Origin of the sequence: Acetivibrio straminisolvens JCM 21531, from assembly GCF_000521465.1 — a bacterium.
Classification (GTDB): Bacteria; Bacillota; Clostridia; order Acetivibrionales; family Acetivibrionaceae; genus Hungateiclostridium; species Hungateiclostridium straminisolvens.
Window position 1 is genome coordinate 1 of sequence record NZ_BAVR01000010.1, and the last position, 57,671, is coordinate 57,671.

General features: G+C 38.7%; 49 protein-coding genes, 17 pseudogenes and 1 riboswitch (1 of these 67 running past the window's edge). Of the genes and pseudogenes, 54 read left to right on the top strand and 12 right to left on the bottom strand.

The features are described from left to right. The first annotated feature begins 115 nt into the window (after positions 1-115). Positions 116-652 (top strand): dockerin type I repeat-containing protein, encoded by a 537-nt coding sequence (locus JCM21531_RS04045; RefSeq protein WP_038287610.1) that lies wholly within the window; start codon positions 116-118, stop codon positions 650-652. 341 nt (positions 653-993) lie between these two features. Next, positions 994-2,614: pseudogene (gene abc-f, locus JCM21531_RS04050) on the top strand (ribosomal protection-like ABC-F family protein). A gap of 58 nt (positions 2,615-2,672) precedes the next feature. Here abc-f and JCM21531_RS04055 read toward each other — a convergent pair. The 12 genes and pseudogenes from JCM21531_RS04055 to JCM21531_RS04095 form a co-directional block, all read right to left on the bottom strand. Then, positions 2,673-3,341 carry a V-type ATP synthase subunit D gene (locus JCM21531_RS04055; RefSeq protein WP_038287613.1) on the bottom strand — a complete coding sequence of 223 codons (669 nt, stop codon included), beginning with the start codon at positions 3,339-3,341 and terminating at the stop codon, positions 2,673-2,675. A gap of 116 nt (positions 3,342-3,457) precedes the next feature. After that, positions 3,458-4,838, bottom strand: a pseudogene (locus JCM21531_RS04060) (V-type ATP synthase subunit B). A 1-nt stretch (position 4,839) separates the two neighbouring features. Then, positions 4,840-6,609 (bottom strand): ATP synthase subunit A, encoded by a 1,770-nt coding sequence (locus tag JCM21531_RS04065; protein ID WP_038287616.1) that lies wholly within the window; start codon positions 6,607-6,609, stop codon positions 4,840-4,842. A gap of 50 nt (positions 6,610-6,659) precedes the next feature. Next, a pseudogene (locus JCM21531_RS04070) lies at positions 6,660-6,979 on the bottom strand (V-type ATP synthase subunit F). Beyond that, the gene (locus JCM21531_RS04075; protein WP_038287618.1) at positions 6,972-7,991 is read right to left on the bottom strand and encodes a V-type ATP synthase subunit C; all 1,020 of its coding nucleotides are present in this window, start codon (positions 7,989-7,991) and stop codon (positions 6,972-6,974) included. Before JCM21531_RS04075 ends, JCM21531_RS04070 begins: the two are co-directional and overlap by 8 nt. 37 nt (positions 7,992-8,028) lie before the next feature. Next, a complete protein-coding gene (locus tag JCM21531_RS04080; protein ID WP_038287621.1) occupies positions 8,029-8,625 on the bottom strand; it encodes a V-type ATP synthase subunit E in 597 nt (198 codons plus the stop codon). A 27-nt stretch (positions 8,626-8,652) separates the two neighbouring features. Then, on the bottom strand, positions 8,653-9,120 hold the full coding sequence (locus tag JCM21531_RS04085) for a V-type ATP synthase subunit K (protein WP_038287623.1): 468 nt from the start codon (positions 9,118-9,120) through the stop codon (positions 8,653-8,655). Between the two features lie 16 nt (positions 9,121-9,136). Beyond that, positions 9,137-9,433: a V-type ATPase 116kDa subunit family protein gene (locus JCM21531_RS20475; RefSeq protein WP_243467185.1), complete on the bottom strand. Its 297-nt coding sequence runs from the start codon at positions 9,431-9,433 to the stop codon at positions 9,137-9,139. A gap of 5 nt (positions 9,434-9,438) precedes the next feature. Continuing rightward, positions 9,439-9,942, bottom strand: a complete 504-nt coding sequence (locus JCM21531_RS20480; RefSeq protein ID WP_243467186.1) for a V-type ATP synthase subunit I — start codon at positions 9,940-9,942, stop codon at positions 9,439-9,441. Continuing rightward, positions 9,942-10,868 (bottom strand): V-type ATPase 116kDa subunit family protein, encoded by a 927-nt coding sequence (locus JCM21531_RS20485; protein ID WP_243467187.1) that lies wholly within the window; start codon positions 10,866-10,868, stop codon positions 9,942-9,944. The genes JCM21531_RS20480 and JCM21531_RS20485 overlap by 1 nt, the downstream gene beginning before the upstream one ends. Then, entirely contained in the window at positions 10,799-11,089 is a 291-nt protein-coding gene (locus tag JCM21531_RS20490) for a hypothetical protein (protein WP_243467188.1), read from the bottom strand. The genes JCM21531_RS20485 and JCM21531_RS20490 overlap by 70 nt, the downstream gene beginning before the upstream one ends. Continuing rightward, positions 11,076-11,402: a hypothetical protein gene (locus JCM21531_RS04095; protein ID WP_038287626.1), complete on the bottom strand. Its 327-nt coding sequence runs from the start codon at positions 11,400-11,402 to the stop codon at positions 11,076-11,078. The genes JCM21531_RS20490 and JCM21531_RS04095 overlap by 14 nt, the downstream gene beginning before the upstream one ends. A gap of 384 nt (positions 11,403-11,786) precedes the next feature. Here JCM21531_RS04095 and pheA point away from each other — a divergent pair. The 52 genes and pseudogenes from pheA to fliD all read left to right on the top strand — a co-directional run. Then, positions 11,787-12,620: pseudogene (pheA, locus tag JCM21531_RS04100) on the top strand (prephenate dehydratase). Positions 12,621-12,772: 152 nt separating this feature from the next. Continuing rightward, complete coding sequence (locus JCM21531_RS04105; RefSeq protein ID WP_038287628.1) at positions 12,773-13,114, top strand: MazG-like family protein; 342 nt, start codon at positions 12,773-12,775, stop codon at positions 13,112-13,114. Positions 13,115-13,141: 27 nt separating this feature from the next. Next, positions 13,142-15,150, top strand: a pseudogene (locus JCM21531_RS24300) (DHH family phosphoesterase). A 46-nt stretch (positions 15,151-15,196) separates the two neighbouring features. After that, a pseudogene (gene rplI / locus JCM21531_RS04115) lies at positions 15,197-15,644 on the top strand (50S ribosomal protein L9). A gap of 50 nt (positions 15,645-15,694) precedes the next feature. Then, on the top strand, positions 15,695-17,032 hold the full coding sequence (gene dnaB, locus JCM21531_RS04120) for a replicative DNA helicase (RefSeq protein WP_038287629.1): 1,338 nt from the start codon (positions 15,695-15,697) through the stop codon (positions 17,030-17,032). Between the two features lie 125 nt (positions 17,033-17,157). Beyond that, a complete protein-coding gene (gene tilS / locus JCM21531_RS04125; protein ID WP_243467191.1) occupies positions 17,158-18,459 on the top strand; it encodes a tRNA lysidine(34) synthetase TilS in 1,302 nt (433 codons plus the stop codon). Positions 18,460-18,550: 91 nt separating this feature from the next. After that, a pseudogene (gene hpt / locus JCM21531_RS04130) lies at positions 18,551-19,104 on the top strand (hypoxanthine phosphoribosyltransferase). Positions 19,105-19,218: 114 nt separating this feature from the next. Beyond that, positions 19,219-21,033 (top strand): annotated as a pseudogene (ftsH, locus tag JCM21531_RS04135) (ATP-dependent zinc metalloprotease FtsH). Between the two features lie 155 nt (positions 21,034-21,188). Continuing rightward, positions 21,189-21,593 (top strand): thioesterase family protein, encoded by a 405-nt coding sequence (locus JCM21531_RS04140; RefSeq protein WP_038287631.1) that lies wholly within the window; start codon positions 21,189-21,191, stop codon positions 21,591-21,593. 100 nt (positions 21,594-21,693) lie between these two features. Next, positions 21,694-21,800, top strand: a riboswitch (SAM riboswitch). Between the two features lie 122 nt (positions 21,801-21,922). Next, positions 21,923-23,115, top strand: a pseudogene (gene metK / locus JCM21531_RS04150) (methionine adenosyltransferase). 173 nt (positions 23,116-23,288) lie between these two features. After that, positions 23,289-23,693: a glycosyltransferase family 2 protein gene (locus JCM21531_RS04155; protein ID WP_038287635.1), complete on the top strand. Its 405-nt coding sequence runs from the start codon at positions 23,289-23,291 to the stop codon at positions 23,691-23,693. A 104-nt stretch (positions 23,694-23,797) separates the two neighbouring features. Then, positions 23,798-26,021: pseudogene (recD2, locus tag JCM21531_RS04160) on the top strand (SF1B family DNA helicase RecD2). Continuing rightward, positions 26,018-26,689 (top strand): ComF family protein, encoded by a 672-nt coding sequence (locus JCM21531_RS04165; RefSeq protein WP_243467192.1) that lies wholly within the window; start codon positions 26,018-26,020, stop codon positions 26,687-26,689. The pseudogene recD2 and the gene JCM21531_RS04165 overlap by 4 nt, the downstream one beginning before the upstream one ends. 106 nt (positions 26,690-26,795) lie before the next feature. Beyond that, positions 26,796-27,224 carry a MerR family transcriptional regulator gene (locus JCM21531_RS04170; RefSeq protein WP_038287637.1) on the top strand — a complete coding sequence of 143 codons (429 nt, stop codon included), beginning with the start codon at positions 26,796-26,798 and terminating at the stop codon, positions 27,222-27,224. Between the two features lie 239 nt (positions 27,225-27,463). Beyond that, positions 27,464-27,751, top strand: coding sequence for a flagellar biosynthesis anti-sigma factor FlgM (flgM, locus tag JCM21531_RS04175; RefSeq protein WP_038287640.1), 288 nt, complete (start codon positions 27,464-27,466; stop codon positions 27,749-27,751). 120 nt (positions 27,752-27,871) lie between these two features. Next, the gene (locus JCM21531_RS04180; protein WP_038287643.1) at positions 27,872-28,372 is read left to right on the top strand and encodes a flagellar protein FlgN; all 501 of its coding nucleotides are present in this window, start codon (positions 27,872-27,874) and stop codon (positions 28,370-28,372) included. A gap of 76 nt (positions 28,373-28,448) precedes the next feature. Continuing rightward, positions 28,449-29,857 (top strand): annotated as a pseudogene (locus JCM21531_RS04185) (FlgK family flagellar hook-associated protein); the annotation flags it as partial. Positions 29,858-29,866: 9 nt separating this feature from the next. Next, a pseudogene (gene flgK, locus JCM21531_RS04190) lies at positions 29,867-31,425 on the top strand (flagellar hook-associated protein FlgK). A gap of 40 nt (positions 31,426-31,465) precedes the next feature. Beyond that, positions 31,466-32,373 (top strand): annotated as a pseudogene (gene flgL / locus JCM21531_RS04195) (flagellar hook-associated protein FlgL). Between the two features lie 46 nt (positions 32,374-32,419). Then, a complete protein-coding gene (locus tag JCM21531_RS04200) occupies positions 32,420-32,998 on the top strand; it encodes a DUF6470 family protein (RefSeq protein ID WP_038287646.1) in 579 nt (192 codons plus the stop codon). 28 nt (positions 32,999-33,026) lie between these two features. Then, positions 33,027-33,506, top strand: a complete 480-nt coding sequence (gene fliW, locus JCM21531_RS04205) for a flagellar assembly protein FliW (RefSeq protein WP_038287649.1) — start codon at positions 33,027-33,029, stop codon at positions 33,504-33,506. Continuing rightward, complete coding sequence (gene csrA, locus JCM21531_RS04210) at positions 33,478-33,693, top strand: carbon storage regulator CsrA (RefSeq protein ID WP_038287652.1); 216 nt, start codon at positions 33,478-33,480, stop codon at positions 33,691-33,693. Before fliW ends, csrA begins: the two co-directional genes overlap by 29 nt. A 217-nt stretch (positions 33,694-33,910) precedes the next feature. Next, positions 33,911-34,042 (top strand): biotin/lipoyl-binding protein, encoded by a 132-nt coding sequence (locus JCM21531_RS23525; protein ID WP_265445733.1) that lies wholly within the window; start codon positions 33,911-33,913, stop codon positions 34,040-34,042. A gap of 46 nt (positions 34,043-34,088) precedes the next feature. Beyond that, the gene (locus tag JCM21531_RS20505) at positions 34,089-34,292 is read left to right on the top strand and encodes a hypothetical protein (protein ID WP_243467193.1); all 204 of its coding nucleotides are present in this window, start codon (positions 34,089-34,091) and stop codon (positions 34,290-34,292) included. A gap of 65 nt (positions 34,293-34,357) precedes the next feature. Beyond that, positions 34,358-35,434 carry an aldehyde dehydrogenase family protein gene (locus tag JCM21531_RS04215; RefSeq protein WP_243467194.1) on the top strand — a complete coding sequence of 359 codons (1,077 nt, stop codon included), beginning with the start codon at positions 34,358-34,360 and terminating at the stop codon, positions 35,432-35,434. Between the two features lie 288 nt (positions 35,435-35,722). After that, entirely contained in the window at positions 35,723-36,544 is an 822-nt protein-coding gene (locus JCM21531_RS04220) for a flagellin N-terminal helical domain-containing protein (RefSeq protein WP_038287655.1), read from the top strand. Between the two features lie 78 nt (positions 36,545-36,622). Then, positions 36,623-37,443 (top strand): annotated as a pseudogene (locus JCM21531_RS04225) (flagellin N-terminal helical domain-containing protein). 76 nt (positions 37,444-37,519) lie between these two features. After that, a complete protein-coding gene (locus tag JCM21531_RS04230) occupies positions 37,520-38,338 on the top strand; it encodes a flagellin N-terminal helical domain-containing protein (protein ID WP_038287658.1) in 819 nt (272 codons plus the stop codon). Positions 38,339-38,440: 102 nt separating this feature from the next. Continuing rightward, positions 38,441-40,291 carry a motility associated factor glycosyltransferase family protein gene (locus tag JCM21531_RS04235; RefSeq protein ID WP_117407232.1) on the top strand — a complete coding sequence of 617 codons (1,851 nt, stop codon included), beginning with the start codon at positions 38,441-38,443 and terminating at the stop codon, positions 40,289-40,291. A gap of 31 nt (positions 40,292-40,322) precedes the next feature. Further along, a complete protein-coding gene (locus JCM21531_RS04240) occupies positions 40,323-40,706 on the top strand; it encodes a DUF8042 domain-containing protein (RefSeq protein WP_038287661.1) in 384 nt (127 codons plus the stop codon). Between the two features lie 69 nt (positions 40,707-40,775). Continuing rightward, positions 40,776-42,092: a motility associated factor glycosyltransferase family protein gene (locus JCM21531_RS04245; RefSeq protein WP_243467195.1), complete on the top strand. Its 1,317-nt coding sequence runs from the start codon at positions 40,776-40,778 to the stop codon at positions 42,090-42,092. After that, positions 42,085-43,083: a UDP-N-acetylglucosamine 4,6-dehydratase family protein gene (locus tag JCM21531_RS04250; RefSeq protein WP_038287664.1), complete on the top strand. Its 999-nt coding sequence runs from the start codon at positions 42,085-42,087 to the stop codon at positions 43,081-43,083. The genes JCM21531_RS04245 and JCM21531_RS04250 overlap by 8 nt, the downstream gene beginning before the upstream one ends. A gap of 47 nt (positions 43,084-43,130) precedes the next feature. Next, complete coding sequence (locus JCM21531_RS04255) at positions 43,131-44,528, top strand: B12-binding domain-containing radical SAM protein (RefSeq protein ID WP_038287667.1); 1,398 nt, start codon at positions 43,131-43,133, stop codon at positions 44,526-44,528. Between the two features lie 15 nt (positions 44,529-44,543). Next, positions 44,544-45,187 (top strand): annotated as a pseudogene (locus JCM21531_RS24990) (pseudaminic acid biosynthesis-associated methylase). 28 nt (positions 45,188-45,215) lie between these two features. Beyond that, positions 45,216-45,955 (top strand): annotated as a pseudogene (locus JCM21531_RS04265) (cytidylyltransferase domain-containing protein). Between the two features lie 25 nt (positions 45,956-45,980). Then, entirely contained in the window at positions 45,981-46,676 is a 696-nt protein-coding gene (locus JCM21531_RS04270; protein WP_054846994.1) for a class I SAM-dependent methyltransferase, read from the top strand. A 217-nt stretch (positions 46,677-46,893) separates the two neighbouring features. Next, positions 46,894-47,640, top strand: coding sequence for a crotonobetainyl-CoA--carnitine CoA-transferase (locus JCM21531_RS04275; RefSeq protein WP_038287669.1), 747 nt, complete (start codon positions 46,894-46,896; stop codon positions 47,638-47,640). A gap of 25 nt (positions 47,641-47,665) precedes the next feature. Beyond that, positions 47,666-48,717, top strand: a pseudogene (gene pseI / locus JCM21531_RS04280) (pseudaminic acid synthase). Further along, positions 48,699-49,310 carry a UDP-4-amino-4,6-dideoxy-N-acetyl-beta-L-altrosamine N-acetyltransferase gene (pseH, locus tag JCM21531_RS04285; protein ID WP_038287672.1) on the top strand — a complete coding sequence of 204 codons (612 nt, stop codon included), beginning with the start codon at positions 48,699-48,701 and terminating at the stop codon, positions 49,308-49,310. The pseudogene pseI and the gene pseH overlap by 19 nt, the downstream one beginning before the upstream one ends. Positions 49,311-49,315: 5 nt before the next feature. Next, positions 49,316-49,531 carry an acyl carrier protein gene (locus tag JCM21531_RS04290; RefSeq protein WP_038287675.1) on the top strand — a complete coding sequence of 72 codons (216 nt, stop codon included), beginning with the start codon at positions 49,316-49,318 and terminating at the stop codon, positions 49,529-49,531. A 5-nt stretch (positions 49,532-49,536) separates the two neighbouring features. Next, a complete protein-coding gene (locus tag JCM21531_RS20520) occupies positions 49,537-49,914 on the top strand; it encodes a hypothetical protein (protein ID WP_243467198.1) in 378 nt (125 codons plus the stop codon). Then, positions 49,890-50,378 (top strand): HAD-IIIC family phosphatase, encoded by a 489-nt coding sequence (locus JCM21531_RS20525; protein ID WP_243467199.1) that lies wholly within the window; start codon positions 49,890-49,892, stop codon positions 50,376-50,378. Before JCM21531_RS20520 ends, JCM21531_RS20525 begins: the two co-directional genes overlap by 25 nt. Further along, positions 50,354-51,181, top strand: a complete 828-nt coding sequence (locus JCM21531_RS20530; protein ID WP_243467200.1) for an HAD-IIIC family phosphatase — start codon at positions 50,354-50,356, stop codon at positions 51,179-51,181. The genes JCM21531_RS20525 and JCM21531_RS20530 overlap by 25 nt, the downstream gene beginning before the upstream one ends. Positions 51,182-51,183: 2 nt before the next feature. Further along, positions 51,184-51,588 carry a VOC family protein gene (locus tag JCM21531_RS04300; protein WP_265445912.1) on the top strand — a complete coding sequence of 135 codons (405 nt, stop codon included), beginning with the start codon at positions 51,184-51,186 and terminating at the stop codon, positions 51,586-51,588. Positions 51,589-51,871: 283 nt separating this feature from the next. Continuing rightward, positions 51,872-52,225 (top strand): hypothetical protein, encoded by a 354-nt coding sequence (locus JCM21531_RS20535; protein ID WP_243467202.1) that lies wholly within the window; start codon positions 51,872-51,874, stop codon positions 52,223-52,225. Continuing rightward, positions 52,210-52,425 carry a hypothetical protein gene (locus JCM21531_RS20540; protein ID WP_243467203.1) on the top strand — a complete coding sequence of 72 codons (216 nt, stop codon included), beginning with the start codon at positions 52,210-52,212 and terminating at the stop codon, positions 52,423-52,425. The genes JCM21531_RS20535 and JCM21531_RS20540 overlap by 16 nt, the downstream gene beginning before the upstream one ends. 13 nt (positions 52,426-52,438) lie before the next feature. After that, positions 52,439-52,762: a hypothetical protein gene (locus JCM21531_RS20545; RefSeq protein WP_243467204.1), complete on the top strand. Its 324-nt coding sequence runs from the start codon at positions 52,439-52,441 to the stop codon at positions 52,760-52,762. A 57-nt stretch (positions 52,763-52,819) separates the two neighbouring features. Next, the gene (gene pseC / locus JCM21531_RS04310; RefSeq protein ID WP_038287680.1) at positions 52,820-53,989 is read left to right on the top strand and encodes a UDP-4-amino-4,6-dideoxy-N-acetyl-beta-L-altrosamine transaminase; all 1,170 of its coding nucleotides are present in this window, start codon (positions 52,820-52,822) and stop codon (positions 53,987-53,989) included. 15 nt (positions 53,990-54,004) lie between these two features. Next, positions 54,005-54,946 (top strand): GDP-mannose 4,6-dehydratase, encoded by a 942-nt coding sequence (locus JCM21531_RS04315; RefSeq protein ID WP_038287683.1) that lies wholly within the window; start codon positions 54,005-54,007, stop codon positions 54,944-54,946. A 316-nt stretch (positions 54,947-55,262) separates the two neighbouring features. Next, on the top strand, positions 55,263-56,168 hold the full coding sequence (locus JCM21531_RS04320) for a methyltransferase domain-containing protein (RefSeq protein ID WP_038287686.1): 906 nt from the start codon (positions 55,263-55,265) through the stop codon (positions 56,166-56,168). A 68-nt stretch (positions 56,169-56,236) separates the two neighbouring features. Then, positions 56,237-56,620, top strand: a complete 384-nt coding sequence (locus tag JCM21531_RS04325) for a flagellar protein FlaG (RefSeq protein ID WP_038287689.1) — start codon at positions 56,237-56,239, stop codon at positions 56,618-56,620. Positions 56,621-56,625: 5 nt separating this feature from the next. Next, on the top strand, positions 56,626-57,671 hold the beginning of the coding sequence (fliD, locus tag JCM21531_RS04330) for a flagellar filament capping protein FliD (protein ID WP_038287723.1). It continues 1,468 nt past the right edge of the window; only the first 1,046 of its 2,514 coding nucleotides appear in the window; the start codon lies at positions 56,626-56,628; its stop codon lies off the right edge, out of view.

Consider the following 57,671-nt stretch of genomic DNA (forward strand, 5'->3'; position numbering starts at 1 on the left):
AAGCTGTTCTGTGTTCGAAATATAAACAATAAAGCTTTCAAGCGAAGTTTCATTATAATGATTGATAGTCGGCCGGCTTCAATAAAAAAACAAAGGAAAAGAAAGGGGAATGTGTATGAAAAAGAAAGTTGCACTGTTAACGGTAGTATTAAGTATTGCCATGATAGTATTTAGCGGTTCTATGACAGCATATGCAGCGCACCAATGCACCAAAACAGTAATTATCGGTGATGTAAACTTGGATGGTTCAATTGACGCTATAGACCTTGCATTATTGTATAATGAAGTATACTATGCCGTACCGTTCGCAAATCCGTTGCAATATATAGCTGCGGATGTAAACAATGATTTTAGCTCTACAATGTATGATTATTATCTGCTCAGAGACTACCTTCTTGGAGAAATATCCTCTTTCCCCGCAGGCGAAACTTACACAGTTTATTATGGAGATCTTGACGGAGATCAGTCGGTAACAGCAAATGACAAAAGCCTGCTTAGCAATTACCTTCTTGGTAATATTAATTTAACTTCTAGACAATATGTAGCTGCAGATGTAAATGGCGATGGTTCGGTAAATGCCATTGATCTGGCGATTATAACTCAATATATAAATGGGCAAATCCAGCATTTCCCGGTATGCCCTCAAAACTAACAGCTAAAGTGTAAAATAACCGGCAGCATAATAAAAAATCCCTTCCGGATTGAAATCCTCGTCCGGAGGGGATTTTTAGTTTAACGAAGATATTGATTTAATTTATAAAATTGGGTAAAATAAAATTAAATATTGAAGAAAGGGCAAGGTATTTTAACGATGATCATTGGCTAATTTGGCAAAAAACATTTTGTTTTTAAAGATGAGCATAGTGCTCTTGTTTTGTGCCGGATTAGCTATAAATATTTTTGCTATGCAGTTAATGCCTTGCTGCTTTGGCGGGTATTATGCTATTTATATCTTTCCGGCACACTGAAAAAGGTGGAAGGAGAGATTTTTTTATGCTTATATTGGAAGCTCATAATATAAAGAAGTACTATAGTGACAGGCTTATAATTGAGATTGATGATTTAAAGATTTATTCCGGGGACAAAATCGGGATAATAGGTCAAAACGGTTCCGGTAAGACTACACTTTTAAATATTCTGGCAAAGGAAATAGAACCGGACGAAGGATTTGTAAAACAATTTTGCGATATAGCATATATCCGTCAGTTTTCCGAGGAAAGTATTTGTGCGGATAAAAGCTTTTAAAGGAATTTGACTTGTCTCAAAAGGTGCATCAAAAGGTCTTTAGCGGTGGAGAAAAAACCAGAATCAAAATTGCCAACGCCTTTAACGGTGAAAATCTTCTGGTGTTTGCGGATGAGCCTACGGCAAATCTTGATTATAAAGGCATTGAGCTTTTTAAGCAAAAACTTTTAAGTGTGGAATCGTTTTTGCTAATAAGCCATGACAGGAATTTACTTGACAGCCTTTGCAATAAGATAATTGAAGTAAGGGATGGAAAGCTAAAACATTATAACGGCAACTACTCATTCTATAAGAAGCAAAGGGAGCTGGAGTATAATCGAGAGATTTTTGAGTACGAAAATATATCGAAGAAAAGACAAGTATTGAAGAGGCAATAATAGACAGAAAAAACTTGGCGAAATCCATGAGGAAAACTCCAAAAAGAATGGGGAATTCCGAGGCGAGGCTTCACAAAAGGGAAACCACACAAAAGCAAGAGAAAATCCATAACAAAGTAAACAGCCTAAAAACCCGTCTCGAAAAGCTTGAGGTAAAGGAAAAACCGAAGGAGATACCGAAAATCAAGCTGGATTTTTCCCTGACCAATCCGCCGGAAAACAAGGTTGTTATCTCTGCCGACAGGCTGTCTTTCAGCTATGGAGATAGGAAAATATTTGACAAAGCCGGATTTAAGGTGCTAAACGGTTCAAAAACTGCCCTGTGGGGCGAAAACGGAACAGGGAAGAGTACCCTTCTCAACCTGATTTGTCAAAAAGCCGACAGGAGCATATATGTAGTACCCAAAGTAAAAATCGGATATTTTCATCAAGACTTTGAAAATCTCGATTATGAAAAGTCCGTACTGGAGAATGTGATGAAAGACAGTGTCCAGAACCAGACTGTGGCAAGAACAATACTGGCACGCTTGTTAATAAGAAATGATGATGTAAATAAAAAGGTGGGGTGCCTAAGCGGAGGAGAGAGGGTAAAGGTATCCTTTGCAAAACTCTTTGTCTCCGATGCCAATGTGCTGCTTTTGGATGAACCCACAAATTATCTTGATATGAGCTCTATGGAAGCCTTGGAGAGTGTTCTTTGCGAATATGAGGGAACGGTTCTTTTTGTCTCCCACGACAGTGCTTTTGTAAATGCTGTTGCCGACCGTTTGCTTGTAATTGAAAACCATACCATAACGGAGTTTGAGGGAAATCTTGAGGATTACAGGCAAAAGATGAATGAAACTCCCAAGAAAGTTAAAGATGAGACGGAAAGAATTTTGATTAGAATGAAAATGGCTGAAATTGCAGCAAAGCTGTCAGCTCCCGGGGCGGACAAAGAGGCTCTTGAAGAGGAATATATGCGTCTTGCGGCTATGCTGGGGAATATGTAAATAAACCGCCTGCCAATTCTCTAAGATAATTTTATTGGCAGGCGGTTTTTACTTTACCCTAAGCTCCATTACTTCGTGCTTCATAGTTGTGGGCTTGCTCCAACATCATGTCTTTTACCTTCATGAGTCTTGTGATGTTTCCTCTTTCATTTTCATCCAGCTTCATGGATATATACTTTATTGTTTCCGTCAACTGAGGTATCATAACATATTCGAGGGCGTTAACCCTTCTTCTTGTTTTTTCGATTTCCTGCGCAAGAAGCTGAGATGATTTTTCCATCTGAGCAAGCTCAAGCATGTAAGGAAGCACCTTAGAAAGGGTTAAGATGGCACCGTCAAGCTCTCCCGAAGTCGAGGCAAATCCGTAAGGATATATGTCGCTTTCGTCGGAGCTGGAAGTGGTAAAATTCAACACAGGCACTTCTACGCTCATAATATTCTTGGTGGACACGTCAAGGCTTATATTTTGCTTTGGGAGCATAAGTGCAGCCTCAAGTCCTTCTGACGACATAACGGCCCTGGCTATGAGAAAGTCCTGGTGGACTTTCATTAACATTTCCTCAACCTTTTCGCGGAGTTCCTTGTTTTTTCTTACCAGGTCAAGAAACTGCTTCATCAGCTCATCCAGCTTATCCTTAAGCAGCTTGTGGCCTCTGCGGGCAACCTGCAGCCTTTTCTTGAGTCGGGTAAGCTCCATTCTGGTCGGGTTTACACGCATAATTGCCATAGTAATTCTCTCCTTAAATATATTAAGAAGACAGCTATAAACCTTCTTCTTGAGTTTGGAAATAAAAGCTCGGCACTAAATAATAACTAAAATAGCCTCTTTAAAAGCACAGGTTATTAATTCTCCGATGCTTTAGGCAAATATTTGTCAAGGTATTCATCCCGGATACGCTTAAGCTCTGCTCTGGGCAGTATTGAAAGCAGCTTCCAGCCGATTTCAAGGGTTTTTTCAATAGTTCTGTCTTCACTAAAGCCCTGAGATACATATTCCTTTTCAAAGGCATCCGCAAATTTAGCATATAGTTTATCCGTATCGGAAAGGGCGGCATCTCCAAGGATTACAGCCAATTCCTTTGCTTCCTTACCTCTTGCGTAAGCTGCGAAAAGCTGGTTCATTGTATCCGCATGGTCTTCACGGGTTTTGCCTTTTCCGATTCCCTTGTCTTTAAGACGGGAAAGGGATGGAAGTACGTCTATTGGAGGGGTTATGCCCTTACGGTGAAGCTCTCTGCTTAGAATAATCTGACCCTCGGTTATATACGGTAAGGTCAGGGATAGGATGGGTCTTGTCATCCTCAGGCATTGTAAGTATCGGAATCAGGGTGATACTTCCCTCACTGTCAATCTTTCTTCCGGCTCTTTCGTATATTGTAGCAAGGTCTGTATAGAGATAACCCGGATAACCTCTTCTGCCGGGAACTTCCTTTCTTGCGGCAGATACCTCACGCAGTGCCTCTGCGTAGTTGGTTATGTCTGTGATTATAACGAGCACGTGCATGTCTTTCTCAAAAGCAAGATATTCCGCAGCCGTAAGAGCCATACGCGGAGTTGAAATACGCTCGATGGCAGGGTCATTTGCCAGGTTTATAAACAGTACGGTACGGTCTATGGCGCCGGTTCTCTTAAAGTCACTGATAAAGTAGTCGGCTTCCTCAAAGGTAATACCAACGGCTGCAAACACAACGGCAAATTTACTGTCCGTACCCAAAACCTTTGCCTGTCTTGCAATCTGCGCTGCAAGCTGGGCATGGGGAAGACCGGAACCGGAGAATATGGGGAGTTTCTGACCGCGAACCAAGGTGTTTAGTCCGTCAATGGCTGAAACTCCGGTCTGAATAAACTCCGAAGGGTAGTTTCTTGCTGCCGGGTTCATGGGAAGACCGTTTATGTCAAGTCTTTTATCGGGAATAATGTTCGGACCGCCGTCTAGGGGTTTGCCCATACCGCTAAATACTCTTCCCAGCATATCCAGTGATACGGGAAGCTCAATACTTCTTCCTAAAAATCTTACTTTACTTGTGGCAACGTTTATACCTGTTGAGCTTTCAAAAAGCTGTACCAGTGCGTTGTCACCGTTAACTTCCAATACTTTACATCTTCTGATTTCACCGCTTGATAGCTCTATTTCACCGAGTTCGCCGTATTTTACACCTTCAACCTTCTGTACAAGCATCAGAGGTCCGGCTACTTCGTTTATTGTTCTGTACTCTTTCAGCATTTTATTGCACCTCCTTTGAGATGAGGGCTTCTATTTGATCATTAAGTTCTTTTTCAATTTCATTGAAATGACTGTTTACCTGATTTTCAGGTGTGTATTTTGCTCTTCCGATTTTTTCCCTGACAGGAAGTTCAAACAGTTCTTTGATACTTACCCCTGCATCTAATGCTTTTTTACCGCTGTAATAGAATCCCAGTATGAGTTTTAGCATTCTGTACTGCTTGTTCAATGAGGTGTAGGTATCTACATCATGGAAGGCATTCTGGTGAAGATAGTCTTCACGTATAGACTTGGCGGCTTCCAGAGTAAGCCTGTCGGCAGGTGACAGGGCGTCAACACCGACCAAACGCACAATTTCCTCAAGTTCCGCTTCTTCCTGCAGAATACGCATAGTGTCAGACCTCATAGAATCCCAGTCTCTTGAAATATTCTCACTAATCCACTGGCCTATTATATCATGGTACAGAGAGTAGCTCTGCAGCCAGTTGATTGCAGGGAAGTGACGTCTGTAGGCAAGACTTGAGTCAAGTCCCCAGAACACTTTGATAATTCTAAGTGTTGCCTGGGTAACAGGTTCGGAAAGGTCTCCACCTGGAGGCGATACTGCACCGATGGCGGTAAGGGCTCCTTCTCTTCCTTCAGAGCCAAGGCATACAACTCTTCCCGCCCTTTCATAGAACTGGGCAAGTCTTGAACCAAGATATGCCGGATAACCTTCTTCACCGGGCATTTCTTCGAGTCGTCCGGACATTTCTCTCAATGCTTCCGCCCAACGGGAGGTGGAGTCTGCCATTAACGCCACACTATAGCCCATATCCCTGAAATATTCTGCAATAGTCATGCCTGTATAAATGGATGCTTCTCTGGCTGCAACAGGCATGTCTGATGTATTTGCTATAAGAACGGTTCGTTTCATGAGAGATTCGCCGGTTCTTGGGTCTTTAAGTTCCGGGAATTCCTTTAAAACGTCGGTCATTTCGTTTCCGCGCTCTCCGCAGCCTATATAGATAACTATCTCGGCATCGGCCCATTTTGCAAGCTGATGCTGAACTACTGTTTTACCGCTTCCGAAAGGTCCGGGTACTGCTGCAACTCCACCTTTGGCCAAAGGGAAGAGAGTGTCTATAACTCTTTGACCTGTGACAAGGGGAGAGCTAGGGGGGAGCTTTTCCTTATACGGGCGGCCGATACGTACAGGCCACTTCTGCATCATGCAAATATCAACCAACTCGTTGTTTGCAGTTTTAACCTTTGCGACGGTTTCTTCTACGGTGAAGCTTCCGCTTTTTATCTCCTCAATTGTTCCCTCAACTCCGTAGGGGATCATTATCCTGTGCTCAACGATAGGGGTTTCTTGAACCTTTCCTATTATGTCACCGGAAGCAACTTTGTCTCCTTTTTTTACGGTAGGTTTAAAATCCCATTTCTTCTTTCTGTCAAGGGAAGTAACATCGATACCTCTTGTTATATTGCTTCCTACCATTTCCCTCATTTTCTCAAGAGGTCTTTGGATACCGTCAAAAATATTTTCAATAAGCCCAGGTCCCAGCTCAACGCTTAGAGGGGCACCGGTAGAAACCACCGGTTCGCCGGGGCCCAAGCCTGCAGTTTCTTCGTATACTTGGATGGAGGCTTTATCTCCATGCATTTCGATTATTTCACCAATCAGACGATGTTCACTTACACGTACAACGTCAAACATGTTTGCATCTCTCATGCCTTCGGCAATTACCAGAGGCCCGGAGACTTTAACTATTGTTCCCTGGCTCACGTTTTATCCCTTCTTTCAAAAAAGTTTTAACCTCAAAAGTCAAACAATAATTATTCATCCTTAAAAAGTATGTCAGCACCTACAGCGCGCTCCACACTTTTCTTGACGTTCATCATGCCGATACCCAAAGAACCCTGATTGCCGGGAATGGTATAATGGCAGGAAATCTCTGGTCCTTGTATTTGTCTATTGTAGAGACGATATCCTTTGCAAACTGCTCTGTGATATATATAACTGCGTACTGCATTGAAGCAATTTTATCAATCGTCTCTTGGGCCTCAAGGGCGCTTGTAACGGGAAATACCGACATACCAAGGGCTTTAAATCCTAAAATACTGTCTTTGTCACCAATAACTCCTATTTTATACATAAGACTCTCTCAGCCTTTCCCTAATGACATCATTAGAAATATTGTTTATTTTACCCACCATAATGATTCTTGCATTTTTAATCTCGGTTTCCTTTGCCATAAGGTATCCTATCAAAGGCTCAATACCGAAGGTAATGTATTTTGCCTTTTTGACATAGGAGGTTATAAAGTTGTCCGACAGCTTTTCAAACTTTGTAAGACTTCCTGTGCTTCTTAAGCTTTCAATTCCGTCCTCAAGCAAGGGACCGTATTTTGTGAACTTGAGTTCTTCAACAAGGCTCTCCAGGGATGAATCAAAGTTTTGAATAAAAACTTTGATGTCGATATGCCCGCCGGGGATAAGAACCTTTTGAAGAAAATCCCACGATTTTTTCAGGTTTTTAACCCTCAGAAAAATATTAATGTTTTTGAGATCTATAAGGATAATAATTAGTTCATTTATAAATTTATTGTCCAAAGAGGCTGAAATGCTCTTTAGATGAACGTAGCTTGCCTTGTCTAAAATCAGGTCTATTACCTGGGGATCACCGGTTCTGCTGTAGGTATCTATGGCCTCCTCCACAGCTTTTCTCATAATGGGAGGCATTTTGGACATGTTCCTGTCCTTAATCATAAGCTTTAGCTCGCCAGCAGGAACAGAACCCGGTTCAATCAGAAGGGAAGACTCGTCCTGTTCGGAGAATTCTGCCTTTAGGATTACTTTTACATTGTGGTAATCATTTGTGAGCAAAAACATATTTATAATTTCCTTTTCAGGAGCAAGCTCATTTAAAAGGCTGTACACTTTTTTGTGCTCTTCCTTTAAAATGTTTTCATATTCAAATATGCTTTTGACATCACTGTCTCCGCTGCCGTATCCGGCTTCAAGCAAGACTCTTAATGATTCATCCGCGGACTTTGCATCTACCATTCTGTCAAGCTTTATTTTATCTAAAAGCCGTTTTTCAATGGCACGTATCCTCGAAACCGCATATACATATTTTGTTTCATCGATTTTTTTTAGCTTTGGCAATTTTTCACCCCTCCTTCTTGGCAAATTTTAAGAAGCTTTAGAACAGAGCTTTTATAACTTGGGCCTCTACTTCTTCTCTTTTCATTCTTATTATTGCTTCGAAGGAGTTGTTTATTTCAATATCACCGGACTTTAATATAAAGCCTCCGCTTATGTTTTTGGTCTCCTCAGAAAGCCTTATTTTTCCGTCAATACCTTTTTCGGAAAGTTTCTTGTTTATATTTTCAATAAAACCGGCAGAGATTCTTTGCTTATCCTTAGGGGAGAGTATAATCTCTTCTGTTCCGCTTTGTACGGAATTTATTATCAACCGGGAGATTATTTCCTCATATTCCCTGTCAGGCAAGCTGTTTAGCTTCTCAATGGCTTTATTAAATGCCTCTTCAACAACTTCCTGTCTGGCCTGAAGCTTTTTCTTTCTTGCTTCCAGCTCAGCCATTGCCTTAAGCCTTTTTTTAACATCCACGGCTTCCTTTTTTGCTTTCTCAAGGATCTGTGCCTTTTTGGCATCGGCCTCTTTTTGCGCTGTCTCGATTATTTTAGCAGCTTCTTCCTGAGCACGTTTGATATTCGCCTCCGCCTGGGCACGTGCTTCCTCGATTATCCTTTCTTTTATTTTTTCTACTCCTGCCATGGGGAACACTCCCTTTTATATAATATCTTATGCTACTTTACCAATCATTAATATTGATACTATGAATCCCAAGATTGCGAACATCTCAACCATGAGTGCCATTACGATAGCTCTTCCGAGTCCTTCGGGTCTTTTAGCTATCATGTTTATTCCTGCAGCAGCAACTCTGCCCTGGAAGATTCCTGAAACCCAACCTACAAAACCGATAGGAATACAACCGGCGAAAAGGATAAATCCTTCTGCAATTGACAAAGAATCTCCCACTACCACTTTCTGAATGGTAAGGAACGCGATAACGAAGGCATAAATTGCCTGAGTACTGGGCAGGGCCTGAAGTACCATTACAGGACCAAATTTACCCGGGTCTTCGGTAAGAACACCTGCACCGGCTTCACCGGCTAGACCTACACCTTTGGAGGAACCAAAACCTGCAAAAATAAAGGCTATTGCTGCTCCAAAAATTGCAAAGAAATTTCCAGTAAGAGTTTCTAACATAGTAAATTACCTCCTGTTATTTTAGATTTATATATTTTGTTTTTGCTTTAAAGGGCTCAAAGGCTGTACCTCCGCCCTTATAGAACTTACCGAAAAACTCAATGTACTGAAGTCTGCAAGAGTGAACATATGCTCCGAGGGCATTGATTGCAAAGTTGAATAAGTGCCCAAAAGCTAGAATGGCGACTACAGCAATTATTTTTAGTATGTTGTTGAAACCGAACATTGTTGCCATCTGGTTGATAATAGATGCAATAACCGAAGTTGCAAGACCGAGAGCAAGAAGTCTTGAGTAAGACAGCACATCACTCATAAAGCTTACAAGGTCATAAAGCTTGCAACACCGCCAAAAAGCTTTGCAATAATATTTTTGTTTTCCCTGCCCTGGGTTAAAATCAAAAGGACTCCGCCAATCAGCATGAGATACTTGCCCAAAGTTACCAGACCGGTTACACTTTCGGCATCAACCTTTGGAATATATGGAAGTACAAAGAGTATGAATCCTGTAAACAATATATACCAGAACAGCACGTCAAAAACCGCATCAAGGTATTTTTTATCCTTGATAAGATTTGCGCCGCGAACTCCAAGACCTACATATATGTGAATGGCACCGAAGAGCAGAGAGTAACTGAGCAATAATTCAGGGTCTTCCGAAGGATTGAACCACAATGCCGGTATATTCGGAATACCGAACCAACCTCCGAAAAGCAGACCCCAGAGCATTGTGGAAATGCCGCAGTAAAACATGAGTCTCATAAACTTTTTTGTGCCTTCTTCAAGCTTAAACATTTTAAGAATTATACCTGAAAGAATAGCCATTATGCTCCATAACCGCCGTCACTTAGCATGAGTCCGAAAAACAATAATAAAAAGGGAGCCATTATTGCGTTAGGATCAAGTTCTTTGGAGTTTGGCACACTGTACATATTGGTTATGGATTCTACAGAACTTGGAATGGCTTTATTGGCAAGCAGCACGGGGAATTCCTCGTCTTCTGCCGGCTTTATAATTTCTATAAAGCAATCGCTGCTTTTTTCAAGGAAAGTTTTCACTTGCTCCGCTGAATTTTCCGGAAGCCATCCTTCGAGCATAAATACTTTGTTGGTTTTGATAAGATTTACAAGAACGATTTTTCGTTCTCTTTCGATAGACAAGTGATCGTGAAGAACCTCTAAGTCATCCTTGTATTTTACATAGGAAGCCATTTTGTTTTCGATATCCTCGATATCCTTGTCAATTTTCTCAATGTTTTTTGAAGCTTGATTGATATTGTGTTTTGCAGTTCCGGAAAGATCTTTAAAGTTTACCTTGGAAAAACCGTACTGCTTTAACACATTCATCGTATCTTCTTCTTTGGAAGTCAGATATACAATAAGAAGATAACTTTGCTCTTTGTCTTTGCCAAGGACCTCACAGTAGCTTTCTGGGACAGTGTCGTTAAGAGCTTGTTCTATTTTATCGGTATCTGCCATTTCCGGCACAACACCGATTAAAACCGTGGAAGATGCAGTCGATGTCAGCTCAAGAGGGATGTCCAAAGCTTCCCACGGTTTGAGACTCAAAATCAGATTTGAGTTTTTGTTCTTTTCCGCTTTTAAGTTTGAAAGTATTTCATCATATTGATTAATCTCATTAATAACAGCCCAAAGTTTATCCTGATTTTGCAAAACCATGTTTAAGTCGCTGACGCTGATATTTCGTTTGGCTGAAAAGAGAGGCTTTTTGCGTTTGTCGAATTTGTCCAAATAGTCAATAATGGCCGACACTCTGTCAATCTGAGTATCGAGCTGGAGACGCGTTCATTGTCCCCATCGACATCTACCAGCTCTTTCCAATCATCGGAAGCCATCTTTTCTTTTGAGTCTGTAATCTCAACAACCCCTAATTTCATAAGGTTTTCAAGGATGCGTTCTTTTTCCGATTCAAGCCCAATTAGAGAGATTTTATTCATTTTAACTATTGCCATAGGGGCTCACTATCCTTCCTATGATTATCTCTACTGCTTTGTCAAGCTTCTTCCTGGCATTTTCTTTTATAGTATTGCATTCGGAAGATACTTGAGTAGTAAATTTTTCAATTTCGGCTTTTGCCTGTTTTTCAGCATCCTGAATAATTTTTTTAGCTTCTTTTTCAGCGTCTTCCTGTGTCTGTTCAAGAAGCTTGTAAGATTGGCTTGAGGCCTCCGAAAGAATTTGCCGGGCATCTTCATGGGATTGCTTTTTAATCTGTTCGGCTTCGGTTTCGGATTGTCTTATGGATTTAATAATATCAATCGACACCAAATCACCACCTTTAGTATGTATTTATTTCCTGTCGATTTCAATTTCTGTTGCTATTAAAGTTTGTACTGCTTAAACAGTTTTTACCCATAATACAGAATATTAATACACTTTTTTGATTATTGGTTTGGTTAGACTCGCCATTGAGACTAATAATATATCGTTAAAAATTGATAGAAAACTTAATATAAATATTAGCATTATAAAAAATATATATCAAGATAGTCAGTAAAGAATTACATCATATTTTAATTAACATTATAAATTTCATTTCGGTTGGAAAAAAGAAAAAATGATGTTATTATAATATGAGATAAAAAATAGTTAACCGATAATTGATGTTGCTTTTATAAAAAATGTGCAAAATAATATGAGGAGTGTTTTATGGTAAGAATTGGTTTTTTAGGGCCCAAGGGAACATTTTCGCAGGAAGCGATGTTTACATATACCGAAGGAAGAAATGACTTTACCGGGGTTGATTACAACACATGGTGGAGCTAATTATGGCTGTGGAAAACGATGAGATTGATGAGGCTGTTGTACCTATCGAGAATTCTCTGGAGGGAGCTGTAAGTGTTACGATGGACATGCTTGCAGCGGATGTGGATCTTAAGATTAAGGCTGAGGTTGTTATTGAGGTAAAGCAAAACCTTATGGCCAAAAAGGGAACAGAGACTAAAGATATAAAGTACATCCTTTCCCATCCCCAGCCCATTGGACAGTGCAGAAAGTTTCTGGATTCTGCCTTTCCCCGTGCATTAATAAAATATGTATATAGTACTGCACAGGCGGCAAAAGAGGTTGCACAGGGGGAAGGGGATATGGCAGCCATCGGTTCTTTGGCTGCAGCTAAAGAGTATGGACTTGAGGTCCTTAAAGAGTCCATTCAGGATAGCGATAATAATTTTACAAGGTTCGTAGTAATTTCAAAAAAAGAAGCCAAAAAGGCAGAAAGGAATAAAACCTCCATAGTTTTCTCCACAGAAGACAGGCCGGGAAGCCTTTACAGGATACTGGACATATTCAGCCTTTGGGATATAAACATGACGAGAATAGAATCAAGACCTGCCAAAAACGAGTTGAAGATACATATTCTTTGTGGATATAAAAGGGCATATAGAGGATCAAGACGTCAGGGATGCACTTACAATGGTAAAAAGAAAGACTTCCTTTTATAAATTTTTGGGTTCTTATCCGGAATTTCAAATACGGTGTTGAGCTTTGAAAGATTTAGTTTTTTCGTTTTTTGGGAAATTCGGTACCTGGGTCTATTTTATGGTATAATATATGTTATATGCGAATTGTTTCTTAAATAAATAGGGCACGAATTATTTATACGAATAATTTATATTAAATGTTGGAGTGGTTTTATGGCTTTGTTTGACAGGGATATTGACATTACGAGGAATATTAAAATTATTGAGTGGCTTAAAAGTGAACTTCTTACCGATATAGCAAATCTTTTCAAGGTTTTGGTCAACGGAGTAAGGGAAGAGGTGCATGAATCGGTCTCGGAAACCCTGTCCAATATAATTTTAATCTGCTATATGCTTGGCAGGCGTTTGGGCGTAAGTTATAATTCCATTGAGATTAAAATAAACAATAAGATAAAACTCGGCATTATTGAAAATCATGATGTTGAAAAATACTATGGGGATTTGACTGAACTTGCAAAGCATTTGAACTCCTCTAGAATGCAAAACAAGGTCTAAGACTTTAAAGTAACGGGAGGAGTATCGATGGAAAGCAAAAAATTTATTGGGATGTTTTTGCCAAAATCAAGTTTTTACCTGCTGATTATATTTTTTCTGCTGATAATTATTACTGCTTTGGAATTTGTAGTTGCTATTCCGGGCTATGTACTGTTTTTGCTGCTTTTGTACTATAACTTCAGATCAAATTACAAAAGGCACAAGGAGATAACCCGATATATTGAAAATTTGACCTTCAATATAAATACGGCGTCAAAGGATACGCTGCTCAATTTCCCCATGCCTTTGGTTTTGATTGAGCTGGATGGGACAATTATTTGGTATAATTCATCTTTTAAGAAGATTTTTGATGGAGAAAAGCTTTTAGACAAGACAATACACTCCCTTGTAAAAGGGTTAAACCCGGAGGAGCTTACCGATGGAAACATGAACTTCAGCAGGAATATTGTAATAAACGGAAGAAATTACTGTGTGATGGGTAATTTCGTAAAAGTAGACAGCAAGATAAACGAAGATGGGCTAATAATACTCATGTATTTGATGGACAATACGGAACTTGTGGAGTTAAAGAAAAAGCATGAGAATGAAAGGGCAACAGTAGGAATTATTATAATAGACAATTACGATGATTTGATGCAGAGCCTGGAAGATACAATACGCACCCAGATTCTTGCGGAAATAGATTCCAAAATAACCCGGTGGATGGGATATACCAACGGTATATTAAAGAAATTTGAAAGGGATAAGTATATACTTATATTTGACTATAAGTATCTTAAGGATTTTGAAGAGAAAAAGTTTGATATTTTAGATTCCGTCAAGGAAATAAATGTGGGAAATAAGATTCCCGTTACATTAAGTATCGGAATAGGTATAGGGGCGGAATCGCTGCTGGAGAAATTTCGTTTTGCACATGCCTCTTTGGATATTGCGTTGGGAAGAGGCGGTGACCAGGTGGTTGTAAAAAACGGAGAAAATATAACCTTCTTTGGAGGAAAAACCCGGGAACTGGAGAAGAGAACAAGAGTAAAAGCAAGGGTTATTGCGTATGCATTGAGGGAGCTTATCGACCAGGCTTCGGATGTAATGATAATGGGGCACGACAACTGTGATATTGACTGTTTGGGTGCGGCCCTTGGAATATACAGGGTTGCAAAGAACAGGAACAAAGAGGCCCATATAGTCTTAAACAGCTCAAACCCTACAATTGATGTTTGATATCAAAAATTGAAAAAAGCGGGGACTATGAAGGCCTGTTTATAGCAAATGAACAAGCCATTGAAAAAATCAGCAAGAAAACGCTGCTGATTATTGTAGATACCCACAGACCGACTTTTACCGAGTTTCCGGAACTTTTAAAATATACTGAAAAGATAGTGGTTATAGACCATCACAGAAGAGGAGCGGATTATCTCCAGGAAGCAGTGCTAACCTATCAGGAAACCTATGCTTCATCTACATGTGAGCTAGTTACGGAGATACTGCAATATGTGGAAGAGAAAATAAAGCTGACGCCTGTTGAAGCCGAGGCGCTGTATGCCGGTATAGTAATAGATACCAAGAATTTTACATTCAAAACCGGAGTACGTACCTTTGAGGCAGCAGCTTTCCTGAGAAGGCATGGAGTGGATACCGTGTCAGTAAGGCAGATGTTCCAAAGCGACATAAATACCTATATAAACGTTTCAAATGTGGTAAGAGATGCGGAAATAATAAGGAATAATATGGCTATATCCATTTGTTCGCAGAATATGAAAAATGCCACCTTGATTGCTGCCCAAGCGGCAGATCAGCTTGTGAATCTGGCAGGACTAAATGCAGCCTTTGTGCTAAGCCATATTAACAACGGAGTCGCAATTAGCGGCAGATCCCTAGGCGACGTAAATGTTCAGGTGATCCTTGAGAAGCTTGGAGGAGGGGGGCATATGACAGTTGCCGGCGCCCAGCTTCAGGGGGTGACGATTGAGGAAGCAAAAGAAAAACTTGGTGACGCAATTAACGAATATTTTGATGAAATCAACAGACAAAACACTTAGTATTTTGTTATTATATAAGTAATATGATGTTAAGGAGAGATACACTATGAAGGTTATTTTAAAAGAGGATGTAAAGGGACTGGGAAAAAAGGAGAGTCTTGTTGATGTAAGTGACGGATATGCAAGAAATTTCTGATTCCAAAAGGTCTGGCTGTCGAAGCGAATGCATCCAATATGAATATCATGCAGTCAAAAAAGGAAGCAGAAAAGAATAAAAAGGAACGGGAACTGGCGCAGGCAAAGGAGCTTGCCGAGAAGCTTAAAAATATAGTGGTTACACTTAAGCTAAAGCCGGAGAAAACGGAAAGCTTTTTGGCTCAATGACCAGCAAGGATGTATCGGATTATTTAAAAAAACAGCACAAGCTTGATATAGACAAGAAAAAAATAAATCTTCCGGAATCCATAAAGTCACTGGGTACCTATGAAGCAGATGTGAAGCTTTATCCGGGAGTAAGCGCAAAATTGACCGTTAAGATTGAGCAGGAACAATAATTGCCGGTCATTAGGCGAAAATATGTTTATGTCAGGATGAGTGATGGAATATGGACTTGGGTTCTTTTGGCCGAATACCTCCGCAGAATATAGAGGCCGAGCAGTCGGTGATAGGTGCTATACTCCTTGATAAAGAGGTACTGTCAAGTGTAACGGAAATAATCTCAAGCCAGGATTTTTACAGAGAAGACCATAGGGAAATATTCGAAGCAATAATGGACCTTTATGAAAAGGCAGAACCTATTGACCTCATTACAGTTTCGGAGCAGCTAAAAATAAGGGGAAGCCTTGAGGGGGTAGGAGGGCTGGAGTATCTTACAAATCTGGCAAGTTCGGTTCCTACCACTGCAAACGCAAAGCACTATGCAAAAATAGTTGAAGAAAAATCTATATTGCGAAAGCTTATCAGGGCTTCCAGCGAAATTGTCAATATGGGTTATGAGGCTTCGGAAGAGGTTTCATATGTTCTGGACAGAGCGGAAAAAAGCATATTTGACGTACTTCAAAAGAGAAATACACAAGGTTTTTCTCCTATTAAGGAAGTATTGATTGATACTTTTAACCGCCTTGAAGAGCTTTACAACAACAAAGGACATATTACCGGCATTCCCACCGGTTTTGTGGATCTGGATTTTAAGACTGCAGGTCTTCAAAACTCCGACCTGGTGCTTATTGCGGCAAGACCGGCTATGGGAAAGACTTCCTTTGTACTCAATATAGCCCAGTATGCAGCAGTTCATGCAAGGGTACCTGTGGCCATATTCAGCCTGGAGATGTCAAAGGAACAGTTGGTAAACAGGATGCTCTGCTGCGAAGCCATGGTGGACAGTCAGAAGATGAGGACCGGAAAACTGGAGGACAGCGATTGGCAAAAAGTAGCAAGGGCATTGGGGCCTCTGTCTGAGGCACCAATTTATATTGATGATACCCCGGGAGTCTCTGTCACGGAGATTAGGGCAAAATGCAGAAGACTCAAGATCGAAAAAGACTTGGGATTGGTTGTTATAGATTACCTTCAGCTTATGCAGGGAAGGGGAAAGACTGAAAGCAGGCAACAGGAAATATCGGAGATATCAAGATCTCTCAAGATACTGGCAAAGGAGATAAACGTTCCCGTGTTGACTCTGTCTCAGCTAAGTCGTGCTCCGGAGCTTAGGGCCGACCATAGGCCTATTCTAAGTGACCTTAGAGAATCCGGTGCAATAGAGCAGGACGCAGATATTGTAATGTTTCTGTACAGGGATGACTATTACAATCCCGATACCGAAAAAAAGAATATAGCTGAGGTGATAGTTGCAAAGCACAGAAACGGTTCTACGGGAACCGTGGAACTGGCATGGTTGGGACAGTATACGAAATTTGCAAACCTTGAGAAATTTAGAGAATAGTGCTGGAATAGTTTTATGATAAATAAGGTATTGGAAGTAATTACAAAATATAATATTATTGAGAATGGGGATAAAATAGTTGTTGGAGTATCCGGCGGCCTGATTCGGTGTGTCTTTTGCACATTTTGTATAAACTTAGGGAAAGTATGGATTTGGGGCTTGTAGCGGTGCATGTCAACCATATGTTAAGAGGGGACGAATCCCTTGAGGATGAAGCTTTTGTTGAAAACTTCTGCGGTAGACTAAATGTTGAGCTTGTCAGCCGGCGTATTGATATAAAAAAGCTTGCAAAGGAACGAAAGCTTTCTTTAGAGGAAACCGGCAGGATAGAGAGATATAGACTTTTTAAAAAAGTTGCGGAAAGTACCGGTGCAAAAAAAATTGCTGTAGCCCATAATAAGAATGACCAGGCGGAAACTGTGCTGATGAATATTATAAGAGGCACGGGTCTTGACGGACTTAAAGGAATGGATTATATTCGAGGCAGGATTATAAGACCTCTTTTAGGTATTGAGAGAGCGGAAATCGAAGATTATTGCCGCATTCACAGCCTAAATCCACGCATTGACAGTTCAAATCTGGAGGATATTTATACTAGAAATAGAATAAGACTTGATCTAATACCCTATATAGATAAATTATTCAATGCCGATATAGTAAATAGTATAACTAAAATGTCAGATTTAATAAGGGATGACAATAGCTTTATCGAGAAGAAAATAGATGAAATTTGTGATAAAGCCGAAATAAAGAGTAATGACAGGGAAGTAATTTTAAGTTTTCCGGCTTTAAAAGAATGCCATATTGCTGCACAGAGAAGAATAATTCGGAATTCTATAAAAAAAGTAAAGGGAGACATAAAAGGAATTGCAACAGTACATATTGATAGTATAATAGATCTGATTGAAAATGGCACAACGGGCTCGATACTGCATCTTCCCCATGATGTGAGAGCTGAAAAATCCTATGGAATCTTAAAAATATATTTGCAGGAATTTGAGAAAGAAGATATATACTTTAATAAGAAAGTAGACATACCTGGAATTACCGTTATTGATGAAATAAACGGCAAAATAGAGGCATCCTTGATTGAGGTTTCTTCCGATGCTTTTAATATGAAAGATTTTACGAGGATATCGGAGAAAAGCCAAATTCAGTTTTTTGATTATGACAGGCTAAGAGAGGGAATATATTTGAGAAACAGAAGAAATGGGGATGTCTTCAAACCGCTTAACTCAAGCGGGACAAAAAAACTCAAAGAATTTTTTATTGACAATAAAATTCCAAGGGAAACAAGAAATCAAATACCGCTAATTTCAAAGGATAAAGAAATTGTATGGATAATAGGTTACAAAATCAGTGATAAATTTAAAGTAACTGAAAATACTAAAACCATATTGAAATTATCCTATGATAAATCGCATTAAATTAATCAAAATCCATAAGCCGTATATATTGAGTTGGGGTTAGGATGGAAAACATATAGACTTAAAATAGCATATATTTAGGAGGAAACTCATGATAAGTCAAATTGAAGAGGTTTTGGTTACCAGAGAGGAACTAATGAATAAGGCTAAAGAGTTGGGAAAAAGGATTTCCAATGACTATGAGGGAAAAGAGCTTGTCTTGATTGGAGTGCTAAAAGGGGGGTAGTATTTTTTGCCGATCTGATAAGGGAGATAAGCATACCTATTGAAATGGATTTTATATCAGTGTCAAGTTACGGCAATTCCACCAAATCATCGGGAGTTGTGCGCATAATAAAAGACATTGATATAGATATTACCAATAAGCATGTGCTTATTGTCGAAGACTTGGTGGATACGGGTCTTACACTTCATTACTTAAAAAGCATGTTTGAGAACAGAGGCCCCAAAGATGTTAAGATATGTACCGCCCTTGATAAGCCGTCGAGGCGAAAGGTGGATTTGAAGATAGATTATGAAGGTATTACGATACCGGATAAATTTGTAGTGGGTTATGGATTGGATTTTGCAGGAAAATACAGGAATCTTCCGGACGTATGCGTATTGCATTCTTCTGTTTATACAGATAAAGAGGATGCCGGATGAAAATAATATTAAAGGTTTCTTGTGTTTTTAAAACCGTTATGTTAATATAATGTAATATATATTAATGAATATATTGCAATGGATTGGATTTTTTTACATTGTTTACTATAATTGATAAGGAGGGAGCTATTTGAAATATTTCAAAATATAAGTTTTTATATAGTACTATTTGTGATGTTGCTGGCTTTTTTGGTTATAGTACAAAGTCGTCCGGTTGAAAAAGAGCAAAAGTATTCTCAGCTTATAGGTGATATTCAAAATGGAAAGGTTCAGGAGATTATACTGGAGGACAATAAAGCCACAGTAAAATATAAAGAAGAAGGACAGAGGGACCAGTTTGTTTATATACCTGATGTTGAGGTGTTTATGAATGAGATAAATGACCTTATCAGACAGGGAGAGCTGGAATTTAGGAGCAGGGTTCCTTATTCTCCGCCGTGGTGGATTTCAATATTGCCTACTTTGGTGATTATAGTTGTGTTTGTGCTGTTCTGGGTATTTTTCCTCCAGCAGTCGCAGGGCGGCGGAAGCAGAGTAATGTCCTTTGGTAAGAGCAGAGCAAAAATGACAATAGATGATAAAAGAAAGGTTACTTTCAATGATGTGGCAGGAGCTGACGAAGAAAAAGAGGAACTGAGAGAAATAGTTGAATTCTTGAAGCATTCTAAGAAGTTCCTGGAGCTGGGAGCAAGGATACCCAAGGGAGTGCTTTTGGTGGGACCTCCGGGTACAGGTAAAACCTTGCTTGCAAAGGCCGTATCGGGAGAAGCGGGAGTTCCCTTCTTTAGTATAAGCGGTTCCGACTTTGTGGAAATGTTTGTAGGTGTAGGTGCTTCGAGGGTTAGAGACCTTTTTGAACAGGCAAAGAAAAATGCTCCCTGTATTATTTTCATAGATGAAATTGATGCTGTGGGAAGACATAGAGGAGCAGGGCTTGGCGGCGGCCATGACGAAAGGGAACAGACACTCAATCAGCTGCTGGTTGAGATGGATGGTTTTGGAGCGAATGAAGGAGTAATAATCCTGGCTGCAACTAACAGGCCGGATATTCTAGACCCTGCACTTTTAAGGCCGGGAAGATTTGACAGAAGAGTTGTTGTGGGACTTCCGGATATCAAAGGCAGAGAAGAAATTCTGAGGGTTCATGCAAAGGGTAAGCCTCTGGCCGAAGACGTCAAATTGGATGAACTTGCAAAGAGTACACCCGGATTTACCGGAGCAGACCTTGAAAATCTTCTTAATGAAGCAGCTTTGCTTGCTGCCAGAGCCAATAAAAAAGTAATAACAATGACTGAGATAAAGGAAGCGGTATTCAAGGTGGTTGTAGGACCGGAGAAGAAGAGCAGGGTAATGAGCGAAAAAGAGAAAAAGCTTACTGCTTATCATGAAGCCGGTCACGCTATTGCGATAAAAGCGGTGTCCACTACCGATAAAGTTGACAGGATTTCCATTATCCCGTCAGGTATGGCAGGCGGCTTTACCGCCCACAAGCCGGATGAGGATAAAACCTATGAAACCAAATCCCATCTCATTGAAAAGATTATCGTTTCTTTGGGTGGAAGGGCAGCAGAAGAGATTGTCTTAGGAGAAATCAGCACAGGGCTTATGCCGATTTGAAGCAGGCTAACGGAATTGCCAGAAGCATGATTACCAAATACGGTATGAGTGAGACCTTGGGCAATCTCGTATTCGGAAATGAAAATGATGAGGTGTTTATAGGAAGAGACCTGGCTCAGACAAGAAACTACAGTGAAGAGGTAGCTGCTCAAATTGACAGGGAAGTAAAGAAAATAATAGATTCATGCTATGAGAAAATAACAAATATTTTAAAGGAAAATATAAACAAACTTCAATGCCATAGCAAATGCTCTTATAGAAAGAGAAAAGCTTGAGGGTCATGAGTTTGAAGAGCTGTATGCCAGTGCTTGATTGATTCGGTTAAAAAAATAGCTTCCTTAAAAAGAGATGGTGTTGAACTATCTCTTTTTTGCTTTATTATTACATATGTATTTGTTATAATAACAAATGCCCGATAACAAAAATTATTTCAAAAATTTCAATTTTCGAGTGGAGAGGGAAGAACTATGAAGAATGTAAACTTAAAAGTCGGTTTAAATGCATCTGTCGAAACCTGGGTTTCGGACAAGAGTACTGCAGAAGAGTACGGGAGCGGGGATATGGATGTCTATGCAACTCCTGCAATGATAGGATTGATGGAGCGTGCTGCATTGTCTGCGGTTTCGCTGCATTTGCCCAAAGGATATACCACTGTGGGTACTTCGGTGAACATTAAACATATTGCCGGTACGCCTGTCGGAATGAAAGTAAAGGCTTTTGCAGAGTTGATAGCTGTTGAAGGAAGAAAGCTTACCTTTAAGGTGGAAGCTTTTGACAGTGTCGAAAAAATCGGAGAGGGATATCATGAGAGGTATATAGTTGCATCTCAGAATTTCAAAGAAAAAGTGTATAAAAAATCTGATAATATTTAGAGTAAGACCCTTGACAAATTTTTTACAAGGAAAAGCCACATATTTATTGACTAAATATAGAGTATATGATACATTATACTATGACAAAATAATACAAGTAACCTTATCAAGAGAGGTGGAGGGAATGGGCCCTATGAAACCCGGCAACCGGCAAAAATTGTATCGGTGCCAATTCCTACAGGATGTGAAAGTCCTGACAGATGAGGATAAAAACGGAATCCTCTTTTTGTGAAAGAGGTTTTTTTATGTGTTTTGGTGGATTTTAAATGCGGGAGAAAGATTTTGTCAATTTACTTTAAAAAGAAAAAATTAATAAGGAGGTAACCTAAATGGCAAGAAAATTATTTACATCGGAATCTGTTACTGAGGGTCATCCGGACAAAATATGCGATCAGATTTCCGATGCCGTATTGGATGCAATTTATTCGCAAGATCCTATGGCAAGGGTAGCGTGTGAGACTTCTGTTACTACAGGACTAGTTTTGGTAATGGGTGAAATTACAACAAAGTGTTATGTCGATATACCCAAGGTTGTAAGAAATACAATTCGTGAAATAGGTTATGACAGAGCAAAGTATGGATTTGACTGCGATACGTGCGCGGTTTTGACTTCAATTGACGAGCAGTCTCCAGATATAGCTATGGGAGTTGACAAGGCTCTTGAAGCAAAGACAGGAGAGATGAGCGATGAGCAGATTGAAGCCATAGGAGCAGGCGATCAGGGAATGATGTTCGGCTTTGCTTGCGATGAAACGCCGGAACTTATGCCAATGCCCATCTCATTAGCTCATAAGCTTGCCATGAGGTTAAGCCAAGTAAGGAAAAACGGTACTCTGGATTACTTAAGACCTGACGGAAAGTCCCAGGTTACTGTTGAGTATGACGGGGACAAGCCTGTAAGGGTGGATACGGTACTTATTTCCACACAACACGGTCCTGAGGTGGATCATGATACTATAAAAAGAGATATCATTGAACATGTTATAAAGCCTGTTATACCGGCCGAGCTTTTAGACAGCGACACAAGGTTCCTCGTTAATCCTACAGGAAGATTTGTGGTTGGAGGACCTCAAGGAGACTCCGGACTTACCGGAAGAAAGATAATTGTAGATACTTATGGAGGCTATGCAAGACACGGCGGTGGAGCATTTTCCGGAAAGACCCCACAAAGGTTGACCGTTCGGCTGCGTATGCTGCCCGTTATGTAGCCAAGAATATAGTTGCGGCAGGGCTTGCTAAAAAATGTGAAGTGCAGCTGGCTTATGCAATAGGTGTGGCAAGACCGGTTTCTGTGAGAGTGGACACCTTTGGCACAGGAACTATTCCTGAAGAGAAAATAGAGAGCTTGGTAAACAAACATTTTGATTTGAGACCTGCAGGAATTATCAAGACCCTTGACTTAAGAAGACCGATTTACAAGCAGACTGCAGCTTACGGACATTTTGGACGGACTGACGTAGACCTTCCTTGGGAAAAGACCGATAAGGCCGATGACTTAAGAAGAGAAGCCCTGGAAATGTAAATTTTACATGCAGGCTGTAAAGATAAAATTTAAGGATGAATAGTAAAGAAATATAAAGTTAATTAGCCAAAGCAGGCGGTAAATTTGTCTGCTTTGGCTTTTAGTTTTTTTAGATAAGCACCTGTAACAGTTGTATAGTCAGTTTCATAGACTAATAACTGGAGGTGTTTATTATGGCGGAGGTTGTCTTTGAAGTATTAACCTGTGTTCTTGCAGCTTATGGCCTCATGACACTGATACATCAGATTATAATATCAATAAAACATCATAATAAAGGCTATAGAAACTCCCAGGTGAAGCTTGTACTGATTGTCAAGAATCAAGGGGAGACAATTGAAGGGGTACTAAGAAACGTTTTGCCCAGGGATTTTATTAGAAAGCTGATGCCGGGAGGAAAGCTCCTGGTACTTGATATGGATTCGAAGGATGATACAATGGATATTCTAAGAAAACTGGAAAAGGATTATGAATGTCTTGAGGTGCTGAGAAAAAGCGAAAAAGATTTGATATTCAGAGGTTTTGAAGAACAGGGAGATAATGAGAGCTTTTTTGAACATGCAAAAAGGAGAAATATATAGCAAAACCCAGTATGAATATTTATCCACGTTCTTTTCTAAAGATTATATATAAGGTATACTTAAATATGTAATTTTATAAATATACGAAGAATAAGGTGGATGCATTGGTCACTATTGAAGGCACCATTGAAGAAATCATATTTTCCAATGAAGCTAACGGATATACCGTTTGTGAGATAAAAAGCGATAAAGATGTTATTACAGCTGTGGCTACATGCCTTTTATTAATGTGGGTGAAACGCTGAAAGTTTCGGGAAAGTGGGTCACCCACCCCGACTATGGCGAACAGCTTAAAGTGGAGCTGTATGAAAAGTTGCTTCCAGAGACCACAGAGGCCATAGAGAAGTATCTTGCATCAGGACTTATCAAAGGGGTCGGGCCGGCAACTGCAAAAAAGATTGTAAAAAAGTTTGGAGATCAAGCTCTTCATATTATAAGCCATCATCCGCAGAGACTTGCTGAAATAAAGGGTATTAACATGGAAAAGGCCTTGAAAATAGGACAGGCCTTTGAAGAACAAAGAGGCCTTCGGGATGTTGTGCTGTTTTTGCAGGAATACGGCATAAGTCCGACTTATTCTGCGAAAATATACAAGACTTTTGGACCGGATACCATAGAAGAGATCAAGAAAAACCCTTATCGGCTTTCGGATGAGATTTTCGGTATAAGCTTTAAGACAGCGACAGCATAGCTAAAAGCCTTGGAATTGACCCTTACTCGAAGTACAGAATCTCAAGCGGTATTAAATATGTGCTTACTCAGGCTGCGGCAGAGGGCCACACCTTTGTTGAAGAAGAAAAGCTTAAGGAGCAAACATCAAAGCTTTTAAGCATCAATATAGAAAGTATAGAGGATGCCCTTGTTTCCCTTGTGTTAAAAAAATCGGTATATGTTGAGAGAAATGATGATACATCAAGGATTTATTTGAGTTCGTTTTACAATGCGGAGCTGGGGGTATGCAAAAAGCTGGTGGAGCTTTCCCAGGTTCGGTTTAGCGGTAATATAGGAGACTTTGAAGAAAGGATAAAGAGGGTTCAGAAAAAAGAGGGGATAATACTTGCGGACAAGCAAAAGGAAGCCATAAGGGAAGCAATGATTAATGGCGTGCTTGTCATAACCGGAGGTCCGGGCACGGGTAAGACAACCATAATTAAAAGCATTATAAGCCTTCTTGAAAGTGAGGGATATGAATTTGCTCTTGCGGCTCCGACAGGCAGGGCGGCAAAGAGGATGTCCGAGCTACGGGCTATGAAGCAAAGACCATTCACAGGCTCCTTGAAATCGGATATACGCCAAATGAGGACGAGATTGTGTTTATGAAGACTGAAGAGAACCCTATAGAGGCCGATGTGGTTATAATCGACGAGATGTCCATGGTGGATATAATTCTAATGTACCACCTGCTTAAGGCTATTGCTTGCGGGACAAGGCTTATACTTGTCGGGGATGTGGACCAGTTGCCTTCTGTGGGGCCTGGGAATGTTCTCATGGATATAATAAAAAGCGAAATGATCAAGACAGTTAAATTATCCGAAATATTTAGGCAGGCTGGGGAAAGCATGATAGTTGTCAATGCCCATAGAATAAACCGCGGCGAGTTTCCCGTATTAAATGACAGGGAAAAAGACTTTTTCTTTGTGACTAGAAATTCTCAGATTGACATTTTAAAAACCGTAGTTGACCTTTGCATAAGGAGAATACCCGATACCTACGGATATGATCCTATGAAGCAGATGCAGGTATTGACGCCTATGAGAAAGGGCACAGCGGGAGTGGCTAATCTCAATATTGAGCTTCAGAAAGTTTTGAATCCCGAAGACAGGAAAAAGAATCAAAAGGTCTTCAGAAACTATGTGTTCCGCGAAGGTGACCGGGTGATGCAAATAAAGAACAACTATAACCTCAAATGGGAAAAGATCAATGACCCAACAAGAAGGGACGGGTGTGTTCAACGGTGATATGGGCGTTATAGTTGAAATAGATGATGAAGAGCAAAAAATAAAGGTTTGCTTTGATGATGAAAGGCTTGTGGGATATGATTTTACCATTTTGGACGAGTTGGAACCGGCTTATGCCATTACTATTCATAAAAGTCAGGGAAGTGAGTTCCCTGTAGTGATACTTCCTGTATTTCCCGGGCCTTCGGTGCTGATGACCAGAAATCTTTTGTATACTGCAATAACAAGAGCAAGGGAGCTGGTAATACTTGTGGGAAATAGGGACTGTCTTTTTGAGATGATTATGAACGACCGTGAAACAAAAAGGAACTCGGACCTTGCTGAAAAACTTAGAAAGTGTGTTGTTGGAATGGATTGGTTGAAACAATGATAAAAATCATAAACTGGATTATCAAGCTCATATTTCCGCCAAAGTGTATATTTTGCGAGACAATTTTAAGCACAAACACTGAAATAGAAATATGCAAAGAATGCTATGAGCAGATTGATTTTAAGAAAGAAGCAAGTCTTAATCCTCAAGGCCAATACAACTACTATGACAGCGTCGTTTGCGTATGCAATTACAGCGGTATAGTGAAGGAAGCTATAAGAAAATACAAGTTTTACAGCAAGGCCTCTTATTACAGGACTTTTGCACGGCTTCTGTCGCAGAGAATAAAGGAATTAACCCAGTGGCGGAAATTTGACATGATTGTAAGCGTTCCCCTTCATCCTAAAAGAGAGCAGAGCCGCGGCTACAATCAGTCTTATCTCATAGCCCGGGAGCTTGGCCGGGAACTGGGAATAAAGAATGAGCCCAGACTTTTGGCAAGGGTTAAAAATACCCATAGTCAAAGCCTTCTAAAAAGAGATGAGAGACTTGAAAACATAAAGGACGCGTTTAGAATAACCGATACGTCTAGAGTCGAAGGAAAGGCAATATTTTTGGTGGATGATATTTTGACTACCGGAGCGACATTGAATGAATGCAGCAGAGTGCTAAAGGGGGCAGGAGCAAAAAAGATTGTGGCTGCCGTCATTGCGTCAGGAAGAAGGTAAATTGGGCACTGTTAAGCTATATAATTAAAATGCCGAAATATATATCACAAGGACATTAATATGTTTTGTAAGTATTAGTGATATTATTAAGCTAGGAGGAATCGTTATGCCGGATGTAAGAAACTGCAGACGGTGTGGAAGGCTTTTTAACTATATCGGAGGACGGCCCATTTGCCATGATTGCAAAAAACAGGATGAAGAGGAATTTAAAAGAGTAAAGGAATATCTTTATGACCATCCCAAAGCTTCGATTATTGATGTGTCAAATGCGTTGGAAATTAGTGTCCAGAAAATAAAAAGCTATTTGAGGGAAGGAAGACTTGAAATTGTTGGTGGAGAAGGAAACTTAGTATTGGAATGTGAAAAATGCGGTAAGTCCATAAATACAGGGAGATTTTGCGAGCAATGTTCCAGGGAGCTTAGCGAGGGATTTAAGTCAACTGCAGACGAAATGAACAAGTCCGTATCCGGTGATATCGACAAGAAAAAGCCGGCAGGAAAGGGAATGAAATACTTAAACAAATATGACAAGTAAAGCACTGCCATTGATGGTAAAAACTATATGGATGGCAATATTATACATATTGTAGATTTTTATTTTCTTTTAAAACTATACTAAGCTTAATATTGTACATGATAATAGTAATATTTATTTATAAATTAAATATTTTAAATGACGATATTATTAATGAGAGAAAGAATATAGAAACTAATGATAAAGTTAATACTTTAAGTGTTAATATAGAAAGTTTTTTATGAAGGTGAGTGGTAATTATGAAAATCTGGGAGGGGGTCCCAAAGGTTTCAGGCATTTATGACAGCAGCAAAAGTTTAAACAAAACAGAAAAGACCGGTAATGTGGACAGGAAGAAAGATGTAGTATCCATTTCCAATCAGGCAAAAGACATTCAGACAGCAATGAAAGCATTAAAGGAGATACCGGACATACGAAAGGACAGAGTGGAAGAGTTGACAAGAAAGATTGAAACCGGTACCTACAAAGTGACGGAAGAGGATATTGCAGACAAAATTCTAAAGTCAATAATGGACAGGAAGGCTTAGGATGATTTGGTGTTTGCGGGGTAATATAGGAAAGGAGTTCCGAGTTGTCCCGCAATAAGTTTTATTTAGGGTATTTGCAGATATTATGAATTAAAGGATTTGCAGAGGAGTGTTTACAATATGGACAACCGGTTGATAAATGATTTAATGGATATACTTTTGCAGGAATCAAAAATTTATGAAGATATTCTTGAGATTTCAAAGAATAAAACCGATGTTATCGTTAAAGGGAAAGTCAATGAACTGGAAAGTATCACAAATCTGGAACAGTCCCTCATATTTAAAATCGCAAAGCTGGAAGAATCAAGGGAAAATCTTGTGTCGGAAATATCCGGCATTCTTGGAATCAATTCTTCGGATATAACGATATCGGAGCTTGAAAAACATGTGGACCAAAAACAAGCTGAAAGGCTCAAGGAATACAAAGAACACATGTCTTCAATTATCGCGGAAATTAAGGATATCAATGAAATAAATTCGAGATTAATAAAAAACTCAATTGATTTCATAGATTTTTCGATAAATATTTTAGCCGGTGCAAATTCGGAAGGAAATAATTACAGTAAAGCAGGTCAAATAAATGACAGCAAGAAAAAAGCCTATTTTGATATAAAATTGTAAGCGTCTGGAGGCGGTATATTTGGGTTTCTCAGGTTTGGAAATTGCAAGATCCGGAATGCATGTCAATGAGCGTGCTCTGTCTGTGACCGGGCACAATATTTCCAATGTAAATACAAAAGGCTATGCTCGGCAGCAGGCGATGATAACTACAGGCCCGTATCAGGATTATATGAAATATCAGATTGGGCTTGGTGCAAGCATTCAAGAAACCAGGCAGATAAGGCACTTGTTTTTGGACAATATTTACAGAAACGAGAATACCAGCTTTGGATACTGGGAGACCAGAAGCAAAACTTTTCAAGAGGTCCAGACCATTCTTGGTGATCCGATGGGAGACGGACTTCAGAACGTTTTGAATCAGTTCTGGAATGCCTGGCAGGAACTCTCAAAGGAGCCGGACAGTCTTACCGCAAGAGCGCTGGTGAGACAGAGGCAGAAGCTCTTGTGCATCAAATAAATCATTTGGGCGCACAGCTCGACAAGTTGCAGGAGGACCTAAACCGGCAAATAATGTTGAGAATAAAAGAAATAAACGGCATAACGGAGCAAATAGCGGAATTAAACGTTAAAATAATGCGGGAAGAAGTCTGCGGAGATAATGCAAATGATTACCGGGACCAGAGGAATTTGCTCTTGGACAATCTGTCGAAACTTGCCAATTTCGAATTCACTGAAATGCAAAACGGAGATATACAAGTAACTCTCGGGGGACATATTCTGGTAACCAAGGGCGAACAGATAAACCTTGTTGCAGGTAAGAGCGATATCAACAAGATGTTTTATGTTCCTAAAATTGAGGGTGAAGATATCGAAGTTCCCGTAAAAAGCGGCATTCTCAAAGGGCTTTTGGAATCAAGAGGAGATGTTTCGGGGTCAATCGAAGGGATTGCAAACCCTTCTTCAACTCCAATTCCGAGTTCGGTCAATATTGTTTCTGACTTGAAAATGCGGCTCAACATACTTGTTAATTCACTGGTCACCCAGGTGAATGATCTGCATAAAAGCGGTAAGACTTTGGGAAATCCGCCATCTGACGGAGAGGATTTCTTTGTGGCCATAAATCCTGCATATCCATTGGAAATGGGAAATATCAAGCTCAATGACAACCTTGCGGACCTTGACAATATTGTTGCGTCTAAAAGCGGAGCCAGCGGTGACAATACTATAGCCTTGGCCATTGCAAACTTGAGAGATGCCAGGACGATTACCGATGTAAGCGGTATGGTGAGCTTGGATGACTATTATCAGACCATAATACTTATTGTGGGTACCGGGGGTTCTGAGGCGGAAAAGACAGCTGAAAACCAAAGAACTTTGGTCAATTCGGCTGAAGGACAAAGACAATCAATTATGGGAGTTTCCATGGATGAGGAAATGTCCAATATGATGAAATACAAATTTGCTTACAGTGCTTCATCAAGGACGATAAATGTTATAGATGACATGTTGGAAACAATTATTACAAGAATGGGATTAGTGGGTAGGTGATAAGATATGAGCAGTTTCTTCGGATTTAATGTCGCAGTAAAAGGGTTGTATACAGCCCAAAGAAATATGGATATAATAAATCACAATATTAATAACATAAATACACCGGGATATTCCCGGCAGGTAGCGATTCAGGCAGCATCTAACCCCATATCGCTCCTTAACGGAACAGGAATGCTTGGAACCGGTTCTGAAGTACTTGCCATTGAAAGAATAAGGGATGAGTACCTGGATTACAAGTACTGGAGCGAAAACATTTCTTACGGGGAATGGAATGCAAAGAGGGCTCTTCTTGCCGATATGGAGGTCACATTCAATGAACCGTCGGACAGCGGATTTAATGCTGTGATAAACGGTTTTTACAATTCTCTCCACGAGCTTGCAAAGGACCCCAACAACGATGCAATAAGAGCTTTGGTAAAAGAACAGGGTGTAACCTTTGCGCGCTACTTCAATAACATTGCATCCCATTTTGAAGAGCTTCAGTTTGACATAAACAACCAAGTGAAAACTATTGTTGCTGAGATTAATTCCTTGGGAGCCCAGATAGCTCAGTTAAACAAGCAAATATACTCTGCTGAGCTGGACGGAAATACGGCAAATGACCTGAGGGACCAAAGGACGGTTTTGATTGATGAGCTTTCACAACTTGTAAATATAGATGTCAATGAAGTAGTGGTGGGTAAACTCCCCAACGGCAAAGATGACAAGCGCATGGTTATTACAATCAGCGGAAAGGCTTTTGTCGACAGTTTTGATGTCAATAATCTTGCCATCAAACAAAGAGCCGATAAACTTAATGAAAATGAGGATATTCCAAATCTATACGAAGTTTTGTGGGAAGACGGCAACAGCTTAATGTTCGAGGCGGAGAACTCAAAGGGCTGCTTGATGTAAGGGATGGAAACGACGGAGAAAACGGAAGTCCCCGGTATAAAGGCATACCGTATTACATAAGGAAATTAAATGAGTTTGTCAGGACTTTTGCAATGGCATTTAACGAGGGAATAGTGGGAAGCGAAAATGTGGCAGGTCATGTGGACGGATATGGTACCAACGGAAATACGGGAATAAGATTTTTTACTATGTTGGGAACAGAAAACAAACCTGTATCCAGTACCGATTTTATGGCTCTTGGCGACATTGATGCCTGCTACGCGCAAATAACTGCGAAAAATTTCACCGTTAGCAGCGATATTCTTGATAATCCCAGAAACATTGCGACGTCCGGTACTAACGGTGAGGTTGGAAATATAGAAAATATAAACAGTATCTTAGCTATGAGAAATAATGTCCATATGTTTAGAGAGGGTGCGCCGGAGGATTTTATGAAATCTATAATGACTACTCTTGCGATAGACTCTCAGCAGACTATAAGACTTTCGTCAATCCATGAAAATATGATTAAGCAGGTTGAAAATCAGAGGTTATCCGAGTCAGGGGTGTCTTTGGACGAGGAAGTGTCAAATCTGGTAAAGCATCATCAGGCATATGCGGCAGCTGCACAAATGATTAATACAATGGCTGAAGTTTATGACATATTAATTAACAGAGTTGGACTTTAGAATTAACGGTATTTAATCCATGCAGTAACGGAGGGGTAATATGAGAATAACCAATAATATGATTGTAAACAATATGATTAATCATATCGGCAAAAACTTGGCAAGGATGGACAAGTACCAGCAGATGCTGGCTACAGGCAAGAAAATTACCGTTCCTTCAGACGATCCTGTAGTTGCAGCCAGAGCATTGAAGCTTCGTACAGATGTGGCTCAGATAGAGCAATATAAAACAAATGTAAAGGATGCGATATCTTGGCTGGAAATTACCGAGTCGGCGCTTAGAAATGTGGGAGACATATTGCAAAGAGCAAGGGAGCTGGCTGTGCAGGCAAGCAGCGGTACTGCCACTGAGGAAGATACACGAAAAATACAGCAGGAAGTAGAACAGCTGAGAAACCAGTTGATCAAGCTGGGCAATTCTACATATGCGGGAAGATACATTTTTTCCGGCTTTAAGACAAATACCAAGCTTTTAAACGATGACGGAACTTTTGCTATAGATGTGGCAAATACCGAGGAAATAATTTATCAGATAGGTATAAGTGACAACATAAATATAAATGTAACAGGAGGAGACCTTTTTAATGCCGGAAGTGATGCAACGGCTCCTTTGAAGGGTAAGCTCTTTGAGGACTTTGATAACTATATTGCTGCACTAAACTCAGGAGATCACTCTCTGATAAGTGATGCAATAACAGCTATTGACGAGAATTTTAGTCATCTGCTTCGAATAAGGGCGGATGTCGGTGCCAGATATAATCGCCTTGAATTGACTTCTGACAGGTTGATATAGATTCCCTTAACTTTATAAAGCTTATGAGTGAAAATGAGGATGTGGATCAGGCTGAAAACATATTGCTTCTAAAGAGTGAGGAAAATGTCTACAGGGCGTCATTATCTGGTGGTGCCAGAATAATACAAACATCCCTTGTTGACTTTTTAAGATAAGTCTGTGTGATACTGAAATAATACTAGGTTTAAAGTAGGTGGTAATATGGGTCTTATTATAACACAAACCCATGCCAGAATCGGTATTGACAGAACTTATTCCAAACTTGAAATTGAAGCGCGGGATGCCCGGTTCAAACTTCAACAGGATCACGCACAAGTAAAAATAGAAGCTGAGCTTCCCAGGGTAGAGATTGATCAGTATGAAGCCTTTGCAAGTGCCGGACTTAAGAATCATCTGGATTTGAGAAGGGAAATATCTCAAAAAGGGCGTCAAAACGCATTGAAATACATTGGAAAATTGGCCGACGACGGGGATGCCCTGGCTGCTATTGAAAATGGAGGAAACTTATTTCCCGAGCTTGCAAAGAGGGATTCTTACAAGATGCGGGAATTCAACATTGACGCTATTCCAAAAGCAAGTCCTAAAGTCTCTGTGACAGGAGAATTGGAAATCGATTTTCCGCAAGACTACCGGAAGATTATTCATAACGGTGTTGAAGGAACTCTTATTCCGGCGAGTTTTAATTTGAATTATACTCCTGAAAGAGTAAAAATATATTTGGAACAATATGCATCCATTAAAATTGACTATGTTGAGAATAAAATTGATGCATATGTGTAAACTGTAAATGAAATGTGGAGGAGATAAAATGCTTCTAAAAACCAAACACTTTGGGGAAATAAATATTGATGAGAGCAAAATTATTGATTTTAAGGACGGAATACCCGGGTTTGAAGACTTGAAGCGGTATGTAGTATTGTATGACGGAGACGAGGCTTCGCCGTTTAGGTGGCTTCAGAATGTAGATGACGGACAGCTTGCTTTTGCAGTGGTTAATCCTTTCCTTATTCTGAAGGATTATGATATCGAGATACCCGAGGAGGCTGTTGAAAGTCTCGAAATTGAGAGTATCCAAGATGTAATGGTGCTTTCGATAGTTGTTGTCCCGGAAAATATTTCAGAAATGACTATGAATTTGAAGGCTCCTGTCATTATAAATATAAAAAATAACAAAGGTATGCAAGTTGTCCTTGACACAGATAGATATAGTGTGAGACACTATATAGTAGAAGAGCTCCGTAGACAGGAGGTAAATGTAGGTGCTGGTTCTGACAAGAAAGAAAAATGAATCTATAGTTATTAATGACAACATTGAGATTACTATTGTTGACGTTCAAGGGGAGCAGGTGCGTATCGGTATTAATGCCCCGAAGAGCGTTTCTATTTACAGGAAAGAAATATTCCTGGAAATACAAGCTGAGAACAAAAAGGCGGCAGAAATTAAGAAAGTGGATTTGAAGGATTTGTTGAAATAGTAGTAATTACAAGTGAATACAAACTTAAACGAAGTGGTGATGGGACCACTTTTTTATTGCCATAATTTGTTTTTTATTCTCATATATTTTTTATGCCTTATTGACTGACAGTCAGTAAGGCATAATATTTATAATCAAATTAAAAACAAAAGATTATGGTGGTGCTCTAAGTTATGAGGAACGTTAAAAGTCCGGATGAAAGAAGAAATGAGATTTTGTGCTTTCAACTATTGTTGGATTTGAAGGAAAGCAGAGAGTTTTTAGCCGGCTTGACGGTATCTTAAAAGAGGTATATGTTAAAGAAGGAGATATAGTCGGTAAAGGCATGAAATTGGATGTACAAAAATGAAATGAGGGAAGGAATGAAGATAAAAAATAAACTTTGAGGTGTTGTTATGTCAATTAATAAAGACTTTGAGAGGGAAATAGACAGATTATTCGAGTTACAAAAAAAGAATGTTGTACGGCTTCGTACATCAAGTGTCAATGACAGGATTATGAAACTCAAAAAATTAAAAGAGTACATATGGGCAAATAGAGAAAAGATACAGGAAGTAGTTTATAATGATCTAAGGAAGCTCCGGAAGAGGTTTTATTAACGGAAATATATCCTGTCATTGCAGAAATTAAGCATGTAACGAAAAATCTTAAAAGATGGACAAAGTTGCAAAAAGTCGGAACTCCCGTATCACTTTTTGGTGCAAAAAGTTTTTGCAGATTTGAGTCAAAAGGGGTGGTATTGATTATTTCGCCATGGAACTATCCCTTTCAGCTTTCGATAGGTCCGTTGGTTACTGCCATTGCGGCTGGAAATGCAGTTATATTGAAGCCCTCGGAATTAAGTTTAAACACATCTGGCTATATTAAAAAACTTGTAGCAGACATTTTCGATGAGAGCGAGGTTGCAGTAATCGAAGGTGATGCGGAAGTGGCTCAAAAATTATTGGAGAAAAGCTTTAATCACATATTCTTTACAGGAAGTACGAAGGTTGCAAAATCTGTATTGCAAAAAGCCTCGGAGGTGTTATCTTCGGTAACCCTCGAACTGGGAGGAAAAAGTCCGGTAATTATTGATGAAAAATTTGATATTAAAGAAGCGGCGAAAAAAATCACATGGGGAAAATATATAAATGCAGGACAAACATGTATAGCCCCGGATTATGTGTTTGTAAAAAAGGAGCTTGCGGGAGACTTCGTTAACAATTTAAAACATTATATAAAAAAATACTATTATTCCGGCAGCAGCGAAAGATGCACCAACTATTGCAGTATTATTAACAAACGTCATTTTAACAGGCTGAAAAGTGTATTCGACATGACAGTAAAAGAGGGGGCAAAAGTCTGTGAAGGCGGATGGTTTATCGAAGAGGAATGCTATATATCACCTACCGTTTTAACGGATGTGGGAAAAGACTCACATATAATGGAGGAGGAGATTTTCGGGCCAATTTTACCGGTGCTGACTTATGAGGGTATTGATGATGTTATTGAATATATAAACTCGAAACCCACTCCTTTGGTTTTGTATGTTTTTAGCAGAGACAAAAGGTTTTACACGCATATAATCAACAACGTAATTTCCGGAGATTGCTTGATAAATGATGTAATAGCCCATTATGCCAATCATAAATTACCCTTTGGAGGCACAACGCCAGTGGAATCGGCAAATCCCACGGTTATTACGGATTTAAAGAGTTTTCACATCTGCGTTCAATTATGGTACAGCCTAAACATACAATGATACAATTGCTTTATCCTCCATACAGCGATTTTGTAAAAAAGCTGATTAGGTGGAGTGTAAAATATTTTTAAGTCAATTTTTCCCGTTCAAATCATAAATTTCCCATAAAAAAAAGATAAATTTATTAAAGTATAGTTTGATTTTACCCGATAAATATGATGTACAGAGATAATGGCAATTTATCTATATTGGCGCCAAATAGATAAATGCCATATCTGTACGCAAAATTTTTTTATCAATGCGCTTAAAGGAAAGGATTCCAAAGCGAAAATCAAGGAGGAATGATTTATGAGAATCAACAATAACATTATGGCGTATAACGCCCACAGGCAGTTAAAAGTGAATGCATCGGCACAGGAAAAGTCCCTTGAGAAATTGTCATCAGGTTACAAGATCAACAGAGCCGGAGACGATGCAGCAGGTCTGTCCATCTCAGAAAAGATGAGAGCGCAGATTAGAGGTTTGCAGATGGCATCAAAAAATGCCCAGGACGGTATTTCATTGATACAGACAGCAGAAGGAGCATTGCAGGAAACTCATGCAATACTTCAAAGAATGAGAGAGCTTGCAGTGCAGGCTGCAAACGATACAAACGTAGCTAAGGATAGAAGTGCCATAGCCCTCGAAATAAAGGAACTCTCGGACGAAGTAACCAGAATAGCGCAAAAAACCCAGTTTAACACCAGAACACTGTTGGCCGGCGGATTGGCTAGTTCAAATGGAATTACAATTCAAATTGGTGCCAATAAAGGAGAGACCTTAACTATATCAATAGGAACAATGACAGCTGCAAAACTTTCAATATCAGCTCTGAGCGTTGCAAGTACTTTGGCAGCTCAATCGGCTATTTCGAAGATTAATGATGCAATTAATTCAGTATCGAAAGAAAGAGCAAGTCTTGGAGCTAAACAGAACAGGTTGGAGCATACAATAAAGAACCTCGATACAGCAGCAGAGAACTTGCAGGCATCTGAATCAAGAATTAGAGACGTAGACATGGCTCAGGAAATGATGAACTTTACAAAGAACAATATTCTCAATCAGGCTGCTACAGCAATGTTGGCACAAGCCAATATGGTTCCGCAGGGAGTTCTTCAGTTACTGGGATAGTACTTAGCATTTTGATTAATTATCTTTAAACCCAAAATTGTGGCAAGGATGCCATGAAAATCAAGGAGGAATGAATTTATGAGAATTAACAATAACATTATGGCGTATAACGCCCACAGACAGTTAAAAGTAAATGCATCGGCACAGGAAAAGTCCTTGGAGAAATTATCATCAGGTTATAGGATCAACAGAGCCGGAGACGATGCAGCAGGTCTGTCCATCTCTGAAAAGATGAGAGCCCAGATTAGAGGTCTGCAGATGGCATCAAAAAATGCTCAGGACGGTATTTCATTGATACAGACAGCAGAAGGAGCATTGCAGGAAACTCATGCAATACTTCAAAGAATGAGAGAGCTTGCAGTGCAGGCTGCAAACGATACAAACGTAACGAAGGACAGAAGTGCCATAGCCCTTGAAATAAAAGAATTAGCAGAAGAAGTAACTAGAATAGCAAATAAAACCCAGTTCAACACCAGAACACTGTTGGCCGGCGGATTAACAAGTGCGAATCCGGTTACAATTCAAATAGGTGCCAATAAAGGTGAAACCTTGACTATAACAATAGGAACAATGACAGCTACAAAGCTTGCGGTATCGGGTCTGACTGTTAACAATTCTGCAAATGCTCAATCGGCTATTACAAAAATTAACTCAGCAATCAACACAGTATCAACAGAAAGGGCAAAACTTGGAGCTAAACAGAACAGGTTGGAGCATACAATAAAGAACCTTGATACAGCAGCAGAGAACTTGCAGGCATCTGAATCAAGAATCAGAGACGTAGACATGGCTCAGGAAATGATGAACTTTACAAAGAATAATATTCTCAATCAGGCTGCTACAGCAATGTTGGCACAAGCAATATGGTTCCGCAGGGAGTTCTTCAGTTACTGGGATAGTACTTAGTATATTGATTAATTATTTTTGAACAATAAATTATGGCAAGGATGCATGAAAATCAAGGAGGAATGATTTATGAGAATTAACAATAACATTATGGCGTATAACGCTCATAGACAATTAAAAGTAAATGCATCCGCACAGGAAAAGTCCCTTGAAAAATTGTCATCAGGCTACAAAATCAACAGAGCCGGAGACGATGCGGCAGGTCTCTCCATCTCAGAAAAGATGAGAGCGCAGATTAGAGGTTTGCAGATGGCATCAAAAAATGCTCAGGACGGTATTTCGTTGATACAGACTGCAGAAGGGGCATTGACTGAAACTCACGCAATACTTCAAAGAATGAGAGAGCTTGCAGTGCAGGCTGCAAACGACACAAACGTGGCTAAGGATAGAAGTGCTATCAAACTTGAATTGAATGAATTGGCTGCAGAAATCACACGTATAGGTGATAAGACTCAGTTCAACACCCAGAATTTGCTGACAGGAAGCTTAAGTGGAAAGATACTGCAGATTGGTGCCAATAAAGGTGAGGTTCTCTCAATTACAGTAGGAGATATGAGATCTACCGCTTTAGGTGTACAAGCAACTGCCTTGTTGGTAGATACATCCAGTAATGCCCAAGCTACTATTGCGCTGGTCAATTCAGCAATTAACAAAGTATCAACAGAAAGGGCAAAACTTGGAGCTAAACAGAACAGGTTGGAGCATACAATAAAGAACCTTGATACAGCAGCAGAGAACCTGCAGGCATCTGAATCAAGAATCAGAGACGTAGACATGGCTCAGGAAATGATGAACTTTACAAAGAATAATATTCTCAATCAGGCTGCTACGGCAATGTTGGCTCAAGCCAACCAGGTTCCGCAGGGAGTTCTTCAGTTATTGGGCTAAATTATAATGCAAAATTATAATGTAGCATAATGTTGCTGAACAAAAGGCCGGCAGGGATTCTTGCCGGCCTTTTTTAGAATATTTAACATGCAGGAGGAGTTTATGGGCGACATATTCAGGCATAATATCGATGCTTTAAAGGAAAAATATCCGTATTTGGCACAAGTTTTCGAAGATTTGAATACTAAAGATTTCGAAAGCAGTGTTGTCCTTGAAAAGTCAAGGAACGGAATGCCAAACTTTAAAGTAAGAAAGGGAGAACACACATTTTTTGTGCACAGCACATATGACCCCAAGACAGAGGCGGTTCGATGGACAGAAAGAATTGATTTAAAAGGTTTTGATACAATTGCAGTTTTAGGTGTTGGATGCGGATATCATATTGAAGAACTTGAAAAAAGATTTCCCGATAAAAACAAAATTGTAATTGAGCCCGACAGAAATGTGTTTCTAAAGCTTCTTAACACAAGAGATATTACACATTTAATATTGAATGAAAACATACTGTTTATAATTACTGAAGATACCGAAGATGCCGGAAGGGTATTCTTATCGCTCAGGGAAGAAGGTCAGATAGACAGTGTGGAGTTTAGTGAATTGTTAAGTTATAGAAAAGTTTATGAGGAATGGTGGTTGAATTTAAAAAAAGATTATATAAGATTTGCGAAATTGCATCAAATAAATACCAATACAAGTGTTTTTTTTGCGGAAACATGGTTAACCAATTTGTTTGAGGGAATGTTACAGTTGGCAAGAAGCGCACATATCAAGGAATATAAATCTGCTTTTGCCAATATTCCCGCAATTATTGTCTCTGCAGGTCCGGCATTGAATAGAAATATACATCTTTTAAAAGATTTGTACGATAAAGCTGTCATCATTTCAGCAGGTTCTTCAATTAATATTTTGGAAAACAGGGGGATTACACCCCATATTATGGTGGGCGTGGATGGCGGTGAGGCTGAAAGCCGGATATTTAACAATGTAAAATCCGATGAAATATATTTTGCTTATACTCTTTCGGTTCATTATGACGGGCTGAAAAATTATAACGGACCGAAAATATATTTTAAAACCAATGTACTTGAATATGGAGACTGGATTGACAATAAGATGGGAATTGACGGTGCAGAATACTTGCGCTCCGGTTCTTCTGTGTCGAATCTATCCTTGGATATTGCCAGGTATATGGGATGCAATCCGATAATTTTAATAGGTCAGAATTTGTCTTTTCCAAATATGGAATCTTACGCACAAGGAGCAGTATTAAAGCAGGAACAGGACAAAAGCATCCGGGAGCATATAGAGCAAAACATCAAATACTATCTCCTTGAAAAAGATATTTACGGTAATGATGTATATACCACTGAGAGTATGCTTTCCATAAAATTTTATTTTGAGGAATATGTCAGGATCTATTCGGACAGGTTGTATTTGAATGGCTCCGAAGATGGGTTGCCGATAAGAGGAATAGAGAATGTGCCTTTAAATGAAATCATAGAAAGATACTGCACAAAGGAATATGACATTAAGGGAATGCTGGATAAGAAATTCAAAGAGGAATTTGATGCAGGAAGTGTAAAAGACAAAGAAGCCAAAATTAGAAATATTTTGGATAACATTCACAATCAAAGCAGTGAAATAAAACAAAAAGCTATAAAGAGAATAGATTTAATTCTCGATATATTAAATAATATTAGAGGTAATCACAATGCCAAGTGGAAGCAGATTGACAGGTTAACAGATGAAATCGAGAACTGTGATATCTATAAATATTTCGTTGAACCTTTAAGTAAATACTTTATTCAGGCCATTAAGAATGAAAGAGAAAGAAGAATGGAACATATATCCGATATACAGGAGAGATTAAAATATCTGTATGAGGGATTGCTTATGCAGTATACCGAAGTAAAAGAAAAAATTGTCCTTATTGACGAATTGTCAAAAAAGTAATAGAAGAAATTGATAAAAAGGAGGGAGTAGAATGTCTCAGTATGCCTTGAAAAAGGAAATTATAGGTACGGCAGCAGAATATATTGTAAAAGCTTCTGAGGGAGTTGGGCAGATAGTAGAATTTTTTCAGAGCGGAAGGGAAGACGTAGCAACAAGAATGATGGTTGACCTCGTAGAAGGGATTGAATGGCTTACCCAGGCTATAGAGGGTACAAAGGATATACACGGAGAGTATTCGATGGATATCTCGCAGGCAAATTCCATATTGAGAGAGATTTCGGAGGCCTATGAAAATATGGATTATGTCCTGATTAGTGATTTGTTGGAATATGAGCTGGTACCCATAGTAAACATATGGCAGGAACAACTTGCGAACATAAAGGGAGTATTGGATAATGACAGTGCTGGAGAATAATCTGGAGTTGCTGAAAAAAGATATCCGGATATATATAATGAAATAAAGAATATTTATGTTGATTCAAATATGTACCGTATTATAGAAAATGGCGAAGGGCAAAAGACTTTAAAGGTGACTCAAAGCTTTTGCGGCGAGAGTAAAAGCCATTTTTTGCACAGTAAATATCATCCGCATATTGAAGCAGACAGATTTGCCCGGGAACATTACAACCCGGAATTTCCTACCCATATTCTGTACGGGTTTGGGCTTGGTTATCATATTGAGAAAATTGCCGGGCTTTTGGGGTCGGGCAGCAGGCTGTATGTAATAGAGAATAATTTGACGGTTTTTAAGTCAGCATTGGAGAATATGGACCTTTGTTCTATATTGGAAAATCCATGCATTTTTCTGATTGTTTCAAAGGATGTTGTTCACATCTCGAAAAGAGTAAAAAAAATAATTGATGATAATTTTGATGAAGTTAATTTTATAACGCATCCCGCCTCATTGAAAGCAATTCCTTCGGAAAACGAATATTTCAAATTTGTAATGGAAAATTGGAATCTTAAGAAAAGTATTACCGATGATTATAACAACAATTTGCAAAATAATGCAAGTGAAAACTTGAAGCTAAACAGTCCGAATGTAGGGATCTTTTTTGACAAGTTTAAAGATGTCCCGATAATTGTTGTATCTACCGGACCTTCCCTTGATAAAAATATAGATTTGCTAAGAGAAGCAAAAAATAGGGCGCTCATTATTTCAGCGGGTTCTGCCCTAAGACCTCTTCTTATGAGGAATATAGAGCCAGATTTGTTTGCCATTATTGACCCGCAAGAGGCGACATACAACCAGATAAAGGGATATGAAAATATCGGTATTCCTCTTATTTATCTCGCAACTGCTGCTTCTTATACTATTTCACGTTATTTGGGTCCGAAGTTGGTGGCGTATTACGGAAAGTATGATAATGGCTCTGAATATACAGTGGATTCGGGCGGATCGGTTGCGACCACTATACTTGATATAGCTATTAAAATGGGAGGAAATCCTATTATATTAGTGGGACAGGACTTGGCGTATGTGAACGGAAAAAATCATGCCCAACATGGCAGCCACACCAGCATTTACTCGCCGGAATTAAAAAACATGAGGAGAGTAAAAGGGCAAAACGGAGAGATGCTGTATACATCCCTGGGACTGTTAAGTTATAAATACTGGATTGAAAACAGGATCCTAAATGAGCAAAGGATATTTATCAATGCCACAGAGGGCGGAGCTTATATCGAAGGAATGAAACATATCAAGTTAAGGGACGTAATTTCCGATTATCTAAAAGAAAGTTTTAATTTTAAAGATGAAATTGAATCTATACTGAAAGAAAGCGGGAATCAGTATGTTTAAGGACAAAAGGATATTGATTATCGGTGGGACAGGCTCCATCGGACAGGCTTTAATTGAACGTATTCTGATTGAAAATCCTGCAGTAATCAGAATTTACAGCAGGGATGAGTACAAACAGTTTGTGCTTGCTGAAAAGTTCAGGGAAAACACCAATATCAGATATCTTATCGGTGACGTAAGAGATGAGGATAGATTGGACAGGGCAATGAATGGTATCGATATTGTGTTTAATCTTGCAGCTCTTAAGCATGTACCCGCATGCGAATATAATCCTTTTGAGGCAGTTAAGACCAATGTTATTGGAAGCCAGAATGTAATAGCCTGTGCCTTGGCGAATAAAGTAAAAAAAGTAATTTATACCAGCAGTGACAAGGCTGTTTCCCCAACCAATACCATGGGTGCGACAAAGCTTCTGGCAGAAAGGCTTATGTCCTCATACAATTATGCAAGAGGGGGCGTAGATACTGTATTTGCTTCTGTTAGATTTGGAAATGTAATGGGCTCAAGGGGCTCTGTAATTCCTCTATTTAAGCAGCAGGTTTTAGAAAAGGGATATATTACGGTAACCGAGCCGGAAATGACAAGATTTATGATGTCCCTTTCTCAGGCAGTGGAACTCACCATAAAAGCTTGCAATATTGCAAAGGGTGGGGAGGTTTTCGTGCTGAAAATGCCTGTAATCCGGTTGAAAGATCTGGCAGAAGTGGTCATTGAGGATGTGTGCCAAAAGAATAACCTTGATCCCAAAAAGATAGAGATTAAGAAAATAGGGTTAAGGCCTGGTGAAAAGATGTATGAGGAACTTATGTCGGAGGATGAATCGACAAAAGCCATTGAGCTGAATGATATGTACGTAATAAAGCCTCCTTTTGATGATAACTACTGTTCAAATGCCAGAAAAGCGGTTATAAGCAATTATAGCTCTCAAAAAGAAAAGATTCTAACCAAATCACAAATAAAAGAGTTACTTATCAGAGAAAAATTAATTTAATTGTTTTTTTGCAATAATTATAAAATAATTACGAAGGGTGACAACTATTGAAGATATTACTGATAAATATTTCATTAAGACCCGAATCACCAACACTTTTGCCGCCTTTAGGACTGGCTTATATAGCCACGGCAATCCACAATGCTGGCTATGAACTGGAAATACTTGATATTGATGCTTACCGTTACAGTGATGATGAAGTTGAAAACATGATAAAAGAAAAAGATTTTCATGTGGCAGCAATGGGTTGTATCGTCACAGGATATAAACAGGTAAAAAAACTGTGCAGTATAATTAAAAAACATAAAAATGTGCCCATAATTGTAGGAAATTCTGTGGCATCTTCTGTGCCTGAGCTCCTGCTTGAAAAGACTGAAGCTGATATTGCAGTTATAGGTGAGGGAGACATAGCTGATATCGAAGTTTTAAAAGCTTTGGAAAACAAAGAGGATCTTTCAAAGGTAAAAGGAATATATTATAAAAAGGACGGTAAGATTTACAAAACACCCAAAAGGGAGGCAACAAAGGATATCGACAGCATTCCTTTTATAAACTGGGATTTATTTGACGTAGATTTATATATTGAAAAGAGTAAAAGATATATGAATGAACCCTATCCGGTTCCGTATGAAGAACTTCGGTCATTACCTGTAAATACCGCTAGAGGCTGTGCATTTAACTGCACATTTTGCTACCATGTTTTCAAAAAGGATAAATACAGAGTCCGTTCGCCTAAGTCTGTATGTGAAGAAATGAAACATCTTAAAGAAAAATATAATATAAACTATGTAAATTTATTTGATGAACTTACATTTTATTCAATAAAACAATGTGAGGAATTTGTGGATACTCTTATGCAATATGACTTAGGAATATTTTGGAAGGCGTGCTGCAGAGGAAATTTATTTAAAGAAAAGGATATTGGAGTTGCCAAAAAGTTAAAAGAAGCTGGTTGCGTTGGGCTCGGCTATTCTCTTGAATCTGCAAATCAAGAAATTTTAAAGGCTATGAATAAGAAGCTTAAAAAAGAAGAATTTATTGAACAGACAAGAGTACTTAAAAAAGCAGGACTTGCTACTTGGACGAGCCTTGTGATAGGGTATCCGCAGGAGACGGAAAAGACTTTACAAGAAACTTTTGATTGCTGCTATGAGGCAGAAATCTACCCAAGTGTAGGATATCTGATACCTCTTCCCGGTACTCCTGTATTTGAATATGTAAGGGAAACCAATGCTGTAAAAGATGTGGAGGAATATCTTTTAAATTCGGGCGATAGACAGGATTTCAGGATTAATCTTACCTGTATGGATCAAAAGACAATAGAAGATATAGTGAAATTAAATCTTAAGAGAATATCTAATAAGTTGGGCCTTGCACTTGAGGAAGATAAGCTTATAAAAACAGTACGTTATAAGTATAATGATTTGAAAGTGGCAGCAAAATAACAGGAGGAATAGAATATGATGGGCAATTTGCAGGAAAACACATGGTCAGGCCAGTTTGGTAAGGATTATACCGATAGATGTATATTCGGCCCTAAAGAGCTTAACAGCTTTTATAAAAATGAATACGGCATAACCAGGCAGGATATGAACAACAGATTCTTATTAGGGCTGGGATTGGAGAATAAGAGAATTCTGGAAGTTGGATGCAATGTAGGCAATCAGCTTAGGATGCTTCAGTATATGGGGTTTGGCAATCTATATGGGATAGAGCTTCAGCAATATGCGGTTGAAAAGGCGAAAAGTCTTACTCAAGGGATAAATATCATTCAGGGGTTGGGGATGATATACCTTTTAAAGACGGATATTTTGATATGGTATTTACCAGCGGAGTATTAATTCATATATCACCTGACAATATAAACCGGGTGCTTGATGAAATATACCGATGCACAAAAGAATATATTTGGGGATTAGAATATTATGCCGATGAATATACGGAAATAAATTATAGAGGCAATGATAACCTTCTCTGGAAAACTAATTTTTCAAAGCTTTATCTTGATAGATTTCCGGAACTGGAATTAGTAAAGGAAGAGAAATTCAAATACCTAAATAATGACAACGTAGATGTAATGTTTTTACTTCGAAAAAAGAAATAACCATTACTTGATAAGATAGGAGGAGTATATGAAAACAGGTGCTATTGTTCAAACAAGAATGGGTTCAACAAGATTACCTGGCAAGGTTATGTTGGATTTGTGCGGAAAGCCGGTTATAGAGCACGTAATAGACAGGTTGAAGCTATCAAAGCTGTTGGATGAAATAATTATTGCGACTACCGCATTGGAAATGGACAAGGTAATAGTGGAACAGGCCAAAAAAAACGGTGTGAAATGGTTTTGCGGCAGTGAGGATGACGTGCTGTCGAGGTATTATTATGCAGCTAAAGAAAACGACCTAGATACGGTGATTCGTATTACTTCGGACTGTCCTTTGATTGATCCTGTGTTATTGGATAAGGTAGTGGAATTTTATACTTCCAACAATTATATATTGGTAACAAATGCAGGAAATGATTTAACTCAGAGAACATTCCCGAGGGACTTGATGTTGAGGTGTTTTCCTTTAAAGTATTGGAAGATGCCTTTTATAATGCAACAAAAAGCCATCAGAGAGAGCATGTTACTCCTTATATGTATGAAAGCTATGAAAAAGATATATACTACTTTAAAAATGATACGGATTATTCTAACCTTAGGTGGACGCTGGATACAAGCGAAGACTTTGAGTTGATTTCTATAATTTACGATAAATTGTATGACAGGTATGACGGAAAATTTGGCTTTGAGGAGGTCCTGGAGTTTATAAAATTAAATCCTGAGCTATGTAAGATCAATGCAAATGTTGAACAGAAAAAGCTGGTATAAAAAATATTAAGAAAGGATTTTATTTATGATAGAGAAAAAACATGAGTTTGAAAATTATTATAACATTAATAGTGAATACAAGGTAATTGAGTGTAAAGACTGCGGCTTTTATCACGTTTATCCTTATCCTTACAATGATTTTTTGAATACATTTTACTCTAAAGAATATAAAGATGAATTAAGCAAAATAAATCTCAAAGAAAAAGTGACAAGAATAAAAAACCTAATAGAATCCGGAGAAATACTAGATATAGGATGCGGTAACGGCGAGCTCCTTAGGGAATTTGAAAAGCAAGGATTTAAATCTTACGGTATAGAACCGTCAGAAAGCAGAGCAAAGGAATGCAATGAGAAAGGGCTCAATGTTAGAAATGAATTTGCGGATAAAAACGGATTTGGCAAAAAATTTGAACTGGTAAATCTCAGCTTTGTATTGGAGCATATACCTAATCCTTATGATTTTATGGAAAAGATAAAGTCGGAATTTATGTCTGAGAAAGGCTATTTATCTATTGAAGTCCCAAACGATTTTAACCTTTTGCAAAGGGTTTATGCAGCTTATCATAAAACGGAACCATATTGGATACATTTCCCGGACCATTTGAATTATTGGAACTTTGAGAGCTTCAGGACCTTCCTTAACAGGACAGGGTTTGAAATTATCTATCAGACATCTTCGTTTCCTTTGGAAATATTTTTATTGATGGATGAAGATACATAAAAGAAAAGGAACTTGGGAAGGTATTGCATTCAAAAAGGCTGCAATTTGAGTCAAAGTTTAAAGAAGTAGGTCGCACAGAAGACATTTTCATGATATACCGGAAGTTATCTGAAATTAATATTGGAAGAGAGATACAAGTTGTTGCTAAAAGGGTAAAGTAGCAGCTCTTAACAGGTTAAAATGTATTCAAATCTAATAAATGGGAGCGATATAAATTATGGCAACTGATTTCAATACAAAGATACATTGCAGTGATGAAGAACGTAGTAAACGTAAGAATTTTTACGACCTGTTCAAGAATAGTCCCATACCTGAAAATGAATTGCTTTCAAACTTGGGGCTTTATACCAACAGACAAACCTTATCAAGACAGCTGTTTATGCATGAACTGTATAGGAAAATAATTAATGTCCATGGAATTATTATGGAATTTGGCGTAAGGTGGGGACAAAACCTTGTGTTGTTCGAAAATTTTAGAGGTATTTATGAGCCGTTTAATTACAACAGAAAGATTGTAGGATTTGACACTTTTGAGGGTTTTCCGTCAGTTACAAGCATGGACAAAGGGCTTAGAAAAGGTGACTATAGTGTAACTGAAAACTATGAGGAACACTTAGAGAAGGTGTTGGACTATCATGAGTCGGAAAGCCCGACTTCACATATAAAAAAGTATGAATTGATTAAAGGAGATGCTACTGAAACTTTAAAGAAATATTTAAAGGACAATCCCCATACTATAATTGCATTGGCATATTTTGATTTCGATATTTATGAGCCGACAAAAGAGTGTTTGAAGTTAATAAAAGATCACATTACAAAAGGAACGATAATAGGATTCGACGAACTTAATGTCGGCGATTTTCCGGGAGAGACTATAGCGCTGAAAGAAGTTTTAGGATTGAGTTCTTACAGAATCCAGAGATTGCCGATAAGTCCTCTGCAGTCCTATATCGAAATTATTTAGATAAATAATTTCAGGGGTGATATATATGCAAAGCAGAAGAATTAAAATCAGGAATAGGGAAATTGGTGAGGGGTGTCCCTGTTACATTATTGCGGAAATGTCTGCAAACCATGCAGGAGATTTTCATAGAGCAGTCGAAATAATACATGCAGCAAAAGAAGCCGGTGCGGATTGTATAAAAATACAGACTTATACACCGGACACTATGACCATAAATTGTGATAAAAAATACTTTCATATAAATGGCGGTACTTGGAAAGGCGAAAATTTATACGGTTTGTATCAGAAAGCAAATACACCTTGGGAATGGCATGGACGGCTCAAAGAAGAAGCTGAAAAAGCAGGAATTGACTTTTTTTCAACTCCTTTTGATAAATCGGCTGTGGACTTTTTGGAGGAACTTGGTGTTGAGTTTTACAAAATAGCTTCTTTTGAGATTGTAGATATTCCACTAATAAAATATATTGCGTCAAAGAGAAAGCCTATTATTATGTCAACAGGTATGGCAACTTTGGGAGAAATTGAAGAAGCTGTGGAAATCATTAAGGCTCAGGGAAATAGTGATTTCTGTCTATTGAAATGCTCCAGTGCCTATCCGGCAGTGCCGGAACAAATGAATTTAAAAACTATAACCCACTTAAAAGATACATTTAATGTTCCCGTGGGTTTGTCGGACCATTCCATGGGTTCGGTTTCTGCGATTATGGCGGTTGCATGGGAGCAAGCGTTATTGAAAAACATTTTTGTTTGAGTAGAAAAATCAAAAGTCCCGATTCATCTTTTTCCATGGAGCCGGAGGAGTTTAGAAAGATGGTTGAAGATGTAAGGGCGGCGGAAAAATCCATAGGAAAGATCAGCTATAGTATTTCGGAAAATGAAGCAATAAGCCGCAGTCACAGAAGATCGATTTTTGTTGTGAAAGATATAAAAAAAGGAGAGGCCTTTACAGAGGAAAACATAAAGGTAATAAGACCTGCAGACGGTTTGGAGCCAAAATACTTTGAGCAGGTTTTAAACCGGAAAGCATCAGAAGATATTGAGAGGGGGACACCGCTGAAATGGACAATGATAAGTTGAAAGATGGGTATGTAAATTATATAAATATTCTTGAGCTTGATAATATATACATCGACAAATTAAGGAACTGGCGCAATCAGGATTTTGTAAGGAAGAGAATGTTTAACCAGGAAATTATTACTGAAAAGGAACATGCCAGATTCATTGAGCATTTGAGAAATAACAGTGAAAAAAGCTATTACATATGTTTTTTGGGAAGCAGGCCCTTTGGTGTATTGTGCTATGATTTCTACAAAAAGAATAATAATCTTGAATTCGGTTATTACTTAGTTGAACAGGAATTTATAAATAGCGGGCTTGGAATAGTTATGGAATATTCGTTGTTAAATCACGCGTTTTATGATTTGAAAGTTAATAAAGTATTTTGCAGGACGATGTCTAGCAATGAAAAGGTTGTACATTTGCATACGAACTTTGGTTTTGTGACAGAAGGCATATTGAAACAGCACGTCAAAATAAACGACAGTTATGAGGATATAACATTGCAGGCTATTACTGAAAGCATCTGGGCTCAAAACAAGGTAAAGATTGAGAAGTATATGAGAGTAATAGTTGATATTGATAAAATAAGTCCGATAACCGGGAGGTGCTGATTTGGATGGAAAAACTGATTGAATTGGTGTCCGAAATATTAAACCTTGATAAAGAAAGTATAAGTCTTGAAACTTCAAGACAGGAAACTTCTGCATGGGACTCATTAAATCACATCAGATTGGTGGCTGAGGTTGAAGAACAGCTAAACATAAAAATTCCTTTTGAGAAGGTACCGGATATAAAAAAAGTAGGTGACTTTTTAGATTATGTTAAGGAGTGATCGCTTTGAAACTGTCAGTGATTTCCAACATAAACTTAGATTCTGTTATTGGCAGGTTGTCAAAGCTGTATGATGTATACAAGACCGAAGGATATGGAACGTGGGTACAGGAGATAATAAACCCTAATTCCGGATTGTATTCTTTTGGACCGAATGTAATTTTTATTATTATTGACGGATATGAAATGTTCAAAGGTCAAAGCAAAAATGACAACACTATTGATATGAACATAGGTTATATTGAAGAAGCAGTAAAAAACAATCCCGATATTACCTTCTTTGTGAGCAATATTGATTTGTGGATGAGAAAAATTGAGAGTGCAAAGTCTGGGTCAAGAGAAAGAAGGCTTGAATTCTTGTGGGAAGAAGGCCTTTTTTGCTGAGCCGCAAATATAGAAATGTCTACGTTTTTGACTTGAAAAGTATTGTTGAGGAAAAAGGAAGGGAACAGTTCTACTCCAAAAAGTTATGGTATTTGGGCGGGATAAAATATTCAATGAAGGCTGAGAAACTACTGGAGCAGCATATTAATAGATGTGTTGCCTCTGTTAAAGGTATAAGAAAAAAATGCCTGATTTTAGATCTCGATAATACCTTATGGGGCGGTGTTGTAGGGGAAGCCGGTCCGGAAGGAATAGAGCTGGCGGATTTCAAGGAAGGTGCGAGGTATAAGGATTTTCAAAGAAGGCTGAAAGAAATAAAGGATTTAGGAATAATACTTGCTGTAGTTTCAAAAAATAATTTTGATGATGCGATAAAGATTATTAGAGAGCATAAACACATGGTGCTTAGAGAGGAAGACTTTGTTGCACTAAAAATAAATTGGGATTTGAAATCCAAAATATAAGGGATTTATCCGAAGAGCTCAATATTGGGCTTGATTCTATGGTATTTATTGACGATAATCCGATAGAAAGGGAAAGCGTAAAAAGGGAGCTTCCGGAGGTAACTGTTCCGGATTTTCCGCAAGATACTTCAGAACTTGCGGATTTTGCGATTGAACTTTATAATAATTATTTCTATATATTAAGCCCAACGGATGAAGATACTGTGAAAACCGAAATATACCGTCAGAATATGAAGCGAAGAGACGCACAGAAATCCAGCGCTTCTTATGAAGACTTTTTGAGAACTTTGGAAACTAAGATTGAAATTCACAGGATTAGAGCAGAAAATGTTCAAAGGGCTGCGCAGCTTACACAAAAAACCAATCAATTCAATTTGACTACAAAGAGGTATAGTGAACAGGAGCTCTTGGCTTTGATAGATGAGGAGGGCTTTGATGGCTTTGTAGTTAATGTCAGTGACAGATTTGGGGATAGCGGAATGGTCAGTGTGGTGATAACAAAGCATAAGACCGACAGTGAAGTTGAATTGGACACGTTTTTGCTAAGCTGCAGGGTTATGGGCAGGTTTATTGAAGATCAGATAATAGGTTTTATTGAGGATTTTTATAAAAAGTCCGGTTATAAAAAGTTGATTACATACTATAAGCCAACAGAAAAAAATAATCCGGTAAAGGATTTATTTGAAAGATTGGGCTATACCCTTTTAGAAGTCGATTCAGCAGGCAGCAAAAAATATGTTTTAGATTTAAAAGAATCAAACACTCGTTGTAGAAAGGAATTCGGGGAATTAAGGGTATTATAAGAATACACCATCTTGGTTATGCAGCTAAAACTATGGATGCTTCTATTGAGGAATTTCTAAAAATTGGGCGCAAAAAAGTAGGAAAAACTGTACTTGACGAGAATAGGAGGGTTTCAATTCAGTTTATGAATCTTGGGAATTATTGCATCGAACTGGTTGCACCAATGGATACCGAGTCTTCAATAAACAGCATTATTACCAAGTCAGTCAATACTCCATATCATATATGTTATAGTGTCGATAATATAGATGAGGCTGTTGGAAGACTGAAAAAAGAAGGTTATGTTTTAATAGAAAGACCCTCCTGTGCGGTTGCTATTGATTCCCATAAAGACGCATTTTTGTACAATAGGAATATGGGGATAATTGAGCTGGTAGAAGAAAACACACGTAATAAATTAAATTAGCTAGTAGAGAAAGATAGTTATTGTGAATACAATTGCTGTAAATATAAAGTGGCAGGAAAAATATGCCAAAGCCTCTAAATTGAACAGAGAAAGTTGACTGAGAGGTTGATATGGTGAATATAGGAATCAGAACTGATGGCAGTAGCGATATTGGCATGGGACATATAATGCGTTGTTTGTCACTGGCAAAAGGGTTTAGAAATGCCGGTGCCGGTGTTTTTTCTTAAGCCGGTTTGAACAGGGAATTTCAAGGATAAGGCAGGACAAGTTTGAAGTGATAGAAATGCAGTGTCGAAAGATCGGGCATTCAGACGGCTTTTTCTATGGAGATGTTTCAGAACTTGAAGAGGATGCAGAAGAAATAATTTGCCGGATTAAGGAATTTAATCTGGATATACTGGTTATTGACTCCTATAACGTTAGCCGGGAGTTTTTTTTGAAGCTTAAGCCGCATATAAAAAAGCTTTGTTATATTGATGATGTGAATAAATTTGTATATCCTGTGGATGTGCTGATAAACGGCAATATTACAGCTACAACTTTTAACTACACCAAATACAGCAACGACGAAATTATGCTTTTGGGCTTGAAATATAATCTCATAAGGATGAATTTAAAAACTTGTCCGAGAGAATAATAAACAGGGATGTACGAGAAATAATGATAACGACAGGGGGTTCAGACCCTTTTAATCTGAGCTTGAGGCTCGCCGGTATTATTCTTTCGGAGGAAGAATTCAAAGATATAGGGATTAATATTGTTGTAGGCAGCGGCTTTACCAATGTGGATAGCCTTCGGAAGCTGTGCAAAAAAAAATGCAAACGTTATACTGCATGAGAATGTCTCCAGAATGTCCGAAATAATGCTAAAGTCCGATATGGCAATATCGGCAGGCGGAAGCACATTGTACGAGTTATGTGCCTGTGGGACGCCAACTTTGGCAATTGTTATCGCCGATAACCAGAGGGAAATGGTGGATATGATGTCTTCCGAGGGCTACATAATCAGCTTGGGATGGCATGGAGAGCTCGCGGATATGGAGTTATTGCAAAAGATTAAGCTTTTGTGCGCGGATTATGAAAAAAGAGTATCTCTCAGCAAAAAAATGCAAAAGTTGGTGGATGGAGAAGGAGTAAGGCGTATAGTTGAAGAAATAATAAAAATAACTTCATGAAATTATCCGTTCTATAAACCACGTTTAAATAAACTACATTTTCAGGGAGAAATACATATGGATAAGAGAACAGAGCAGAGATTCATACCTTACGGACGTCAGTGGATTGACGAGGATGATATTAATGCCGTAGTTGAAGTATTAAGAGGAGATTATCTAACCACAGGCCCCAAAATAAAAGAATTTGAAGAGGATTTGGCACAGTATACCGGTGCAAAGTATGCTGTTGCCATATCCAATGGAACAGCAGCGCTTCATGCGGCATGTTTTGCTGCAGGGATAAAAGAGGGGGACGAAGTGATCACCACTCCCATTACTTTTGCAGCTTCTGCCAACTGTTTGCTGTATATGGGGGCAAAGCCTGTATTTGCTGACATTGATCCCGATACCTACAATATTAATCCGAAGGAAATCAGGGCCAAGATTACCGAAAAAACCAAGGCAATCATACCGGTGCATTTTACCGGACAACCCTGTGATATGGACGAAATATTGAGAATTGCCGAGGAATATAATCTATTGGTAATAGAGGACGGAGCCCATGCCCTTGGTGCAGAGTATAAAGGTAGAAAAATCGGTAGTTTAGGAGATATCACAACCTTTAGCTTTCACCCGGTAAAGCATATCACGACCGGTGAAGGCGGTGCAATCACGACAAACAGTGAAGAATTGTATAAAAAACTCACTCTTTTCAGAACCCATGGCATAACAAGGGAAAAGGAAGACTTGTTGGAAAATCACGGTCCATGGTATTATGAACAGCAGTATCTCGGCTATAATTACAGAATGACCGATATTCAGGCTGCCTTAGGTATAAGCCAGCTCAAAAAATCCGATAGATTTCTTAAATTAAGAAGAGATTATGCAAAACTCTATACTGAAGCTTTTGAGTCAATTGATGAGGTGGTTGTGCCATACCAGCTTGACGGAGCAAATTCATCATGGCATTTGTACATTTTAAAGTTGAAGCCGGAGAGACTTAATTGCGGCAGGAAAAAGATATTTGAAGAACTCCAAGCAAGAAAGATAGGAGTAAATGTCCACTACATTCCTGTATATTACCATCCGTTCTACAGAAAATTGGGATATAAAAAAGGTTTGTGTCCCCAGGCTGAAGATTTATATGAGAGAATAATAACCCTTCCTCTGTTCCCCAAGATGGAAAGAGAGGATGTCGAGTATGTAATTTCAAATGTTAAGGATGTACTTCAAAAATATATTATATAGAGAGGATGATGGAGCTTGAATATATTGGTAACGGGAGGCGCCGGATTTATAGGACGCTGGGTGGTTAAGAAACTTTTAGATGACGGGCACAAGGTGTGGGTATTGGACGACCTTTCAAACGGTCAGCGCAAGAACATTGAAGAGTTCATGCAAAATTCCAATTTTGCCGGATTTGTTGAAGGCGATATCAAAAACATTCCTGTTCTTGAAACTCTTTTTGAAAACAAGTTTGACATATGCTATCACTTAGCGGCAAGCATTAACGTACAGGACAGCATTGATGACCCGGGCACAACATTTCAAAATGATGTGGTGGGAACTTTTAACGTACTGGAACAGTGCAGGAAGTACAACACCAAAATCGTTTTCATGAGTACCTGCATGGTATATGACAGGGCAAACGATGAAAAAGGAATAACCGAAATACATCCCACAAAACCGGCTTCACCTTATGCGGGCAGCAAGATTGCAGGAGAGAATATGGTTTTATCCTACTGGTATGCCTATAAACTGCCGGCAGTGGTAATACGCCCCTTCAATACTTACGGTCCCATGCAGAAATCCAGCGGCGAGGGCGGTGTTGTGGCTATTTTCATAAAGAGGAATCTGGAAGGACTTCCTCTTAATATATATGGAGACGGTTTTCAGACCAGGGATCTGCTCTATGTTGAAGACTGTGCGGAATTTGTGGTACAGGCCGGCTATTCCGACAAAGTAAATGGGGAAATAGTAAATGCCGGGCTGGGTAAAGATATAAGCATTAATGATCTTGCATTTTTAATAGCTAAAGACAAAGAAAAAATAGTACATGTTCCCCATATTCATCCCCAAAGCGAGATATCAAAGCTTCTTTGCAACTACCAAAAGGCTAGAGAGCTTTTAGGATGGACTCCCAAAGTTTCTTTAGAGGAAGGTATAAAAAAGACGGAAGAATGGATAAAGAATCAAAGCTTTTAAAACCTGTAGAGAATGATAAATAAAAACGTTAATTATTGGAGTGATATACAAGGGAATAAAAAAGGATGTGAAAAGCCCAAATATAATCCTTTTTTATTCTATTTTCTTTTTTAAAATGTAGCTTAGTATCTTAATAATATTCACAATCTCCATTGTATTTCTTGCCGAAATATTTTTGCAAGTGTTCGTCAATTGTTTAATTGGTAATCTATTAACAGTATAGTTATCATTTTGTCTAAAATAAGTGCCATAAAATGTCGAAGATAGAAATGTAAATTGGTGAATGTGTAAGAAAGTAATGGGGGGGAAGTAGAAGATGGAGAAATTAAAGATGCTGGGCAAAATTAAATATCTATATTTTGAAAATAAGAATATTATTAGATATTTAAAAGAAATTGAAGGGAAAAAAGATAATTCCATTGAGGATATCATGATTAGTTATGATTTCCAGGCAGGAAGCTATACAGAGGCTTATAAAAGAGAACCAAAGTTAAAAGAATATTTTTGCTCTTGCCTTGCTAAAATAATTAATAATTTGGAAGACTATGATTCAATACTGGAAGTTGGTGTAGGCGAAGGAACTACTTTAGGACCTCTGTTAAAAAAGTTAAAGAAGAAGATAATCAAATGCTACGGTTTTGATATATCCTGGTCCAGAATTAAATATGCCAATAAGTTCTTAAATGAAATCGGCATAAACAATGTATACCTATTTTGCGGTGATTTGTTTTCCACACCACTAAAGGATAATTCGATAGATATTGTATATACATGCCATTCAATTGAACCTAATGGAGGTAGAGAGAAAGAGGCACTTAAAGAGTTATACCGTATTACAAATAAATACTTGATTTTATTGGAACCATCTTATGAATTTGCATCTGAGGAAGCCAGAAAAAGAATGGAATATCATGGATATGTTACGAACCTGTATAAAACGGCAAAAGAAAGCGGTTATGACGTTATTGAACATAGATTGTTTGGGGTGTCTCAAAATCCGCTAAATCCCACAGGATTGATAATTATAAGAAAAAATCATGAAGAAAAGAAATTTGAAAAAAGCATTCAGCATCCGATATGTTGTCCGGTTACAAAAACAGATCTTATAAAAAAGAACAGTGTATATTTTTCAAATGAGAGTTTTCTTGCATATCCAATAGTTGAGGGTATACCTTGTTTGCTGCTTCAAAATTCTATTGTTGCAACAAAGTTTTTGGATTAAACATTTACTAAATAAATTTTAAAAATCCTCCGATATTCTTTATGAGAAAGATTCACGGAGGGATTATTATGAAAATTGATAGCATGGATGCTGCAAAATTACAGGTTTTTAAAACTCAGAATAAAGATTATCAACCAAATACCATAAATCCCGGCAAAGAAGCATCGAATGGAAGAAAAGTAGGTTCGGATGCATATTTGCAGGAAAACGAAAAAAGCGAAAAACTATCACAAAAGACTATTATGAATGCAATTGAGAAAGCAAACAAGGCTATAAACGGTATTCATACACAGTTGGAATTTTCCGTACACGAGAAAAGTAAAGAAATCATGGTGAAAGTTATTGATTCCGAAACTAAAGAAGTTATAAGGGAAATACCGCCGGAGAAAATACTGGATATGGTAGCGGCGATGCTGGAAATGGCGGGAATCATAGTTGATGAGAGGGGTTGAATCCGGTGGCGGTCAATGGAATTTCAAATATGATTAACAGCAGAATAAGACTTACAGGAATGTCCTCAGGTCTTGATACTGACACTATTATACAGCAGCTAATGAGTATTGAAAATGCAAAGATTAATAAGATAAAACAGGAAAGACAGATATTGGAATGGAAGCGGGACGGATACAGGGATATAATAAGCAAATTAAGAAGTATTACAGATGAGTATTTCAATGTCTTGAAGCCTAAGACCAATTTTACGTCTACAAGTGCGTTTGCATCTTTTAAAGTAAATTCAAGCAATGAATCCGTTGTGACGGTAACTGCCAATGCAGGAGCGGCTTCTAAGACCCACAGCATTACGGTTAGCTCACTGGCATCTGCAGCAAAAATTGTGGGCACATCGGGATTAGTTGACGGTATTAAAGGAAGCAATACGGTAAGCAGCTTTTCCCTTCAGGGAAGAGAAATAGAGGTTACTTTGGATGGAGTTAAAAAGACAATAGCTTTAGAAGATTATGCCAACATCAATGATCTTGAAACAAAGCTTGAGTCTGCCTTGGATAAAGCCTTTGGTGCAGGGAAAATCGATGTTGTGACAACAGGCGGTGCGATAGAGTTTAAATGTCTTGTCAATGGTAGTACATTAAGTATAAGTGAACCGGCAAATAATTATATTTCATCTTTAGGTTTTTCAAACGGACAGAAAAACTATATCACAGGAAGCTCGGATGTAAAATCCGATTATTCATTATACACCAACGGAAGCTTTAAAATAACCGTCGGAAACGGTGAAGCTCAGACTATAAATATTTCCGGTGCGACGGATATAAATGATCTTACCGCTAAAATCCAGCAAGCTATTGACGGTAATTCTGAGCTTAGCGGTAAAGTACATGTGAGCAACGACGGAAGCAAATTAAGCTTTACAACTCTTTCAGGAGAGACAGTGAAGTTGACTTCAGGCGATTCCAACAATGTGCTGGACAAGCTGGGATTTGCCAACGGAGCGATTGTATCCGGGACAAGTTCAAGTGTCATAGACTTAAGCGGAAATGAAAA

What these genes read in the sequence shown, in the direction of transcription:
- JCM21531_RS04045 (WP_038287610.1), top strand. Translation starts at nt 116, where the DNA reads ATGAAAAAGAAAGTTGCACTGTTAACGGTAGTATTAAGTATTGCCATG.
- JCM21531_RS04055 (WP_038287613.1), bottom strand. Translation starts at nt 3,341, where the DNA reads ATGGCAATTATGCGTGTAAACCCGACCAGAATGGAGCTTACCCGACTC.
- JCM21531_RS04080 (WP_038287621.1), bottom strand. Translation starts at nt 8,625, where the DNA reads ATGGCAGGAGTAGAAAAAATAAAAGAAAGGATAATCGAGGAAGCACGT.
- JCM21531_RS04085 (WP_038287623.1), bottom strand. Translation starts at nt 9,120, where the DNA reads ATGTTAGAAACTCTTACTGGAAATTTCTTTGCAATTTTTGGAGCAGCA.
- JCM21531_RS20475 (WP_243467185.1), bottom strand. Translation starts at nt 9,433, where the DNA reads ATGAGTGATGTGCTGTCTTACTCAAGACTTCTTGCTCTCGGTCTTGCA.
- JCM21531_RS20480 (WP_243467186.1), bottom strand. Translation starts at nt 9,942, where the DNA reads ATGGCTATTCTTTCAGGTATAATTCTTAAAATGTTTAAGCTTGAAGAA.
- JCM21531_RS20490 (WP_243467188.1), bottom strand. Translation starts at nt 11,089, where the DNA reads ATGGCAATAGTTAAAATGAATAAAATCTCTCTAATTGGGCTTGAATCG.
- JCM21531_RS04105 (WP_038287628.1), top strand. Translation starts at nt 12,773, where the DNA reads ATGGCTTTGTTTGACAGGGATATTGACATTACGAGGAATATTAAAATT.
- dnaB (WP_038287629.1), top strand. Translation starts at nt 15,695, where the DNA reads ATGGACTTGGGTTCTTTTGGCCGAATACCTCCGCAGAATATAGAGGCC.
- JCM21531_RS04140 (WP_038287631.1), top strand. Translation starts at nt 21,189, where the DNA reads ATGAAGAATGTAAACTTAAAAGTCGGTTTAAATGCATCTGTCGAAACC.
- JCM21531_RS04155 (WP_038287635.1), top strand. Translation starts at nt 23,289, where the DNA reads ATGGCGGAGGTTGTCTTTGAAGTATTAACCTGTGTTCTTGCAGCTTAT.
- JCM21531_RS04165 (WP_243467192.1), top strand. Translation starts at nt 26,018, where the DNA reads ATGATAAAAATCATAAACTGGATTATCAAGCTCATATTTCCGCCAAAG.
- JCM21531_RS04170 (WP_038287637.1), top strand. Translation starts at nt 26,796, where the DNA reads ATGCCGGATGTAAGAAACTGCAGACGGTGTGGAAGGCTTTTTAACTAT.
- flgM (WP_038287640.1), top strand. Translation starts at nt 27,464, where the DNA reads ATGAAAATCTGGGAGGGGGTCCCAAAGGTTTCAGGCATTTATGACAGC.
- JCM21531_RS04180 (WP_038287643.1), top strand. Translation starts at nt 27,872, where the DNA reads ATGGACAACCGGTTGATAAATGATTTAATGGATATACTTTTGCAGGAA.
- JCM21531_RS04200 (WP_038287646.1), top strand. Translation starts at nt 32,420, where the DNA reads ATGGGTCTTATTATAACACAAACCCATGCCAGAATCGGTATTGACAGA.
- fliW (WP_038287649.1), top strand. Translation starts at nt 33,027, where the DNA reads ATGCTTCTAAAAACCAAACACTTTGGGGAAATAAATATTGATGAGAGC.
- JCM21531_RS20505 (WP_243467193.1), top strand. Translation starts at nt 34,089, where the DNA reads ATGTCAATTAATAAAGACTTTGAGAGGGAAATAGACAGATTATTCGAG.
- JCM21531_RS04220 (WP_038287655.1), top strand. Translation starts at nt 35,723, where the DNA reads ATGAGAATCAACAATAACATTATGGCGTATAACGCCCACAGGCAGTTA.
- JCM21531_RS04230 (WP_038287658.1), top strand. Translation starts at nt 37,520, where the DNA reads ATGAGAATTAACAATAACATTATGGCGTATAACGCTCATAGACAATTA.
- JCM21531_RS04235 (WP_117407232.1), top strand. Translation starts at nt 38,441, where the DNA reads ATGGGCGACATATTCAGGCATAATATCGATGCTTTAAAGGAAAAATAT.
- JCM21531_RS04240 (WP_038287661.1), top strand. Translation starts at nt 40,323, where the DNA reads ATGTCTCAGTATGCCTTGAAAAAGGAAATTATAGGTACGGCAGCAGAA.
- JCM21531_RS04245 (WP_243467195.1), top strand. Translation starts at nt 40,776, where the DNA reads ATGTACCGTATTATAGAAAATGGCGAAGGGCAAAAGACTTTAAAGGTG.
- JCM21531_RS04250 (WP_038287664.1), top strand. Translation starts at nt 42,085, where the DNA reads ATGTTTAAGGACAAAAGGATATTGATTATCGGTGGGACAGGCTCCATC.
- JCM21531_RS04270 (WP_054846994.1), top strand. Translation starts at nt 45,981, where the DNA reads ATGATAGAGAAAAAACATGAGTTTGAAAATTATTATAACATTAATAGT.
- JCM21531_RS04275 (WP_038287669.1), top strand. Translation starts at nt 46,894, where the DNA reads ATGGCAACTGATTTCAATACAAAGATACATTGCAGTGATGAAGAACGT.
- pseH (WP_038287672.1), top strand. Translation starts at nt 48,699, where the DNA reads ATGGACAATGATAAGTTGAAAGATGGGTATGTAAATTATATAAATATT.
- JCM21531_RS04290 (WP_038287675.1), top strand. Translation starts at nt 49,316, where the DNA reads ATGGAAAAACTGATTGAATTGGTGTCCGAAATATTAAACCTTGATAAA.
- JCM21531_RS20535 (WP_243467202.1), top strand. Translation starts at nt 51,872, where the DNA reads ATGCAGTGTCGAAAGATCGGGCATTCAGACGGCTTTTTCTATGGAGAT.
- JCM21531_RS20545 (WP_243467204.1), top strand. Translation starts at nt 52,439, where the DNA reads ATGTCCGAAATAATGCTAAAGTCCGATATGGCAATATCGGCAGGCGGA.
- pseC (WP_038287680.1), top strand. Translation starts at nt 52,820, where the DNA reads ATGGATAAGAGAACAGAGCAGAGATTCATACCTTACGGACGTCAGTGG.
- JCM21531_RS04320 (WP_038287686.1), top strand. Translation starts at nt 55,263, where the DNA reads ATGGAGAAATTAAAGATGCTGGGCAAAATTAAATATCTATATTTTGAA.
- JCM21531_RS04325 (WP_038287689.1), top strand. Translation starts at nt 56,237, where the DNA reads ATGAAAATTGATAGCATGGATGCTGCAAAATTACAGGTTTTTAAAACT.